Genomic DNA, 57,671 nt, shown 5'->3' on the forward strand with positions numbered 1-57,671 from the left:
ATCCAAAACCAGGCAAGCCGCATCCCGTTTGAAATCTGTCGAAAAATATCTTCTGGTCAAATCACACCTCTTCGTTGGGCGTAGATTAACGCCCTTTAGGGGTGTCCAGAATCATTAAGCCAGATCACCCTCACCCCAGCCCTCTCCCGGAGGGAGAGGGAGCCGATCGAGGTGAATGTTCGAGTTACATCGACCTGAAAGTCTTGCGTCGAACTCAGGTTCTGAATAGACCCCGATCGGCTCCCTTTCCCCCTCGCCTTTCCGGAGAGCGAGACGGAGCCGATCGTGTTGAATGTTCGAGTCACACCAATCTGAAATCTAGAGTTGAACCTGGCTTTTGAAAGGCACCGAGATCGGCTCCCTTCCCCCTCTCCCCCTTGGGGGAGAGGGCTGGGGTGAGGGGGATCGATATCAGCCACACCACCAAATTCAAGCAAAAAAAAGCCGCACCCCTAAGATGCGGCCTTGTCATATCCGCCGAAATCAACCGCCATCGGTATCAATATCGGCATCCGTCTCCTCCCCCGGCTTCGCCCGATCCGGTTGCGGTTCGAAGCCCGGACTGAACTCGTTGTCGTTGTCCGTGTGCTTGTTCTTCTGGTCCACTGCCGGGTCTGCGCTCTGCGCCTGACCATCCTCGCCCTGCTGCTGCGTCGGCGCCGGCTGCCCCTGCACCTGCGGGTCAATCGCTGGATCATTGCGGTTAATCGGTTCGCCAGATTGACTCTGTTGCCTGGTTTGCTCGTTCATGGCCACCTCGTTGGTCAAAACACCCCCGACACACATCCGCCGGGTGTTAAAGATTCGAAGCCTGGCCCGCGCCAACGTTCAAAACTTCGCCGCCCGCTTGATGGTGCCAGTCGGAACGCCGCAATTACCGGCTCAAGGCCCGAGCCAGAAACGGCGCAGTCTTGCTCTTCTTGCTCGCCGCAACCTTCTGCGGCGTGCCCGCCACGACAATCCTGCCGCCCTGATCCCCCGCCCCCGGCCCGATGTCGATCACCCAGTCACTCTGCGCGACCACGCGCATTTCGTGCTCAACGACAATCACCGTGTGCCCCGCCGTCACCAGCGTATCCAACTGCTCCAGCAACCGATCGACATCACGCGGATGCAGTCCGGTGGTCGGTTCGTCCAACACATACAAGGTCGCGCCGCGCTGGTTGCGCTGCAACTCGGTGGCCAGTTTGATCCGCTGCGCTTCGCCACCGGACAACTCCGTGGCCGGTTGCCCCAGGCGCAGATAACCCAGGCCAATATCGCGCAGCACTTCCAGTGACCGGCGAATCCCCGCTTGCTCGGCAAACACCGTCACCGCGTCCTCGACGGTCAATTGCAGCACCTGCGCAATGCTCAAACCCTCCCAGAGAATCGCCAGGGTCTGCGGGTTGTAGCGCGCGCCATGGCAGGTCGGGCACGGCGCATAAACACTGGGCATGAATAACAACTCGACACTGACAAAGCCTTCACCCTCGCAGGTGGCGCAACGGCCCTTGGCGACGTTGAAGGAAAACTGTCCGGCGTCGTAGCCGGCAGCCCGTGCCGCGTCGGTCGCGGCGTAGAGCTTGCGCACGTTGTCGAACAGCCCTGTGTAAGTGGCCAGATTGGAGCGTGGCGTGCGGCCGATGGGTTTCTGGTCGACCTGCACCAGTCGCTTGATCGACTCCAGCCCCGACGTCACCTGGCCGCTGCTGATCTGCGGCGCGTCGTCCTCGAGGCTGAGTTCTTCCGGCTCGCTGTCCACCGTTGTCCGCCCCAGCTGCGCGCCGACCAGTTCCAGCAGGGCCTGACTGACCAGACTCGACTTGCCCGAGCCGGACACGCCAGTCACCGAGGTGAAGCAACCCAGTGGAAATTCGGCGCTGAGGTTATTCAGGTTGTTGCGGGTGATGCCTTCAAGTTTCAGCCACGCCGTCGGTTTGCGCGCGGTGCGTGCCTGGCGCTGCGCTTCGGCAAACAGGTAGGCGCGAGTCTGCGATTGCTCGATCTCGGCCAGACCTGCCGGCGGGCCGCTGTACAGCACCTGCCCACCCTGCTCGCCCGCCGCCGGGCCGACGTCGATCAGCCAGTCGGCGCGGCGCATGGTTTCCACGTCGTGCTCGACCACAAACAGCGTGTTGCCGTCCGCCTTCAAGCGCTGCAACGCCTCGAACAACGCTTCGCCATCGGCCGGATGCAAACCGGCGGAAGGTTCGTCGAGCACGTAAATCACCCCGAACAATTGCGAACCCAGTTGCGTCGCCAAGCGCAAGCGCTGCAACTCACCGGACGACAGCGTCGGGGTGCTGCGCTCCAGCGCCAGATAACCGAGGCCCAGATCGGTCAGGGCGCTGACCCGCTCCAGCAGGTCCTCGGCAATGCGCTGCGCCGCCAGGCGTTTCTCCAGCGACAGGTTTGGCGTGTGGCGCACGTCTGGCGCGCTGGCGTGGCCACTGGCGCCATGAGCGACGCGCTGCTGGCGGGCCTCGCGGGTTTGCGCGTGACTTAAGGTCTCGCCGGTTTCTTCAGCGTGTTCGAGGTAGCTGGCCGCCGCCACCGGCCGCAGCACCTCGGCCACTTGCAGCAATGGCATCTGCGACAGCTCACCGATGTCATACCCGGCAAACGTCACCGACAACGCTTCACGTTTCAGTCGTTTGCCATCGCATAACGGGCAAGGGCTGCCGAGCATGAACTGCGAAACGCGCTTCTTCATCAGCGCACTTTGCGAGTGAGTAAACGTGTGCAGAATGTAGCGCCGGGCGCCGGTGAAGGTGCCCTGGTAACTCGGCTCCATCTTGCGTTTGAGGGCGACGCGGGTTTCTTCCGGGGTCAGCCCGGCGTACACCGGCACGGTCGGGGTTTCTTCGGTGAAGAGAATCCAGTCGCGCTGCTTTTTCGGCAGTTTTTTCCACGGGATGTCGACGTCGATGCCCATGGTCACGAGGATGTCGCGCAGGTTCTGTCCCTGCCACGCCAGCGGCCAGGACGCCACCGCGCGCTGGCGGATGGTCAGGTTCGGGTCCGGCACCATCAGCGGCTCGGTGACTTCATACACCCGCCCCAAGCCATGGCACTCCGGGCACGCGCCTTGCGGGGTGTTCGGCGAGAAGTCCTCGGCATACAACATCGGTTGCCCCGACGGATAACTGCCGGCGCGCGAATAGAGCATGCGGATCAGGCTCGACAGCGTGGTCACGCTGCCCACTGACGAGCGCGTACTCGGCGTGCCGCGTTGCTGTTGCAGGGCCACGGCCGGCGGCAGGCCTTCAATGGAGTCGACATCCGGCACGCCGACCTGATCGATCAGCCGTCGCGCGTACGGCGCCACCGACTCAAAGTAACGGCGCTGGGCCTCGGCATACAAGGTCGAGAACGCCAGTGACGACTTGCCAGACCCGGACACCCCGGTGAACACCACCAGCGCATCGCGGGGAATGTCGACGTCAACGTTCTTCAGGTTGTGTTCACGGGCGCCACGTACCCGGACCATGCCGGTGGGCGCTTTGGAGGTGCGTTTGGAAGTCATCGACCTGCCTTGGTGAAGAAATGTTCTACGCTCAGCTACCGAGCACCACCCGAATCATCTGCAACATGGCTTCCGGGCTGTACGGTTTGCCAAGCAAGTGCGTGTCAGGGCTTAACTGGTGATTGCGTGAAATGATGTCGCGGGTGTGCCCGGAGGTGAACAGCACCGCCACCGGCGGCGTCTGCACCTTGGCCCAAGCGAACAGGTCGGAGCTTTTGATCAGCCCCGGCATGACCACGTCAGTGAAAATCAGATCCACCTCGACACCTTCGAGGAGCATTTGCATGGCCGCATCGCCATGACCGGCGGTCAGCACGCGATAACCCTCCTCGCGCAACAATTCGACCGCCGAAGCGCGCACGGCGTCGTTGTCCTCGACCACCAGAATCGTTTCGTGGCCGCCGCTCTGCTGCCTTTGCAGACCGGGCGCCTCATCAAGGATCGGCCGCAGACTGCGCGGGAAGTACAACTGCACCCGCGTGCCTTCGCCAAGGGTGCTGGTGATCTCGACATGCCCGCCGCTCTGTTTGACGAAGCCAAACACCATGCTCAAGCCTAGCCCGGTGCCCTGACCGTCAGCCTTGGTGGTGAAGAACGGCTCAAACACTTGCTCGAGAATCTCTGGCGGGATGCCGGCGCCGGAGTCACTGACCGCGACGCGGACAAACTCACCGGGAACGATGCCTTTACCGGCACAGAACTCGCGTTCGAGTCGCACGTTGGCAGCGCTGAGCGCAATGGTGCCCTCGCCCTTCATCGCATCGCGAGCATTGATCGCCAGGTTGAGAATGGCGTTTTCCAACTGGTTGCGGTCGACGTTGATGTGCCACGGCTTTTGCGGCAGTTGCACGTCGATCTGAATGGTTTCACCCAGCGCTCGCTGCAGCAATTCGCCGACACCTTCGAAAATCTGCTGCGGGTTGCACACCGCCGGCGACAGAGGCTGGCGCCGGGCGAACGCAAGCAATTGCGAGGACAGCTTGGCGCCGCGCTCGACTGCTGCCAGCGAGGCGCTGACGCGGCGCTGCACGTTGGCATTGTTCGGTTCATGGCGCGCGAGCAGATGCAGATTGCCGGCGATCACTTGCAACAGATTATTGAAATCGTGGGCGACGCCGCCGGTCAGGCCACCAATCGCTTCAAGCTTCTGTGACTGGCGCAACTGCTCTTCAGCCGCCAGCCGCGCCTCGACTTCTTCGCCCACGCGCTGTTCGAGGTTGCGGGTAAATTTGAGCAGGGATTCTTCGGCGATCTTGCGTTCATGAATGTCGATCAGCACGCCGGGAAAGCGCAACGGCGCACCGTGTTCGTCGAACTCACAGGCGCCACTGGCCAACACCCAGGAATAACTGCCGTCACTGCGCCGCACGCGATACTCGGCGTTATACGGCTCACCGGTCTGCACGGAATGGGCGACGCGCTCTTGTACCCAGGCGTGGTCATCGGGATGGATGCGCGACTCGGCGATGTCCTGGGCCAGATTGCTCAGGTCATGCTCCGGCGGATAGGAGAACGTGCGGGCGAATCGCTCGTCTGCCGACAACGTGTTGTTTTTCACGTCCCAGACAAACGAGCCGAGCAAGGCCCCGGCATTCAACGCCAGACGCACCCGCTCGTTGTCGGCGCGGTAAGCGCTTTCAGCTTCCTGCCGCCGGCGTTCGGAGTGCATGAACTCGGTGGTTTCCACCACCATCGCCATCACCCCGGCCGGCTTGCCGTCATCATTGGCCACCGGGCTGTAATACAGGTCCATCCAGACGTCTTCGGGGACGCCATCGCGCAACAGCACCAACTCTTTATTGCGAAACGACAAGGTGCCGCCGGCCAGGCAGGTATCGACCACATGCCGGTTGAAATCGGCGACTTCCGGCCAGCCCAGCTCCACCGGCGCACCGAGTAGATACGGGTGCCGACCACCGGCAAATTTCGAATAGGCATCGTTGTAGATCATGTACCCGGCATAGCCCCAGAGCATGACCATCGGCAGCGGCGACGCCAGCATCAGTTGCACCGCGCTGCACAGGCTGGCCGGCCAGCTGTTCAGCGGACCGAGTTCAGTATGGCTCCAGTCGAACGCACTGATGCGCCCGGCCATTTCGCCTTTCCAGCCGTCACAACCATGGCTATCGGATAAAAACTGCATCGACTGACTCAGTGTCCTGTGGTGATTGCCCGATAAATCGCGACGCCATAACGACGCGACGCCCGTCTGTTTCGAGCGCCTCCAGTCGCATTGGTTTCATATGATATATAGCCGATTTCATCCGCGCCCGGAACCTAAACCCCGATCAGGTGCTTGAGCGGGTGGTAGCCGGTTTTCATTTTGGCGGCGGCGTCGAGAATGGCCTTCTCGATGCCGTTCAGATGCGTGCAGGTCAGCTCGATGGCGGCGCTCTGATTGCCGGCCTCGATGTATTCGATCAGGCGCAGGTGTTCGTTGTCGCGGCAGACTTCATGGCTGTCGTCGTCCAGCGCTGCAGCGTACAGCGAAGCGCGGGAGATCAGTTTCTGGAACCAGTCGAGCAGCACCGGGTTATTCAGGCTGCACGCCAGTTTGATGTGGAACTCACCGAGCAGATGGATCAGCCGTTCGTGATCGCCCGCCGCGTGGGCTTCATCTTCCAGCAGCAGGTGTTCGCGCAAATCCTGCATCGCCGCGCTGTCCTTGCGCCGGCACAGTTCGGTAACGATGCCGATCTCGATCAGCCGGCGGGTTTCAAACAGCGAGCGGAGCTCTTCATTGCTCGGCAGCGACACCGATGCCCCTTTATTCGGCTCGGTGGTGACCAGTCCATCGGCCTCCAATTGCTTCAATGCCGCGCGCACCGACGTGCGGCTGACATTGAATAATTCGGCCAGCGAGGCCTCACCCAGTTTCATCCCCGGGCGCAACGAACGCTTGCTGATCGCCTCGTAAACCCCTTGGTAGACGCGGTCGACCGTGGTTTCCGGTTTCTTTTCGGTCATTTGGGCACTCCTTTAACGTCGAGCAACTGAGTGCCACGCAGGATATAGCCTTCGGCTTCGAGATGCAGGGTCTTGATTGCACGTTGAGTGCGGATCAGCCATCGAGGCGGCGTCGCGCCACTTGTCTGCTCGTTGCAAGCAGGACATATGTGCCGGGAGGGGGCGGTGAGCAGGCTCACGCGTACATTTGATCTTTCCCACGCAGTGCGTGGGAAAGATCTTACCGGGCTCAGTCAGTGCCGTACTTCGGCGAGCGCGGGCCGTATAGCAGGCCTGCCCGGTGTCCGGCCGAGAGCAGACGATTGCTCGCCACACCGGCAATCGGGTAGCCGGCATCGGTGGAGCTGTTGATGATCTGCTTCACTGCCGCCGAGATCAGCATGCCGACGATACCGCCGGCATTGCTATTGCCGCCCTCTTCGCTCGACGCCCGGGCCGAACCGGTCCACAGCGTCGTGCCACTTTTCAGGTCGACCAGTTTCGCCGTCGCGGTCACTGCTGTTTCGCTGCTGATCACCATGTAGCGCGTACCGTATTCGGTCACGGTGATGTACAGCGCAGCGTCCGCACCGAAGATTTCCTTCAGTTTGCCTGGCGGTGCCTGGTGGATGTCGTCCGGGGTGCTCAGACCGTTCTGGCGGAACGTCTCATCAACCAGCGCAATCGGCAGCACGTAGTAACCGGCTTCGGCCAGTGGGAAGGTCACCTGCGACAACAGGCTGTAGGACGCCTTCACATCCGGCGAAGTGTTCAGCGGAGGCAGCACCAGAATGGTTTTCGGCCGCGCCTGTTTGTAGGCCGAGTAATCCACGGTCTTGGGCGCAACGCAGCCACCCAGCACGGTCAGGGCCAGACCAGCGGCCAGCAGTTTCAAGGTGCGCGCGATCATTTCGCGTCTCCGGTCTTGGCGTTTTTGAGCAGGAAATCCATGTACGTCCCAGACTCGGGGAACAGGGTTTTCTCGGTTTTGAACTGCTGCACCATCTGGTCGTCCTTGCCCATGCTCAGATAGAGCAGGCCAAGGTGCGCGTGGTAACCCGGCGGTACAGCCTTGCCGGTGGAGCGGATTTTCTGCAGGTCACGTTCCAGCGCTTCGGCCTGGGCTTCTTTCGGCTCTTCGCCTTTGAAGTATTCGTAGACCTGGGGCTCGTAACCTTCCCACTGGTACAGGGTTTGCGGTCCGGAGGCACAACCGGCCAACAAGGCGCTGGCGGCCAGCGTCAGCGCCATCAGCGCGCGCGACAAAGTCAGATTCATGGGTGTTGCTCCTTGCAATGGGCGTCGATCAGTTGCCCGGTTTCCAGGCACCGGCGTTCATGCCATCGACCAGACGATTGATCGCCTCGCGCATGGCCAGATCCAGTACTTTGCCGTTGAGGGTGGAGTCGTAGGCAGCGGTGCCGCCGAAACCGATGATTTCGCGGTTGGACAAGGCGTATTCGCCGGCGCCCTGGGTCGAATAGACCACTTCGGAGGTGCTGATATTGACGATATTCAGGTTGACCTTGGCGTAGGCCACCTGAGTCTTGCCACGGCCGAGGATGCCGAACAGCTGGTGATCGCCGGTCTCTTTGCGGCCAAACTCGGTGACGTCGCCGGTCACCACGTAATCAGCACCTTTCAGACGCTGAGCCTGGCCCTTGATCGCCGCTTCCTGCTGGATTTCGCCCATGTTGTCGCGATCCAGCACGCTGAAGCGGTTGGTCTGCTGCAAATGGGTGATCAGGATGGTCTTGGCCTGACCGCCGAGACGGTCGACGCCGTCGGAGAAAATCCCGCGCATATAGCTGGAGCGGTTGTCGAACTTGCCCACGGCCATCGGCACGCGAACGCCGGTCCAGACTTGTGTGGCGCTTTCAACCTTGGCCACCGGCAGCGCGCGGGAGCTTTCAGTGGCGCAACCGGCGAGTGTGCCGGCAATCGTGCCGAGCACGGCAATCGCAACGCCTGAGACCAGCATCCGGGAGATCATTCTCACTGAGTATTCCTTTTGAAAAACGGGGATGCCCCGACACGGCAAGGCGCTCGGGAGCTGAAAAGGGGCGGCATTATGACAAAGTGCCATCATTCGTGACAGGTTTTTTTGACGCCAGTGAATTGGCTGTTCCGGACTTGATCGTTCCCACGCTCTGCGTGGGAATGCAGCCACGAACGCTCCGCGTCCGCTGTGACGCGGAGCGTCACGGGAGGCGTTACCACGCAGAGCGTGGGAACGATCAGATCAGGGCGCGCTAATGGAAATCGCGGCTCTGCACGCGGATGCCATTGAGCAGCGAGCTGAGGTCGCTCAGGCGGCCGGCGATCAGGTGGCGCACTTCGCCCTTGCGCTCCCAGCGGCCATCGACCTTGAGCAATTGCGAACCGACCAGTACTTGCCGCTGACGCTCGGCCAGATCACGCCAGACCACCACGTTGACGTTGCCGAATTCGTCTTCCAGGGTCACGAAGGTCACGCCACTGGCGGTGCCCGGTCGTTGGCGTCCGGTGACCAGCCCGGCGACGCTCACCGGCCGACCGTGCTCGACGTCGAGCAACTCCTGCGAACTGCGGCAGCGCAAGGCCTTCAACTCGCCGCGCAACAGTGCCAGCGGATGCGGCCCCAACGTGGTGCCGACGGTGCTGTAATCGGCGTGCAGATCCTCGCCAACGCTGGGTTTGGGTAGTACCACCTCCGGCTCCTCCTGACTCGGCAACCCGGCAAACAGGCCCAGCTGTTTCTGCACCCCGGCGACTTCCCAGCGCGCCCGATGCCGATGTCCGGCCAGGCCACGCAACGCCCCGGAATCGGCGAGCAACGCCTGCGCCCGACTGTCGAGCGCCGCCCGCTCGCCCAGGTCGGCGACATCGGCAAATGCCCCGCGCGCGCGCGCCGCTTCGATGCGCCGGGCATCGTCCTCGCGAAAGCCCTTGATCATCCGCAGACCCATGCGAATCGCCGGTTGCACCGTCGTGGTGGTTTCCAGGCTGCAATCCCAGTCACTGGCGCGCACGTCGACCGGGCGGATCTGCAACTGATGCCGGCGCGCATCCTGGAGAATCTGGTCCGGGCTGTAGAAGCCCATTGGCCAGCTATTGATCAACGCGCAGGCGAACGCCGCCGGTTCGTGGCACTTGAGCCAGCAACTGGCGTAAGTCAGCAAGGCAAAACTGGCGGCGTGGGACTCGGGAAAACCGTAGCTGCCGAAGCCTTTGATCTGTTCGAAAATCTGCGCGGCGAACTCCGGCGTGTAGCCGTTTTTTTTCATGCCGGCGGCGAGGCGTTCCTTGTGCGGTTCCAGTCCGCCGTGGCGTTTCCACGCAGCCATCGAGCGACGCAACTGATCAGCCTCGCCGGGGCTGTAATCGGCGGCGACGATGGCGATCTGCATCACCTGTTCCTGAAACAGCGGCACGCCGAGGGTTCTTTCCAGAACAACCTTGAGTTCTGGTGACGGGTAGGTTTCCTCTTCTTCCTTGTTCCGGCGACGCAGATACGGATGCACCATCCCGCCCTGAATCGGTCCCGGGCGGACGATGGCCACCTCAATTACCAGATCGTAGAACTTCGCCGGTCTCAGGCGCGGCAGCATCGACATCTGCGCCCGCGACTCGATCTGGAACACGCCGATGGTGTCAGCGCGGCTGATCATGTCGTAGGTCGGTTTGTCTTCGGCTGGAATCGTCGCCAGGCTCAGATCCAGATTGCGATGGTGGCGCAGCAGGTCGAAGCAGCGGCGAATCGCGCTGAGCATGCCGAGGGCGAGAATATCCACCTTGAGCAGGCCGACTGCATCGAGGTCATCCTTGTCCCACTGAATGATCGTGCGCTCGGCCATGGCGGCGTTCTCCACCGGCACCAGCGTGTCCAGCGGCTGCTCGGAAATCACAAAGCCGCCGGGATGCTGCGACAGGTGCCTGGGGAAACCGATCAACTGCCCGGTCAGGCTCAGCACTCGGCGCAGCACCGGGCTGTCCGGGTCGAAACCGCCTTCGAGCAAACGCGCGACCGGCGGTGTTTCATCGCTCCAGTGGCCGCAGCAATCAGCCAGTGCGTTGATCTGATCCGGCGGCAGGCCCAAGGCCTTGGCCACGTCGCGCACCGCGCCGGCAGCGTGGTAGGTGCTGACCACCGCCGTCAGTGCCGCACGACCACGGCCGTAACGGCGAAACACGTATTGCAGGACTTCTTCGCGGCGCTCGTGCTCGAAGTCGACGTCGATGTCCGGCGGCTCGTTGCGCTCCTTGGACATGAAGCGTTCGAACAGCAGCGTGGTGCGATCCGGGTCTATTTCGGTGATGCCCAAGGCAAAACACACCGCCGAGTTGGCTGCCGAACCACGCCCCTGACACAGAATCTTCTGCTCGCGGGCGAAGTGCACCACATCGTGCACGGTGAGGAAGTAGCTTTCATAACCGAGTTCGGCGATCAGCTTCAGCTCATCATCGATCTGCTTGAGCACTTTGGCTTGAGGCCCCTGTGGCCAGCGCCAGGCAATGCCTTCTTCAGTCAGATGCCGTAACCAGGAACTGGCGCTGTGCCCTTCCGGCACCAGTTCTTTCGGATACTGATAACGCAACTCGCCCAGGTCGAAGGTGCAGCGCCGGGCCAGGCTCATCGACTCATCCAGCAGAGCCTGCGGATACAACTCGCGCAACACTTCGACACTGCGTAAATGCCGTTCGCCATTGGGATGCAGGCGTAACCCCGCCTCGGCCACCGGCACGTGATGACGGATCGCAGTCATGGTGTCCTGCAAGGCACGCCGGCCACGGGCATGCATGTGCACATCGCCGCTGGCCACGGCAGGAATCTGCAACTCGGCGGCCAGCCCCAACAATGCCGCCAACCGCTGCTGATCGTCCTGGCCACGATGCAATTGCACTGCCAGCCACAACCGTTCGCCAAAGGTCTGCTGCAGCCAACGACCCTCCTCCACATCATCAAGCGAGTCCGGCACCCACAACACCAGCAACCCCGGCAACGGCTCGGCGAAGTCTTCGCGCAGCACCTGATACTGGCCTTTCTGCGTGCGCCGTCGGGCGCGGGTGATCAGGCCGCACAGCGCTTGATAGCCCGCCAGATTCTCCACCAGCAGCACCAGTTTCGGGCCGTTTTCGATACGCACTTCGCTGCCGATGACCAGCGGCAGCTCCACCGATTTCGCCGCTTGCCAGGCCCGAACGATCCCGGCCAGCGTGCATTCATCGGTGATCGCCAGTGCCTGATAGCCGTGCTTTTTTGCGCGCTGGAACAGTTCCAGCGCACTGGACGCACCGCGCTGAAAACTGAAGTTCGACAGGCAATGCAGTTCGGCATAACCGTCGTTCATGCAAACCAGCCCTGCAGCCACAGCGGACCGCCCTCACCCACCGCCCGATAAGCCCAGCCCTGCTGACCGGCGCGGTTCTGGATCAGGTAATAATCGCGACGCACGTCGTCACCGTCCCACCAGCCGGACTCGATGCGCTCCGGGCCCATGAGAATCCGCGCCGAACCTTCCGCCACGCTTTGTGGCTCGCCGAGTAACCAGCCCGGACGATGCACGTTCGGCAAGCCTGCGCAGCGTTGTTTATCAACGCCGTGCTGCCACGCGCACTCGGGACGATGATCGGCCTGAAAACGCAACCCCTGCACCGCGTCATCGCCCAAGCGCGCACGCAGGCGTTCGCGCAACTGCTCCCACGGCAAGGTCTGCTGCGGACGGTCGTCGAACAGTTGCTGAAACTGCGGCACGAAACTCGGCAGGTCCTCGGCGCGCAGACGAAAGCCGCGCACGGGCGCCTCGACTTGCACTTGTTCCAGCCGGCCACGGGCCAGTTCGAAGAGCATCGCCGGATCACGTTCGGCGCTGAGCAGGCCGACCTTGATGATGCTGTCCGGCAGCCCGGCGTGTTCCAGGTGCAGATCGAAACGCTGCACGCCGCTGTCACGCCCGCAGAGGAACGCCGACAGATCGCCGGTCAAACGGCGTAACGGGAACAACAGTGCCTGATGGGACTGCACGTCAAAGTTGAGTTCGATGCGCACATCAAAACGATCCGGCGGCAGGTAAAACCCCAGCGCCAATGGCCGGGCACCGAACAAAGTATCGAGGTGTTTGAGCATCTGCGCTTCGAAGCGCCGGGCCAGCGCCTGACGCGGCAGGCTCTGCACCTGACTGAGATTGCGCAGGCCCATACGTGATAACGCCGTGGCCACTGCGGGTTCCAGACCGACGCGGTCGACGGGCAACTGACCGAGATGATGCTGCAAGGCCTCGCCGTCCGGCACCACCAAGCCGTCATAGGCGTTGGCCAGCACCCGCGCCGCCACGGGATTCGGTGCCGCGACGATGCGATGGCGGAAACCCAGATCGGTCAGTTCCCGGCGCAGTCGTGCTTCGAACTGCGCCCACGAACCGAACAGACCCAGGCTGGATTCGATTTCGAACACCACGGTGCGTGGGTAATGCACGCTGACCTGCGAGCTGAAACGGTAGGCCCACGCGGCGAGAAACTGCTGCCAGTGTTCGACCTCGGCGGCCTCGTAATCAGCCGTGGCAAAGCCTTTGCTCATCGCCTGCGCAGCGGTCATCGACTGGCCTGCGCGCAAACCAAGCTTGCGCGCCGCCGGGTTGACCGCTTGCAACACCCGGCGCTGGGCCGGGCCGTTAAGCAGCACCAACGGTTCATCGGGATCGGGACGCTGACGCAGCACGGCGTCCAGGGCCAATTGCGGAAACAGGATACACACCCAGCGCATGGTGACCTCAGTGCCCCACAGCAAAGGCAATCGGTGCCGTACGCGCCAGCCCGCCACGGCACTTGAGTACGCGCAACTGTGCAGGTCTGGCGTCGATGGCAATGCGTAACGCCGCCGGTGACGGGTTGATCGCTTCGCTCAACGGCCGCCAGGCAAACGCCAGGGTCTGACCGGTTTCCGCCGCCACCTGCAAACGGCGCAACGCGCGATCATCAGCCTTGTGCGGCCAGCACAGCACCGCGCCGCAACTGCCCGAACGTAAACATTGTTCCGCCGCCCACAAGGCATCGCGCTCGGTGGCCTGGATCACCGACAACTGGCGCAGATCGACCCCGGCGCTTGCCCACGCCTGCGGGTACGGCACGAACGGCGGCGCCACCAGCACGATGCGCTCGCCCGCCGCCGACAACCGCGCCAGCGTCGGCCAGACCAGCTGCAGTTCGCCGACACCGGGACCGGCCAGGAGGATTTCGCTCAACGCCGCTTCCGGCCAGCCACCGCTGGGCAGTGCCGCGTCCAGCGCGGCGTGGCCGGTCGGTTGCGGGCTGGCGGCCGGTGGCGCAGGCCGGCCTTTCCAGACCTGGCCGCCATTGAACAGCGTATCCAACGCAACGACGGCGCCCATCAGCCTTGCCTCACCAGACCGCAAAACACCCCTTCGATGGCCAGATCCTGATCGTCACGCACGACAATCGGCTGATACGCCGGGTTGCGTGGCAACAGCCGCACTGCATCGCCCAGCCGTTCGAAACGTTTGATGGTGACTTCACCGTCGAGGCGCGCTACGACGATCTGGCCGTTGAGCGCCTCGGGATTGCGCTTCACGCCGACCAGATCGCCGTCGAGAATGCCGTCCTCGATCATCGAATCGCCCTGCACCCGCAGCATGTAATCGGGCGTGCGGGAGAACAGCGCCGGGTCGAGCAGCAAGCGGCTATGGATGTCGGCATCGGCGCCAATCGGCGCACCGGCAGCGACGCGGCCGAGCACGGGAATGTCGAGCAATTCCGGGCGCGCCGGCTGCCCGAGCAGGCGAATGCCCCGGGCCTGATGCGGATTGACCTCGATAAACCCGGCTTCGGTGAGCGCGAGTACATGCTTGCGCGCCACGCTGCGCGAGGCAAAACCAAAAGCCTCGCTGATTTCAGCGAGGCTTGGGGGCTGACCGTGTTCGGCGATTCGATCGCGGATAAAAGTCAGAATGGCAGTACGGCGGGGAGTCAGGTTCGTCATGGAGTACATTTGTACTCCTGTAGGATTTTCCTGACAAGCACCGCAGGTCGGCCCAGGCCGACGCAGGAGTTGCCGAAGGTTCGGCAGCGCCTGCATTGATCTTCAATGGTCACTTGATCAGGGTGAAGTGGCCTGCCGATACTCGCGTGGCGTAAACCCGGTCGACGCCTTGAACTGGCGCGTGAACGCGCTGTGATCGGTGTAGCCGCATTGCAGCGCCACGTCCGTTATCGGCAGATCGGTGTGCAGCAATCGATGCGCGTGTTCCAGGCGTACTTTCTGGATCATCTGCCGTGGCGTCAGGTGGAATACCCGTTTGCAGTAACGCTCCAGTTGCGCCACGGAAATGCCGGCGATGCGGGTCAGTTCACCGAGGGTCACGCGGCGATTGAAATTCGCGCGAATATGCTCATCGACAGCCGCCAGCCGCTCGAATGCCGGGTGGTTTTCACTGGCCGATTGCAGGTCCACCGAAATCCCCGCCAGACCAATAATCACCCCGTCACGGTTATACAGTGGCTGCTTGTGCGTCAGGCACCACCCCGGTTCGCGGCTGCCGTACAGATGCAGTTCGAGCTGATCCTCCAGCACAAAACCCTCCTCCAGCACCTTGCGATCCTGCTCGGTGTAGCCCGGCCCGAGTTGCGCCGGAAACACCTGCGCGCTGGTCTTGCCCAGTAACGGACGCAAATCCTTCAAGCCACAGCGCTGCACCAGCGTGCGGTTGGCAAGCACGTATCGGGCCTGCACATCCTTGATAAAAATCGCCGCATTGGGGATCACATCAAGCATCGGCAACAACAGCGCCGCGCCGGCCAAGAGTTCCTCCAGTGTCTGCGGACGCTGGCCATTCATGCCTTGAGCGAGGATCGAAAACGCCTGCTGCATCAAAGATTCCCCTCGTAACGTGGACAGACCAAATGCCCGCCATGCGCCGTTCGCACGCAGATTGCAGCATCGTTCGCGGCGTGTCGAGGGCCATGTTTTATCGGCGTCATTGTGCTGATTTCGTCATCGAAGCCAGCAAAAAACATCAATCGCCGCGAGGTCGATGAGTTCAAAGTCTGGCCGTCCCAGTGACACAACTGCCTATCCAATAACTCACAAGAAGGCGATGCCATGTCAGGCCAAGGCAAGTTCAAAAAACAGCTTTCACTGATCGACCTCACATTTATCGGGCTGGGGGCGATCTTCGGTTCCGGCTGGTTGTTCGCGGCCAGTCATGTGTCCGCCATTGCCGGCCCGGCGGGGATTTTTTCCTGGCTGCTGGGCGGCTTCGCCGTGTTGTTGCTGGGCATCGTCTATTGCGAACTCGGCGCTGCACTGCCGCGTGCCGGCGGCGTGGTGCGTTATCCGGTTTACTCCCACGGGCCGCTGCTCGGCTACTTGATGGGCTTCATCACCCTGATTGCGTTTTCCAGTCTGGTCGCCATCGAAGTGGTCGCTTCGCGCCAATACGCAGCGGCGTGGTTTCCCGGCCTGACCAAGACTGGCACCGGCGATCCGACGATTCTCGGCTGGCTGGTGCAGTTCGGGCTGTTGTGCGTGTTCTTCCTGCTCAACTACCGCAGCGTGAAAACCTTCGCCAAGGCCAACAATCTGGTCAGCGTGTTCAAATTCATCGTGCCGTTGCTGGTGATCGGAGTGCTGTTCACCTTCTTCAAACCGGCCAACTTCGAGGTGCAAGGCTTTGCCCCGTTTGGCCTGTCCGGCGTCGAGATGGCCGTGTCGGCGGGTGGCATCATTTTCGCGTATCTGGGCCTGACGCCGATCATCTCGGTGGCCAGTGAAGTGAAGAATCCGCAGCGCACCATTCCCATTGCGTTGATCCTCTCGGTGCTGCTGTCGACACTGATTTACGTGCTGCTGCAAATGGCCTTTCTTGGCAGCATCCCGACGGAAATGCTCGCCAACGGCTGGGCCGGAATCAGCAAGGAATTTGCCCTGCCGTACCGCGACATCGCGCTGGCGCTGGGCGTGGGCTGGCTGGCGTATCTGGTGGTCGCCGATGCGGTGATCTCGCCGAGCGGCTGCGGCAACATCTACATGAACGCGACCCCGCGAGTGATCTATGGCTGGGCGCAGACCGGGACCTTCTTCAAGGTCTTCACCCACATCGATGAAAAGTCCGGCATCCCGCGCCCGGCGCTGTGGCTGACCTTCGCCCTGTCGGTGTTCTGGACGTTGCCGTTCCCGTCGTGGGAGGCGCTGATCAACGTGGTCTCCGCTGCGCTGGTGTTGAGCTACGCCGTGGCGCCGGTGTCGGTGGCTGCGCTGCGCCGCAATGCGCCGGACATGCCTCGGCCGTTCCGGGTCAAGTGCATGGGCGTGCTCGGGCCGGTGTCGTTCATCATCGCCGCGCTGATCGTCTACTGGTCGGGCTGGAGCACCGTGTCGTGGCTGCTCGGCCTGCAGATCCTGATGTTCGTGGTGTATCTGCTGTGCGGTCGATTTGTGCCAACCGCTCACCTGAATCTGGCCAGCCAAGTGCGTTCCTCGGCGTGGCTGATCGCCTTCTACGCGGTGACCATCGTGCTGTCGAAACTCGGCACCTTCGGCGGCCTCGGCATCCTCGCCCATCCATTCGACACCCTTGTCGTCGCGGCGTGTGCCACCGGCATTTACTACTGGGGCGCGGCGACCGGTGTACCGGCGCATCTGCTGCGCCTGGAAGAGGACGATGAGGAAAGCGAAATCGCTGCCCCCGCCTCGACCGTCTCTGCGCGCCCTGCTGGCGCCTACTGAAATCATCCAACGGGACATGTTCATGAAACGAGTACACGTGATTGATTCCCACACCGGCGGTGAACCGACGCGCCTGGTAATGAACGGCTTCCCCGAGTTGCCCGGCAATAGCATGGTCGAGAAGCGCGATGCGCTGCGCACTCAACATGATCAATGGCGCCGCGCCTGCCTGCTGGAACCGCGCGGCAATGATGTGCTGGTCGGCGCGTTGTATTGCGAACCGGTCTCGGCGGACGCCACTTGCGGGGTGATCTTCTTCAACAACGCCGGCTACCTCGGCATGTGCGGCCACGGCACCATCGGCCTGATCAACTCGCTGCAGTACCTGGGGCAAATCGAACCGGGCGAGCACAAAATCGACACCCCGGTCGGCCCGGTCAGCGCCACGTTGCATGACGACGGAACCGTCACCCTGGGCAACGTCCCCGCTTATCGCCATCGCCAACAGGTGCCGGTGGATGTGCCGGGTTACGGCCGCGTGTTGGGCGACATCGCCTACGGCGGCAACTGGTTTTTCCTCGTTTCCGAGCACGGCCAGACGCTGACCATGGACAACGTCGAACACCTCACAGCGTACACCTGGGCCATGCTCAAGGCCCTCGAAGACCAAGGCATTTGCGGCGAGGACGGCGCGGTGATCGATCACATCGAACTGTTCGCCGATGACGATCAGGCCGACAGCCGCAACTTCGTCATGTGCCCCGGCAAAGCCTACGACCGCTCCCCGTGCGGCACCGGCACCAGCGCCAAACTCGCCTGTCTGGCCGCCGACGACAAGCTGCAACCCGGCGCGACCTGGGTGCAGGCGAGCATCACCGGCAGCCAGTTTGAAGGTCGCTTCGAATGGCAAGGCGAACGCATCCGCCCGTACATCACCGGCCGCGCTTACATGACCGCCGACAGCACTTTGCTGATCGACGAAGCAGACCCGTTCGCGTGGGGCATCTGAACCGCCACGCTGACTTTTCACCTCAATTTGAATGATGTGCCAAGGAGTTAAAACAATGAGCGACAACATCTTCACCGGTTGCATGCCGGCCCTGATGACCCCGTGCACCGCCCAGCGCAAACCGGACTTCGATGCCTTGGTGGCCAAGGGTCGCGAGTTGATCGATATCGGCATGAGCGCCGTGGTGTATTGCGGCTCGATGGGTGACTGGCCGCTGCTGACCGAGGCCGAGCGTCAGGAAGGCGTGGCGCGTCTGGTCGCGGCAGGCATTCCGACGATCGTGGGCACTGGCGCGGTGAACTCCCGCGAAGCGGTTTCCCACGCGGCCCATGCGGCGAAAGTCGGCGCGCAGGGTTTGATGGTGATTCCCCGCGTTCTGTCTCGCGGCGCTTCAGTCACCGCGCAAAAGGCCCATTTCGCCGCGATTCTGCAAGCCGCGCCAAATTTGCCGGCGGTGATCTACAACAGCCCTTACTACGGCTTTGCCACCCGCGCTGACCTGTTCTTCGAACTGCGCCGCGAGTACCCGAACCTGATCGGCTTCAAGGAATTCGGCGGTGGCGCCGACCTGCGTTACGCCGCCGAAAACATCACCTCCAAGGACGATGACGTGACCCTGATGGTCGGTGTCGACACGCAAGTGGTGCACGGTTTCGTCAACTGCAACGCCACCGGCGCCATCACCGGCATCGGCAACGCACTGCCCCGCGAGGTGCTGCAACTGGTCGCCCTGAGCAAGCAAGCGGCCAAAGGTGACGCCAAGGCCCGGCGTCAGGCGCGGGAACTGGAATCGGCGCTGGCGGTGCTGTCGTCGTTCGATGAAGGCTGCGACCTGGTGCTGTATTACAAACACCTGATGGTGCTCAACGGCGACAAGGAATACACCCTGCACTTCAACGAAACCGATGCGTTGAGCGACTCGCAGCGGCGGTATGCCGAGAAGCAGTATTCGCTGTTCCGTCACTGGTACGAGAACTGGTCGGCGGAACAGGACTTCGCCTGATCACGTCCCCCTCACCTGCCGCGAAGCCTTGTGATTCGCGGCAGGCCTCCCTCTTTTTATCAGGAAGACACCATGACTTTGACGGGCCACATGCTGATCGGGCAGCACATGATTGCCGGCAATCGCAGCGCCATTCGCGGGATCAATCCGGCTACGAATGAAACGCTGGAACCGGCGTACGCCGGTGGAGCGGCCGAGCATGTCGAACAGGCCTGCGCGCTGGCCTGGGCAGCGTTCGATGTTTATCGCGAGACAACCCTTAATGTCCGCGCTGAATTCCTGCAATCCATTGCCGAAGAAATCGAAGGCCTCGGCGATGAACTGATCGACCGTGCCCACGCCGAAACCGGCCTGCCGCACGCGCGTCTGCTAGGTGAACGCGGGCGTACTTGCCAACAATTGAGAATGTTCGCTCGCACGGTCCGCGCCGGTGAATGGCTGGATGTGCGTGTCGATAGCGCGCAACCGCAACGTCAGCCGTTGCCGCGCGCCGATCTGCGTCAACGGCAGATCGCGCTGGGGCCGGTCGCGGTGTTTGGCGCGAGCAATTTCCCGCTGGCGTTCTCCGTGGCCGGCGGTGACACCGCATCGGCGCTGGCCGCCGGTTGCCCAGTGATCGTCAAGGCGCACAGTGCGCATCCCGGCACCAGCGAACTGGTCGGCCGCGCCGTCGCTCGGGCGGTAAAAAACTGTGGTTTGCCGGAAGGCGTGTTCTCGTTGCTGTACGGTTCCGGCCGCGAAGTGGGCATTGCGCTGGTCACGGATCCACGGATTAACGCAGTGGGTTTCACCGGCTCGCGTAGCGGTGGTCTGGCGCTGATGCAAGCGGCGCAAGCGCGGCCCGAGCCGATTCCGGTGTACGCGGAAATGAGTTCGATCAATCCGGTGTTGCTGTTTCCGGCGGCGCTGGATAAACGCACGCAAGCATTGGCGGAAGGGTTTGTGGCTTCGCTGACATTAGGCGCGGGCCAGTTTTGCACCAATCCGGGCTTGGTGATTGCCTTGAAAGGACCGGCGTTGGAAAAGTTCATCGCCGCCACCGCCGAGGTGATTCAACGCAGCCCCGCGCAGACGATGCTGACACCCGGCATCTTCAGCGCTTACGAGTCTGCCGTGAATGCACTGGCCGAAAATGCCGCTGCACGCATCACTGGCATCGGTCAGACCGGCAACGGCCCGAATCAATGCCAGGCCCATGTATTCGTGACCGAAGCCGCCGACTTTCTCGCCGATCAGCGCCTGCAAGCCGAAGCGTTCGGTGCGGCGGCGCTGATCGTGCAATGCAGCAATGAAGCGGAAATACGCCAGGTCGCCGAACACCTGGAAGGCCAGTTGACCGCGACGTTGCACCTGGATGAGCCAGACCTGCAACAGGCCCGCGCTCTGCTGCCGACGCTGGAACGCAAGGCCGGCCGGTTGCTGGTCAACGGCTGGCCAACCGGCGTCGAGGTGTGTGACGCGATGGTGCATGGCGGGCCTTTCCCGGCCACCTCCGACGCCCGCACGACTTCGGTCGGTACCGCGGCGATCCTGCGGTTCCTGCGCCCGGTGTGCTATCAGGACTTCCCGGACAGCTTGTTGCCTACCGCACTGAAACAGGCCAATCCGCTGCAATTGCGCCGTCTGCTCGATGGCCAAAGGGAAGCGCAGCACCATGGCGAATAACGGCTCCCACGACATCGCCGTGGTCGGCGCCGGCATCATCGGCGTCGCCTGCGCACTGCGTCTGGCTCGCCAAGGGTTGCGCGTGGTCGTGATCGATCAGCAGCAACCCGGCCACGGCGCCTCGTTCGGCAACGCCGGGCATCTGGCGACCGAGCAGGTGTTTCCGATTGCCGACGTGTCCATCCTCAAGCGCCTGCCGGCCATGCTGATGGACCCGATGGGGCCGTTGCGACTGGACTGGAAATACCTGCCGCGCGCCCTGCCATGGTTCACCCGCCTGCTGCTGAATCTGCGCCCGGTGTCTTTTCAGAACACCGTGGCGGGTTTGCGCGCGCTCAATGAAAACAGCCTGGACGCCTGGCAGCGCTTGCTCGCCGACATCCAGAGGCCGGACTTGCTGAAGATCGATGGTTCGCTGCTGGTGTTCGAACGCCCCGAATCGCGTCAGGCCATCCAGGCATTACAGGCTCGCCTGCATCAGCAGCAGGTGCCGGTCGATTACTGGCAGGCCGGCGTCATCCGCGAAACCGCGCCGCAACTCAGTGAACAGATCCAGGGCGGTTTGTTCTTTCCACGCACCGGGCACTTTATCGATCCCTACCGCGTGGTGTGCGAACTGGTCGAAGCGGCCAAGGCCAGCGGCGTGAGTTTTGTCCAGCAACAGGTTCAGGGCGGCTACGTGCAGGAGCACGGCGTTACGCTGACCACTGGCAATGGCGGCCTGACTGCCAGCCGCGTCCTGATCGCCTGCGGCGCACATTCAGCAAAACTCACCGCCGCCCTCACCGGCAAAAAAGTCCCACTGGACACCGAGCGCGGCTATCACCTGATGCTGCCGCAGGAACACAACCGACTGCCCTTCCCCGTGACCTCGCTGGAGCGCAAATTCATCATGACGCCAATGTCCGAAGGGTTGCGCCTGGCTGGCACGGTTGAATTCGCCGGACTGGAGAAACCACCGAGCATGGAGCGTGCGTGGCAATTGCACCGGTTGAGTCAGGGCTTGTTTCGCCAGGATCTGAATGCTGAAGCAGCGACGCCGTGGATGGGTTTTCGACCGTCATTGCCCGATTCATTACCGCTGATCGATCAGGTGTGTGGGGGCAAGGTGCTGCTTGCTTTTGGGCATCAGCATCTGGGGCTGACGCAGGCGGCGGTGACGGCGGAGATGGTGGTGCGGATGGTTTTGCCTGCGACTGCAAAAGAGGCCTGCCGGCTACCACTCAACGAACATTACAGGCTCGATCGTTTCTGAAAGGAAGTCTCTGACCCACCACCCTGCTTTCCGGCGCAGGCTGGTGGCCGCGCACTGGCAGATCGGCGGGCGTTACAAAGGCATTAACCAGTGCCGCTCAATGGTCCATCCCAGAAAAACCCTCGCGCCCTCTTCTTTCTGGCGACTCAACGTCAGCCGATGCCCGGCAGCGGCAACACGCAAGCCAATCATGGCAGGCAGAAACCTTTCGCGGAATTCGCTGGATTGCGCTGCAAAATGCGACTCGACGCTGTTGAGTGCAGCACGCAAGAGCTCGCCATCCAGCATCGACAAGTAAAACATCATCTGACGCCAGGCATACGCCGTGTTTTTCAACATCACCAGACGCGCATGGTAATGCGTGATGTGCATTTGTTGCCGCTTGCAAATCCACTCGAAGCACGCCAGCGCCAGCGCGCTCAAACGATGATGCAGCAGTGTTTTCAGGTTCAATTCGCCGAACAGGAGCGCGAGGTTTTGCGTCGTCAGAATCTGCTGCTGCTCGAGTATCGTGCCGTTGACCGCTGGCCGCCACGTGTCAAAGGTGGCGTTTGCACGCTGCGCGCACAGCGTCGCCAATGCATCACGGCTGTTGCTTCTGCGCCGCGATCGGCGCTGATCGGGAAGGCCTGCCAGGCCATCCGTATCAATGTCGTAATAACGAGCGTAAAGCGTTCCGGCTACAAATCTGGCCGTTTGCCTGGCCGCTCTCGTGAACTTGTTGGAGAACGCGCCCATAAAAATGTCAGCCGCCACCTCATCGACGAAAGGAAGATCCAGCTTCGCCGTTTCAGCCAGTGAAACAAACTCCTGCAGTAGCTTGTTCGGAAGAATGGCCTGCGGAAACGCCGACAGGGTCATTGCAGAGGCCTCGACCAACGCCTGCCTGGCACCCGTGGCGGAGATAGCACTCGCCTCACGCTCACCCTCTAAAGCCGCGACCCATGGTAGCTCGGCAATTTTGACCTGACTTTGCAGGTTGAGCAGCAGCAACGAGCGCCGACGACGGAAAGCACGATACGTCGCCCCCGCCAACGACTGCAGCATCCCGTCCCGGTATACGCTGCTACAGATTTGCGCTGTCATTGCAGGCAGAACCTGCGCCACGGTATCGGCGGATGAGATCAAGCCATGATCAATCAACTCGGCGATGGTTCCCTTGCGGCAACGCTCAAGGCGTCGGCGAACAGCAGGCGGAATTATCACCCCAAGGGGCAGCCGGTGACGATTCGCCTCCTCATCGGTGATCGGTTCAAGCAACGGCGAAAAGTCACTGATGCCGTCCGAACCCGGGTAATTTGTCAGACGTGCCGAGACAGCCCGGGCGATCAAATGATGCCCGGGGGCCGCCACATGTTGGCGCTGCTCTGCTCGTTTAAGGGAATGTGCGGCGGACTCGGGATGCCCGTGTTTGGCCACAAAGTCATCAACAATGCGCCGGATGCGACCGACCTGGCGGCCCGTCAATGATGCTTGATCACGCAAACACTGACCGAGCAACGCAAACAGTTCCGCGGCCCGGGTCTTGAAGGGACCGTTGCTGCGGTGTTCAGCACTACAGGTCCGATCGATCTGCGCGCCGAGTGCCGTTGCGCGTTCGAACCAGCCTTCAGGAAAATGTCTGCAAGGCCAGCCATCCTGACAGGTCAAAAGAAACAGTGAGACTGCAGCGTCGTAGAGAGGCAGACGATTTTCAACTACATGCTTCTGGACGGCCAGACGCGGTTGAGCCAGTTGCCGGTTCAGCCGCTGCCTGACACTGGCACTATCAAAAACATGCACCTCAGCCGTGGAAATCGGCGGCTCGTCAACGGCAGTCGGGAAGAAACGCAGGCGATCAAAGAAAGGCGCGATCTGCTCGATCAGCGTTCGCGCCTCGTCAGCACGCTGATGCCGAAAAAGCCATGACACTGTCAGCAGTGCGGCTTCCTCCGGAACGTCAATCTGATAGGTTCCGTTCGCCAAACGCTCTTGCAGCGTTGCGACGCCCACATCCGATAGATGCCAGATGTTGAGATCGAACCGTTCATGACTGGGACGGATGCCGGGGATCGACGCGGCCAAGTGGCGCTCATATGAAGTCAAAGCGCCACCGGCCAGAAGTTGCCCGGTGGCAAATCCACCCGTCGCCACGTCCAGCGTGACCCACTGCGGCAAATCGGCGAAAGGCACACGTGAACCGTATTGTGCGCTGCCCTGCATCAGGTGTTCGACCACCCGCTGCCAGCGCTCGACCCGGTTGCGTGCCCGTGGGTCAGCGTCACGCTGTGTAGCGGTCAATGCTCGTGAGAGCTGGAACACCGCATAACCTGCATTCACGCCATCGTGCTCGCCGAACTCACCGTCGTCCCTGGACATACTTCCTTGTGACCCTGCAATGTAATGGGTCCGGGGGCTGGATTCGAACCAGCGCCCACCCGGTTAAGAGCCGAGTGTTCCACCGCTGAACTACCCCGGAACAGAGCGCGCATTGTCGACCAGCCATGAATGAATGTGAAGCCCGGTGTCTGTTGCGAGACAATTCGCGCGCACGAGCTGAAACGAGCACGCCGTTACTATCTTCGGGGAGCGGTCCTGTCACTCTTGACCTCGTATCGAGGCGCGTCCGTCATGGCAGTCTTTTTCTGTTTAATGGCGTCCGTCGTCGAAGTTCAGCCCGATAGGAATAGGCAATGCTCGAAGATAAACCGGCATAGGTGCCCCGTTTGCTGATCGCTACCATGGACTCAGACCTGACCCAATGGGAGCTCGACATGACTCACGCTAAAACCCTGTTCATCACCGGCGTCAGCAGCGGTTTCGGCCATGCGCTGGCCAAAGAAGCTATTGCCAACGGCCACCGTGTCATCGGCACTGTGCGCAATGAAACCGATCTGGAAAACTTCCAGGCACTGTCCCCGGATAACGCTTACGGGGTGGTGCTGGACGTCACTGATTTCGAGCGGATCGACAGCGTCGTTGCGCAAGTCGAAGCCACTCACGGTCCCGTCGACGTTTTGGTCAACAACGCCGGATATGGCCACGAAGGCATTTGCGAAGAATCACCGCTGCAAGACATGCGTCGTCAATTCGACGTCAACGTGTTCGGCGCGGTGGCGGTGATCAAAGCGTTTCTGCCCTTCTTTCGCCAGCGTCGTGCGGGGCACATCCTCAATATCACCTCCATGGGTGGCACCATTACCATGCCGGGCATCGCTTACTACTGCGGTAGCAAATTTGCGCTCGAAGGGATCTCCGATACCCTGAGCAAGGAGCTGCAGCCGTTCAACATCTTCGTCACTGCCGTCGCACCGGGTTCGTTCCGCACGGATTGGGCGGGCCGTTCGATGCAACGCACCGCGCGCAGCATTGCCGACTATGACGCCAGTTTCGATCCGATCCGCAAAGCCCGCGAAGAGAAAAGCGGCAAGCAACTCGGCGACCCGCAAAAGGCTGCCCAAGCGATGCTGCAGATCATCGCCAGCCCGACACCACCGGCCCACTTGCTATTGGGCAGTGACGCCTTGCGTCTGGTCCGTGACAAACTGAAAAATGCTGCCAGCGAGATTGACCAATGGGAAGCGCTGAGCCGGTCCACCGATCATTGAGAGAGGATGTGATGACGCAGGTCGATGCAGGCACCGCGCGCATGGTGCAGCTCATGAAAGCCCTCGCACCGATCGAGGGCTACAACCTCAGCGCCCTCGAAGGCGTGCGCTTCCTGCGTTCGAATCGCCCCCTGACGCGCACCCCGGTGCTGTATGACCCCGGCATCGTGATTCTCTGCCAGGGCCGCAAACGCGGCTATCTGGGAGAGGACACCTACGTCTATGACGCCCAGCACTATCTGGTGGTCTCGGTGCCGATCCCTTTCACCATGGAGACCGATGCCACTGAGACCGAGCCGATGCTCGCGATCTACATGCACCTCGATTTCCAGTTGGCCAGCGATTTGATGCTGCAAGTGGATGACGTGCATGGCCCAAGCGATGCCCCGCCCAAAGGTATGTATGCCTCGCCGATGGACGCTTCACTGCGGGCAACCACCCTGCGTTTTCTGGAAGCGATGAGCGTTGCCGGCGAAGCGCAAATCCTCGGGCCGGCACTGTTGCGGGAAATCTATTACCGCATCCTGACCGGCGAGCAAGGTGGCTCCATGCGCGCCGCGCTCAACCGGCAGGGACATTTCGGCAAAGTGACCCGTGCGATCCGCAAGATCCATAGTTGTTATCAGCAGCGACTCGACGTCGAGCAACTGGCCCATGAAGCGAGCATGAGCGTGCCGAACTTCCACCTGCACTTTCGCAGCGTGACCGACACCTCACCCATGCAGTATTTGAAGTCGACGCGCTTGCATCAGGCGCGCCTGTTGATGTTGCGCCAGGCCATGAGTGCCTCGGCAGCCGCCTTCAATGTTGGCTATGAAAGTGCTTCGCAATTCAGTCGCGAGTTCAAACGCTTCTTCGGCAGGACGCCACAGGCAGAGATCGAGTGGATGAAGGCAACGTATGCACTGCCATTGCCAACCACACCGTCGGAGTATGTTTCGTCGCATTGACGGTCACGCCACAAACGAAAAGCCTGCTTTTCAGGGCAGGCTTTTTTCGTTGTGTGTAGCGGTGAGCGCTGAAGGTGCACTAGTCGTAAAACGCCTCAACCAACACCCGACTGCCGACAAAAAAACTGTCCGCCACCAAGCGCAACGGCTGCACATCCAGGTCACTGGCCTTGTCGCCAATCAACTGCTGAAAATGCCGATACACCGCTGCGTACTCACCCTCCTCCGACACCGCTTGGCGCACACCGTCAATGCTCAACAGCGCGCCGCCGTTATCCAGGCGCAACACGCCTTCAGCGCAACGCACCTCGATGCTCCACAGCTCATCATGGCCATGGTCAAAATCAAACTCTGCGCGCACATCGAGGCAGCGCGGGTCGGACATTTTGATCGACGCGGCAATTGGCGACTGGCAGTTGCTCGGTACGCGCAGTTCAGCCGATTCGACAAACAACGGCAGCGCCAGCAAATGAGTGACGATCGACAAGGCATTGATGCCCGGATCGAATACGCCGAGGCCGCCGGGTTGCCAGATCCAGGCCTGACCGGGGTGCCATTTGCGCACGTCTTCTTTCCAGTCGATCTGCACGCTTTGCAGGGTGCGCGAGGCGAGCCAGTCGCGGGCGGCATCGATGCCGGGCGCGTAGCGTGAGTGCCAGGCAAACAAGGCGCTGACGCCCTGCCCGGCAGCCTGATCGACCAGCGCCAGCGCCTCGCCCAAGGTGGCGCACGGCGGTTTTTCCACCAGCACGTGTTTGCCGGCGGCCAGTGCTTGCTGCACCAGCGCAAAACGACCTTGCGGCGGCGTGCAGAAGGCAATCGCATCCACCGGCGGACCGTTTTCCAGCAACTCGCTCAAGGACTGGAAGTTCTCCACGCCCGCGCAGGGTTTGCCTTGAGTGGCGACGGAGACCAAGTGGAAAGCGGGATTGGCGTTGATCGCCGGGACGTGTTGATCCTGGGCGATCTTGCCGTAGCCCACCAGACCGAGACGGATTGGTTGCATCAATGACTCCTGTTTTGATTTTGTTGTCGTCAGTGAACCGGGAGATTACCTGCAAACGCCACGAGCGTCTGTCCGCGCAATGTCACAACGACGCACAGGATCAGGCAAGGATTGCACAGGAATGCACTACTGCCCGCAGCGCTGAAAAAGCAACAATGCCTTACGACAAACCGATTGAGGATGTTCCCATGCTTGTTCAAGCCTATGGTGCCCACGCTGGCGACAAACCCCTTGAGCCGATGCAGATCAACCGCCGCGCGCCGGCCGCCCATGATGTGCAGATCGACATCGCGTTCTGTGGCATCTGCCATTCCGACCTGCACCAGGTACGGGCGGAATGGGCCGGTACGCAGTTCCCATGCGTACCGGGGCACGAAATTGTCGGTCGTGTTTCGGCTGTCGGTGCGCACGTCGCGGATTTCAAGGTCGGTGATCTGGTCGGCGTCGGTTGCATCGTCGACAGCTGCAAACATTGCGATGACTGCGAAAGCGGGCTGGAAAACTACTGCGACGGCATGATCGGCACCTACAACTTCCCGACCCCGGATGCACCGGGCTGGACGCTGGGCGGCTACTCGCAAAACATCGTCGTGCATGAACGCTACGTGCTGCGCATCCGTCATCCCGAAGCGCAACTGGCCGCCGTCGCACCGCTGTTGTGTGCCGGCATCACCACCTACTCGCCGTTGCGCCACTGGAACGCTGGCCCCGGCAAAAAAGTCGGTGTGGTCGGCATCGGCGGCCTCGGCCACATGGGCATCAAACTGGCCCACGCCCTGGGCGCCCACGTTGTGGCGTTCACCACCTCCGAATCCAAACGCGAAGCGGCCAAAGCGCTGGGTGCCGATGAAGTGGTGGTGTCGCGCAATGCCGAAGAAATGGCCGCCCACGCCAAGAGTTTCGACTTGATCCTCAACACCGTCGCGGCGCCGCACGATCTCGATGCATTCCTCGTCCTGCTCAAGCGAGATGGTGCCTTGACGCTGGTGGGTGCGCCGGCCACCTCGCACCCTTCGCCGAACGTGTTCAATCTGATCATGAAGCGCCGCACGATTGCCGGCTCGATGATCGGCGGCATCCCGGAAACCCAGGAGATGCTGGATTTCTGCGCCGAGCACGGCATCGTTTCCGACATCGAACTGATCCGCGCCGACCAGATCAACGACGCCTACGAGCGCATGCTCAAGGGTGACGTGAAGTATCGTTTCGTGATCGATAACGCCACGTTGGCCGGCTAAGCCTCAGCGCCCATTGGCCATTAAGTGCGGCCAATGGGCCATTGAATTCCGTCGCCGGGATTTGACAGGCCCGACGTTGCTCGCCAGAGTCGCACCCCTTTGCCTGTCATCAAGGGGTTGCCGTTGAACGAACAGACATTGTCCATGCGCCTTGAACGCGTGGCCGCCCACGTGCCGGCCGGTGCGCGACTGGCCGATATCGGCTCGGATCACGGCTATCTGCCGGTGGCGCTGATGCGTCGTGGCTCGATCACTGCGGCAGTGGCTGGCGAGGTTGCGGCGACGCCGTTCCACGCGGCCGAACGCACCGTGCGCGAGAACGATCTGCAACAGCACATCAGCGTGCGCCGGGCGGATGGTCTGGCGGCGATCAAACCCGACGACGGCATCACCGCCGTTAGCGTCTGCGGCATGGGCGGTGAAACCATCCGCGACATCCTCAACAGCGGCAAGGCTCACCTCAGCGGCCAGGAACGTCTGATCCTGCAACCCAACGGCGGTGAACAACCCTTGCGCCAGTGGCTGATGGAAAACGGCTACCGCATCCTCAGTGAAGAAGTGCTGCGGGAAAACCGCTTCGACTACGAAATCATCGTTGCCGAACGCGCCGAACCGGTGAGCTATTCCGACCAGGAACTGTACTTCGGCCCCTTGCACCTGCAGACCCGCAGCCCCGCATTCCTGACCAAGTGGCAGCACAAACTCCGCCACAAGCAAAAGACCCTGAGCCATCTCGCTCGCGTGCAGCACAATCTGCCTGAGCAAAAGCTGCAGGACATCACCCGACAAGCGCGCTGGATTAAGGAACTGCTGGCCTGAGCGCCAGCGTTTCGCGCCAGGATCACCTGAGTCCTCACGCCCGCATTTGATACACCGCATCACAAATGATGTACCTAAAGCCCCATTTATCAATTCCCGCCTGCCTCTTAAAGTCCTCTCCAACAGCCGCCCATCACTCCGACGGGCCAGCGACTGGAGATACCCCAAATGCCTTTCATCAGCGTACGTATCACCCGTGACGGCGTGACCCGGGAGCAGAAAGCCCAGGTCATCAAGGAAATCACCGAAACGATGCAGCGGGTGCTGCACAAGGATCCGAAACTCACCCACATCGTGATCGAAGAAGTCGACACCGATAACTGGGGTTATGCCGGCATCACCACCACCGAATATCGCCAACAGTTGGCGGACTCGCAGTCATGAGCCGGGCCGTGAAAATCGATTTCGTCTCGGATGTCGTTTGCCCCTGGTGTGCGTTGGGCGCCACCGCTCTGGAGCAAGCGATCCGCAACCTGGCAGGCGAAGTCGACGTGGATTTGACCTACAAACCGTTCGAACTGAATCCGGACATGTCCGCCGAAGGTGAACACGCCATCGAGCACATGATGCGCAAATACGGACGCAGCGCCGAGCAAGTGGCGGACCGCAACGCGATGATCGTCGAGCGCGGCGAGCAGATCGGTTTTCACTTCGACCTGGAAAAACGCAGCCATTTCCACAACACCTTCGACGCCCATCGACTGCTGTTCTGGGCCGCCTCACAAGGACGTCAGCGTGAGTTGAAGCAGGCCTTGCTCAAGGCCTACTTCACTGACGGCAAGAACCCGAATGACCACGCCACGCTGGTGACACTGGCAGAAGCAGTCGGACTCGATGGCCAGCGTGCGCAAGCGCTTCTGGCCACCGCTGAGTTCAGCCAGGCAGTGCGCGAACTCGAACGGTTTTATCAGCAACGCGGCATCGATTCGGTTCCGGCCATGGTGATCGATGACAAACAGGTCATCCCCGGTTCCCAGTCCGTCGCTTATTACGAGCAAGCGCTACGTCAGGCAGCACAGGTTGCGGCTCACGCCTGACCTTCGAAATCCGTTTATTCAAACCATCCAGATTGCATGAGGAAACATCATGAGCACGTCCAAGAAAGTTGTAGTGATTACCGGCGCCTCGCAAGGCATTGGCGCAGGCCTGGTCAAGGGATTCCGTGAGCGCGGCTATCAGGTTGTCGCGACCTCGCGCTCGATCAAGCCTTCCTCTGACCCGGACATTCTCGCCGTCGCCGGTGACATCGCCGACCCGCAGACCGCCGAGCGCGTGATCCGCGAAGCCGTTGCACGTTTCGGACGTATCGACACGTTGGTCAACAACGCCGGGATCTTCGTCGCCAAACCCTTCACTGAATACAGCCAGGAAGACTACGCACAAGTGGTGGCGACCAACATGAGCGGCTTCTTCCATATCTCGCAACTGGCGATTGCCGAAATGGAGAAAAACGCCAGCGGCCATATTGTCAGCGTCACCACTAGCCTGGTCGACCACGCGATTGACGGCGTACCGTCGGTGCTCGCTTCGCTGACCAAGGGTGGCATCAACGCGGCGACCAAGTCTCTGGCCATCGAGTACGCCAAGCGTGGTATTCGGGTCAACGCGGTATCGCCCGGCATCATCAAAACGCCGATGCACGGCGAAGAAACTCACGCCGCCCTCGGCAGCCTGCACCCGGTTGGGCATATGGGCGAGATCGATGACATCGTGCAGGCGATCCTGTACCTGGACGGCGCGAACTTCGTCACTGGCGAAATCCTCCATGTTGACGGTGGTCAAAGCGCTGGCCATTGATACCTCCCTGCTGCATCGTCGGTGTGTACCGGCGGTGCCGCTTCATGAGATAAGCCTGAAGATGAACCGTCAGTTGATCCTCAGGCTTATCTCATGAAGCGCCACTTTGAAGACTTGCAGTTAGGCAGCATCGAACTCTTTTGCCTCGCCGCTGAAGCCGGCAGTTTCACCGCCGCCGCCCAGCTTGCAGGCGTTACGCCGGCCGCTGTGAGCCGGTCGATTCTGCGTCTGGAAAAACGCTTGGGTTCACGCTTGTTTGCCCGCACTACCCGCAGCATTCGCTTGACCGAGGCCGGTAGAAACTTTTTCCTGCAGTGCAGCCAGGCCCTGACTCAACTGGTCGAAGCGCAACAAGAAGTCATGGGCGCACAGACCTCACCGTCCGGTCAGTTGCGCATCAGCCTTCCCACCACTTACGGGCATCACCGCATCCTGCCGCTGCTGCCGAAATTCCGTGCGCTCTATCCCGACGTCACCGTCGACATCCACTTGGGCAACCGCAATATCGACTTCGTCGGCGAAGGCTACGATCTGGCGATACGTGTTCGTGCCCAACCGGACTCGACCATGGTCGCGCGCCTGCTGGAGGATGCAAAACTGGTGGTGGTCGCGTCTCCCGACTATCTGAAAAAGGCTGGCACACCGCAGACGCTGGAAGACCTGGTGCAACATGAATGCATTCAGTTCGAACTGCCGAGCAGCGGACGGCGGATCTCCTGGCTGTTCGAGGAAAACGGCCACGACCGTGAAGTGTATTCCGACGGCGGCTACTCCTGTTCCGATGATGTGCTCGGTGGCGTGACCTTGGCCAAGCATGGCGCCGGGGTCTTTCAGACCTACAAATTCATTGTCGAAAAAGAACTGGCCGACGGCAGCCTCGTCGAGGTTCTGCAACCTTACGCCGGGCGCTCGCGACCTTACACTTTGCTCTACCCGCACGGCCGGTATGTGCCGCAACGGGTCAGGGCGTTTGTCGATTTTCTGCTGCAGTTTCGTGATGAGTGGGCGCAGGCGTAACGCGGTACAAGGGTTAAATCGGTTGAAAGGCGTTCGCCATCAACCGGAAAAGGAGTTGTTCGCGCTGACAGCCGGGCGCTGCTGGAAAATTTACAGGGCCGGCGCCATGCTATGCTTCGGAAGAGAAAACGAGGGGTTCATATGACGGGTTCAGCCACTGGCGGCGTTGCGAGCGAAGTCCGCAAACTCGCCCAAAAGCATAAGGTTACCGCTGAGCGTGACAGCATGAGCTGCATGGCCGCGACCATTACTCGCCTGGCAGGTGATGCTGTCGAGCTGGATGGCATTGAGCAATTGCTCGTCAATCTCAAGCGTAAAGGCGTTCTGAACAAAGCAGAAATCATGGCCCTGCAAGGGCGCTATCTCCAGGAGAAAAGGCGCGGCAAGAGGCAACTTAGCGCATGACTTTCGACCCCTTCGGCGATTTCGAGACTGAAGGTTATCTTCAAAACTCGCTCAAACTGAAAGACCCTCTTGAAGTCAAAGAATCCGAGCACCTTTCCTTCGAAGCCAGTATCGAAGATGCCCTTGCTTATCTCGCCAAGAAAAAACCCATCGACTACAAAGCTGTCCTCAAGACCCACGAAATCCTGTTCTCCGGTTTTTATCCGTGGGCGGGAAAAGACAGAAATGCACTGGTCCCCCACCTCGCAGTATTCAAAGGGTCGAAAGATGATCCGCATCACACCATATTCGAACGTCCTGACCTGATCAAAAGATCCGTCGAATACGCCTTTGAACTCGCAGCAAATAAAAAACGCTTTCGTCAGCACCCCGGCGAAGTAATGGGCCAGTTGGCGTCCGCCCACCCTTTTCTGGATGGCAATGGCCGCACAATCCTGCTCATCTACATGGAGTTGTGCTATCGGACCCGGTTCGCTATCGACTGGTCGAGAACCAATAAAGACGACTACTTGCGAGCACTCGCCGACGAGATTCGAGACCCTTTCAAAGGCCATTTGGATGGTTATCTGACCCCCTTCGTCATCGATATCTCCAGCCGCGATGAATGGCCAGCAATGATTGGCGGGATAAAGGGTCTGGACGGACTCGACAAGGAAGGGATTACGTATGAAAGCCTGGATGATCCGGAGGTCCAGCGACTTTATAAAACGTATCGAGCAACTTCTCTTGAATGATCCGCGCTCTCCGTGGTGTCGCGGTTGAATTCCGGGGTTTGACTTAACAATGACAAAAGCCTGCTTTTCAGGGCAGGCTTTCGTCCGGATCGCGCAGGCTTACTTCTGCTGAGCGGTGAGCGCCGAGTAGCTGTTCATCAGGTTGCGGTAGTTGGGAATCCGCTGCGACAGCAGATTACCCAAGCCTTCAATATCGTTGCGCCAGTCGCGGTGCAGCTCACAGGCTACCGAGAACCAGTTCATCATCTGTGCGCCGGCCTGGGTCATGCGGCTCCATGCGGCTTGCTGCACAGTGGTGTTGAAGGTGCCGGAAGCATCAGTTACCACAAACACGTCGAACCCTTCCGCCAGCGCCGACAAGGTCGGGAACGCTACGCAGACATCCGTTACCACACCGGCAATGATGATCTGCTTGCGGCCGGTGGCTTTGATCGCCTTGACGAAGTCTTCGTTGTCCCAGGCGTTGATCTGACCTGGACGAGCGATGTACGGCGCGTCCGGGAACATCTCTTTCAACTCCGGTACCAGCGGGCCGTTCGGGCCTTGTTCGAAACTGGTGGTGAGGATAGTCGGCAGTTCGAAGAACTTGGCCAGATCCGCCAGGGCCAGCACGTTGTTCTTGAATTCGTTTGGCGAGAAGTCCTGCACCAGCGAAATCAGGCCGGTCTGGTGGTCGACCAGCAGCACGATAGCGTCGTCTTTGTTCAGGCGGTTGTAGGTTGGAGTGGTCATGGTGTGCGTCCCTTTTCAGTGTTGGAAGTTGTTGTTGCGTTCAAGTTGGGTACAGATTACTGACGCACAGGGACGGGATAAATCGGCTGAAACGCGTTTATCCGTCAACTCAAAAAGGACAATCTCTAGCGACCACAATCGCGCCACTTCGCCCACCGAGCGCGTGCTGTTGAGCAGGAAATTGCGCGCCGCGTGCATCCTGATTTCGAGCACTCGCTCACTAACGGGCATGTGCCGAAGCAGCTGCCCTCACCCTAGCCCTCTCCCTCAGGAGAGGGGACCGATTGGGGGATATTGGCGATGAGCGCCGACGTGCAATAGCGCCGGTGAATCCAATACCGCCAAGCATTGCCGATGCCCGCGTATCGACGCGACCTTTCAGGTCAATGCATAACGCAAGACACCTCGGTCGGCTCCCTCTCCCCCCTAGGAGAGGGGACCGATTGGGGGAGATTGGCGATGAGCGCCGACGTGCAATAGCGCCGGTGAGTTCGATACCACCAAGCATTGCCGATGCCCGCGTAATCGACGCGACCTTTCAGGTCGATGCATAACGCAAGACACCTCGGTCGGCTCCCTCTCCCCGAGGAGAGGGGACCGATTGGGGGAGATTGGCGATGAGCGCCGACGTGCAATAGCACCGGTGAGTTCGATACCGCCAAGCATTACCGATGCCCGCGTAATCGACGCGACCTTTCAGGTCGATGCATAACGCAAGACACCTCGATCGGCTCCCTCTCCCTCCGGGAGAGGGCTGGGGTGAGGGGCTGTGGTTGCAGCGTCGAGCTCGGCTTACAAGGTGTAGGAAATCCCCACCTGCACGGTTCTTGGTGCACCTGGATAGGCGTAGACGTTACCGAACGCGCCCTCTTCATAATCGCGGTCAAACAGGTTTTTCAGGTCAAGGTTGAGCCGCACTTTCTCGTTGACCTTGTAGAAGCCGAGCAGGTCGACAACGGTGTAACTGTCCATCGAGAACGCGGTATTGGCGGTTTGCCCGGCACGCTGGTCGACGTACTTGAGTCCGGTGCCCAGGCCCAGACCTTTTAGTGCACCGTCCTGAAACTCGTAGACGTTGAGCAGGCTGAAGCTGTTCTGCGGAATGTTCATCAGGCGCGTGCCAGAGCGGATCACATTGTCCTTGGTCACCTCGGCATCGACGTAGGCGTAGCCGCCGATCACCCGCCATTCGGGTGTCAGGTTGCCGGCGACGTTCAGGTCAAAACCACGGCTGCGCACTTCCCCGGCGGCGACGCTGAAGGTCGAGTCCACCGGGTCGGTGGTCAGCACATTGCGTTTTTCGATCTGGTAGATCGCCGCATCCACGCTCAACTGATGGTCCAGCGCTTCCCACTTGATGCCCATTTCGTAGGACTTGCCCTTCTCCGGTGCGAAGCCTCCGCCCGTACGACTCGCGCCGGTATTGGGCTTGAACGAGCGCGCGGTGTCGGCATAGATCGCCAGGGTCTCGGTCAGGTCGTAGGTCACGCCGAGGCGTGGAGTCACCGCGTTGTCACTGGCCTGCCAGTTTTTGCCGCCCGGCACATAGGTTTCATAGTCGTGCTCGAAACGCTCGAAACGTGCGCCGGCCAAGACCTTCAGACGCTCGGTCAACGCGACCTGATCCTGCACAAACGCGGCGTAAGTCTTGAGATTTTCCTTGTCATGGGTCGGCGTGCGCGTCAGTGCCGGACGCGACTGGCCGTAGACCGGATCGAAGATGTCGATCGGGTAGGCGCCGACCGCGCCGCTGGAGCGCTGAATGATCGACTTGTAGTCATAATCTTCATACTCAATGCCGGTCAACAAGGTGTGCTGCAGGCCACCGGTGCTGAAATGCCCGGTCAGATTGAGCTGCGTGTCCTTGTCGGTCCACTCCAGTTTGCGGTAGTTGAAGTTGCGCCCCAGGGTTCGACCGTCATCGGCAATGCCGTTGGCCTCGATCGCATTGCCCTGCAGCGAGCCGTCGAGCCACTGGAACCCACCGCCCAGCGTCCAGTCATCATTGAGCAGATGTTCGAAGCGCAGTTGCGCCATGTTGTTGTCGTTGTGCAATTTGCCGGCGTCTTTCTCGCTGAAGAATGTATCGCGCGAAGCGCTGCCGATCTGCTTGGGGTAACGCGTCACGCCGCGATCCAGCGGATGATTGTTGCGCATGAAATCACCCTCGAAGATCACCCGGGTGGCATCGCTGGCCTGCCAGGTCAGCACTGGCGTGATGCCGTAGCGCTCAGTCTCGACGTGATCGCGGAAGGTATCGCCGCCCTCACCTACCACGTTCAGTCGATAGGCCAGACGCCCGTCTTCATCCAGCGGGCCGGAGGCGTCCAGGGTGCCGCGCTTCATGCCTTGATCATTCAACTGACTGCCCAACGTGACCGTGCGCTCGGCCAACGGTTGTTTGGACACGACATTGAAGGTGCCGCCGGGATCGCCACGGCCGTAGAGCATGGTTGCCGGCCCGCGCAGCACTTCCAGACGCTCGATGGTGTTGGCGTCGGGCATGTTCGGGTAGCCACGATTGATCGGGAAACCGTTGCGATAGAACTCGCCCGTGGTGAAGCCACGCACAGTGAACGTCGTCAGCCCCTGCCCGCCGAAATTGTTCGCCCGGCCCACACCGCCGGCATAGTCCAGCGCATCTTGCAGACGCGTGGCGCCGAGGTCTTCGACAGCATCCTTGGTGACCACGCTGATCGATTGCGGGGTTTCATGAATCGAGGTGTCGGTACGGGTAGCACTGGCGGAACGTGTGGCGCGGTAACCCTGCACCGGGCCGTCGGCCCGTTCGTAATCCGCTGTACCGACCACGTCGGTCGCCTCCAGCTCTAGCGCTGCGGGTGTTGATTCGGCCTGTTCGGCCCATGAGGAAGGGGACAACGCCTGCAGCACGCAAATTGAAAGCAGAGTACGACGCATGAAATGAAAACCTTACGAATAGGCCAGAACGAAGGGTAAAACCGCCAGCAAAACGCGGCGATGGTATACCAAGCGTTCCGTTATTGAAACTTATTCCCATTCGTATATTTAACCGATCGAGTGCCGACAGGTAGGTCACCCATTGCGTCGCACAAAAACCTTGGTCAAACGTGCAATAGTTGTTTCGTCATCGCCATCGAGGTCTCCAGCGACTGCCCGGTACGCTGCAACTTGTTCAGCAAACTCGCGCCCAACCACAGCTGATACAAGGTTTCCGCCAGATGCCGGGCATCGCCTTTGGGCAGGCTGTCTTCGGCCTGACCCTGTTCGATGCATAGCGCAATGCGCGCCACCACTTGCTCGGCGCCATCGCGCAAGGTGAGGCGCATCGACTCCGACAGGTCGGCGACTTCGGCACTGAGCTTTACCACCAGACATTCATCGCCGTGGCCTTCGAGGGTGCAGCGGTTCTGCCAGCCCTGCCAGTAATCCATCAGCCGCTCGTACGCGCTCAGGCCTGGCAGCGTCAGGCGCCGTTCCATGTCAGCGAGGTAATCGACGAAGTAATCCGCCAGCAATGCCTGGCCGTACAGTTCTTTGGATTTGAAGTAGTGATAGAACGAACCCTTGGGCACACCGGCGGTTTGCAGGATCTCGTTGAGGCCGACACTGGTGAAGCCCTTTTCGGCCATCATCCGGTGGCCGGTGTCGAGCAAGTGTTGGCGGGTGTCGTCGTAGGTCGGTTTCATGGGGCTCGAATTACCAGGCAATAGACCAGTCGTATTTTCGGAGGAACGGAAGTTTGCCATACCTGTCGATGAAAAACCTTCGGATAAAAAATTACTAGACGACTGGTCTAATTGGAATCTATGCTGCGCCCCGACAAACGTTTTCTGACCGGTGTGGCCGATGCGCGAATGTTTCGCCCAATCGAAGACGCCCAACCTACGCAAGGTGCTCTATGAAAATCTTGATGGTTCTGACTTCCCACGATCAACTCGGCGACACCGGCAAGAAAACCGGCTTCTGGCTGGAAGAGTTCGCCGCGCCCTACTACGCCTTCAAGGACGCCGGCGCCGACGTCACGCTCGTCTCGCCGGCCGGTGGCCAGCCGCCGCTGGACCCGAAAAGCGATGAGCCCGACGCGCAGACTGCCGAGACTGATCGCTTCCGCAAAGACTCCGCCGCGCAGCAGGCACTGGCTAATACCGGCCGTTTGGCCGATGTCAGTGCTGAGGATTTCGATGCCGTGTTTTACCCGGGCGGCCATGGCCCGTTGTGGGATCTGGCCGAAGACAAGCAGTCGATCGCGTTGATCGAAGCGTTTGACCGCGCCAACAAACCCCACGGTTTTGTCTGCCATGCACCGGGCGTATTGCGTCATGTCCTTACCGCTGACGGCAAACCGCTGGTGCAGCATCGCCAGGTCACTGGTTTCACCAACGCCGAAGAAGAGGCAGTCGGCCTGACGGACGTGGTGCCGTTCCTGATCGAAGACGAGTTCCAGCGTCTCGGCGGTTATTACTCGAAAGTCGCTGACTGGCAGGTTCATGTGGTCGCCGACGGGCAACTGGTCACTGGCCAGAATCCGGCCAGTTCCGCCGCCGTCGCCGAAAAACTGCTGAAGATGCTCGGCTAAACCCTCTTACAACCCTTCCAAACGCCGGGTGCGTCTTGCCCGGCGTTATTTTTTCGCCCAGCCAATAGACGACTGGTCTAATAAGCCACAAACAAGGTCATCCATGAACCACAGCAGTTTCTTCACCCCCGCCAAACTGGGTCATCACACCCTGAAAAACCGTATCGTCCTGCCGCCCCTCACCCGTCAGCGCAGCACGCAACCGGGCAATATCGCCAACGAGCTGATGGCCGAGTATTACCAACAGCGCGCCGGCGCCGGTCTGCTGGTCACCGAAGGCACACAAATCGAACCTCGTGGCCAGGGTTATGCGTGGACGCCGGGCATTCATACGCCTGAGCAAATCGCCGGTTGGCGCAAAGTCACCGACGCCGTGCACGCCGTGGACGGGGTGATTTTCGCCCAGTTGTGGCACGTTGGCCGTGTCTCGCACACCGCGTTGCAGCCCAACGGCGCAGCTCCGGTTTCAGCTTCCGCCGTGGCCACCGACCGCGTCAGCGTGTTTATCGAAACCGCGCCCGGCTTCGGTGAACTGGTTCCACCGTCAGCACCTCGCGCACTGAGCACTGATGAAGTTCAGGAACTGGTGCAGCTGTATATCCAGGCTGCGCGCAACGCGATGGATGCCGGTTTCGACGGCATCGAACTGCATTGCGCCAACGGCTATCTGGTCAACCAGTTCATCTCGGCCCACAGCAACCTGCGCACCGATCAGTACGGCGGCTCGCTGGACAATCGCCTGCGTTTTCTGCGCGAAGTGGTGGCCGGTGTTGCCGAATGCATCGGCAAGGAAAAAGTCGGCGTGCGCTTCGCCCCGCTGTTCACCACCACTGATGAAGCGCGGACCTATTTGGGCATGGTCGAGGAAGACCCGCACACGACTTACATCGAAGCGATCAAAGTGCTGCAGGACGTGGGCATCGCCTATCTGTCGATCGCCGAAGCCGATTGGGACAACGCCCCGGCGATGCCATTGACGTTTCGTCAGGCAGTACGCGCAACCTTCAGCGGCGCGATCATTTACGCCGGGCGCTACACCGCCGAATCCGGGGCGCAACTGCTCGACTCCGGGCTGGCGGATCTGGTCGCTTTCGGCCGCCCATTCATGGCCAACCCCGACCTGCCGGCGCGCATTGCCAATGACTGGCCGTTGAACGCGCTGAACCCGGCGACGGTGTATGGCGGCACCGCCGAGGGCTATGTGGATTACCCCGTTTATCCCGGCTAACCCTTTCCACGCGGCGTCAAGCGCTCCCGCAACAGCGGGAACGTTGATCCGAGTCGCAGTGCAAGCCCTTGTGAGAGCTAGCCTGCTCGCGAAAGCGGCATTTCAGTCAGCCAAAATATTGAATGTGACGCCGCCTTCGCGAGCAGGCTCGCTCCCACAGGGGAGATCTGAATATCACGCAATTCATCGCACAAAAACCTATACACAAACTACAATCTGTACAACTATCTGGATTTAGCACTTAAACGTCCACGCGGCAGCCTGCTGCTCATTACGCTGAATTCGTGAAATGAACAAAACCCGTCGGTTGTGCCTGGTGCTGGGTGACCAGTTATCGTTTGATCTGGCGTCATTGGCCGGACTGGATAGCGAACACGACCGTGTGCTGATGGTCGAGGTCATGGAAGAAGCCACCCATGTCGCCCATCACCCGCAGAAGATCGCGCTGATTTTCAGTGCCATGCGTCACTTTGCTCAGGCGCTGGAGAACCAGGGCATCCACGTGCATTACGTGGCCCTCGACGACCCGCAGAACAGCGGCTCGGTGCCCGGCGAGCTGAAGCGCTGGCAGGCTTTGTTGCAGGCCAACGAGTTGCACGTGACGGAGTGCGGAGACTGGCGCCTGGAGCAATCGCTCAAAGCATGTGGTGTGCCGATCCACTGGCACGCGGACGGCCGCTTCCTGTGCAGCCGCGATGAGTTTCGCGCTTGGGCCGCAGGCAAAAAACAGTTGCGCATGGAATTCTTCTACCGCGAGATGCGCCGCAAAAGTCGCCTGTTGCTCAACGGTGACGGCACGCCGGTCGGCGGCGCGTGGAACTTTGACGCCGAGAATCGCAAAGCTTTGCCGAAAACCGTCAAGGCACCCTACCCGGCCGGTTTTGCCAACGATGCAATCACCGTCGAAGTCCTCGCCTTGGTAAAACACCGTTTCGCCAGTCATTACGGCAGTCTGGAGGACTTCAACTATCCGGTGACGCACGCCGATGCCCAGGCGCTCTGGGCGTACTTTCTCGACTACGCCCTGGCCGGCTTCGGCGACTATCAGGACGCCATGGCCAGTGACGAGCCGTTTCTGTTCCATGCGCGCATCAGCGCGGCGCTGAACATTGGCTTGCTCGACCTGCGCCAGCTCTGCGCTGATGTGGAGTCGGCCTATTGGTCCGGCAGCATCGCGCTGAATGCTGCCGAAGGTTTCATCCGCCAACTGATCGGCTGGCGCGAATATGTCCGAGGCGTTTACTGGCTGCACATGCCCGAGTACGCCGAAGGCAATGCATTTGCCAACCAGCGGCCATTGCCGGAGTTCTACTGGACCGCTGCAACCAAAATGAATTGCATGCGCCAGGCCATCGGCCAAAGCCTCAAACACGCCTACGCCCATCACATCCAGCGCCTGATGGTCACCGGTAATTTCGCCCTGCTCGCCGGCATCGCGCCGAAGCAGATCTGTGAATGGTATCTGGCGATTTACATGGATGCGTTCGATTGGGTCGAACTGCCCAACACCCTCGGCATGGTCATGCACGCCGATGGCGGTTACCTCGGTTCCAAGCCTTATTGTGCCAGCGGCCAGTACATCAACCGGATGTCCGACTACTGTCGCGACTGTGCTTACTCGGTGCGCGAAACCACGGCCGACAACGCCTGCCCGTTCAACGCCCTGTACTGGCATTTCCTGATGCGCCACGCCGACCTTCTACGGGGCAATCAGCGCATGGCCATGATGTACAAAAACCTCGACCGCATGCCGCCAGCCAAACAACAGGCACTGTGGCAACGTGGCCAACAGTTGCTCGACACGCTGGATAACGGTGACTCGTTATGAAAACGCACGCGCCCGTGCCCCGCGTGCAACTTAAACAGGGCGCCCCGGGTCAATGGCTCACAAAGCTTACGAAGCAACCTGGCTGTTCGCTTGAAACACGCCGATTGAACGCAGACCAATAATCAAGGCATGAGGGGTGGATATCCTGAAACAGCTTACTCGCGAGGAGCTTGAGTCCGAGGTCACGCGCCTGCGCCTGGCCGTCAAAGCGACCTGCGACGCCGTCTGGGACTGGAATCTGACAACCCATCAGATTGTCTGGAACGACGCGTTGGAACAGGCGTACGGCTATGCCCCCAGCGCCATCGAACCGACGTGTGACTGGCGCTTTGCGCAGATCCACCAGCAGGATCGCGCGCGGGTCGAGACTTCGATTCGGGCGGCGATGGCGGGCACAGGCACCACCTGGAGTGCCGAGTACCGCTTCCGCTGTCAGGACGGATCCTACGCCGAGGTGCTCGACCGCGGGCATCTGATCCGCAATGCCGACGGCAAAGCCGAACGCATGATCGGGGCCATGCTCGACCTGACCCGTTCACGCAGTGCCGAAACCGCACTGCGCAAAAGTGAAGAGCGCTTCAGCACCATTCTGGAAACCATCGAAGCCGCGTTCGCCATCGTCAAAGTCAAATTCGACGCCGACGACTACCCCATCGATTACTGCTTCGTTGAAGCCAACCCGGCGTTCGAGCGTCAGGCCGGGGTCAACCTGCGGGGCAAGTGGGTCACCGAGTTTGCGCCCAACCTGGAGAAATTCTGGTTCGAGACCTACGGCCACGTCGCCAAGACTGGCGAGCCGGCAAACTTCGAGAACTACGCCAACACCTTCGAACGCTGGTTCGACGTGCGCGCCGTCCGTGTCGGTGACCCGGCCGATCGGCAGATTGCGATCTTCTTCAGCGACGTCACCGAGCGCCGCGACGCGCAGGAACGCTTGCGCGTCAGCGAGGCGATCGCTCGGGAAAACGTCGAACGGGTCCAACTGGCCTTGGCCGCGGGCGCCATTATCGGCACTTGGCACTGGCACTTGCCCACCGATCGTTTCTACGTCGACGAAGCTTTCGCCCGGGTCTTCAACCTTGACCCGGCACTGGGCCGCGACGGTCTGAGCCTGGAGCAAGTGGTAGTCACCGTGCACCCCGATGACCGCGAGGGGCTGACAATGGCAATCAATGACGCCCTTGCCCGCGGTGGCGCCTATTCGCATCAGTACCGAGTGCGCGGTGCGGATGGCAAATACACCTGGATCGAAGCCAACGGACGCGTCGAATGCGCCGAGGACGGCACGCCTTTACGCTTTCCCGGCGTGCTGATCGATGTCGAAGACCGGCGCAATGTCGAAGACGAACGTGACCGGGTCACCGCCGCTTTAAAAGCGCTCAACGACACACTGGAACAACGGGTCTCGGCGCGCACCGCAGAACTGATGCAGGCCGAAGAGAAGTTGCGCCAATCGCAGAAAATGGAAGCCGTCGGGCAACTCACCGGCGGTCTGGCCCATGACTTCAACAACCTGCTGGCGGGGATCTGTGCCTCTCTGGAGCTGATGGAAAAACGCATCGCCCAAGGTCGTCTGAAGGACATCGACAAATACATGCTGATCGCCCAGGACGCCGCCAAACGCGCGACCGCCCTGACCCATCGCCTGCTGGCGTTCTCCCGCCGGCAGACCCTCGATCCTCGGCCGACTGAAGTCAACGCGCTGATTGCCGGCATGACCGAACTGATCCAGCGCACCGTCGGCCCGAGCATTCGCCTGAAAACGGTCGTTGCCGCCGATCTGTGGCCGGCGCTGGTCGATGCCAGCCAACTGGAAAACGCTTTGCTCAACCTGTGCATCAACGCCCGTGATGCGATGCCCGATGGCGGCAGCATTACCGTTGAAACTGCCAATCGAACCCTTGATGCTGAATCGGCGCGCATCAGGGAGATGCCCGAAGGGCAATACCTGTGCCTGTCGGTTGCAGACACCGGTACCGGTATGAGTGCGGAGGTCATGGCCAAGGCCTTCGACCCGTTTTTCACCACCAAACCACTGGGCCAGGGCACCGGGCTGGGGCTGTCGATGATCTACGGTTTCACCAAGCAATCCGGCGGCCAGGTGCGGGTGCAGTCGACCGTGGGGCAAGGCACCATCATCTGCATTTACCTGCCGCGCTACCGCGGCGAAACGCAGCGCAATCACGATGACACGCAAAACTCGGCAACCCTGCCGGCAAAGGCCGGTGAGACCATCCTGATTGTCGACGACGAACCCACCGTTCGAACGCTGCTCAGAGACGTGCTGAACGAACTCGGCTACAACCTGCTCGAAGCGGCCGACAGCGTTGAGGGACTGGAAGTATTGCGTTCCAGCGCGCACATCGATTTGCTCATCACCGATGTCGGCTTGCCGGGTGGCATGAACGGCCGGCAGATGGCCGATGCGGGCCGGGAAATCAGGCCGCGGCTGAAGACTTTGTTCATCACCGGGTACGCGGAAAACTCAGTGATCGGCAACGGTCAGCTCGGCCCGGGCATGCAGGTACTGACCAAACCGTTTGCCGTCGACACGCTGGTGTCACGGGTCGGTGGCCTGCTGTCCATCGACGTTGAGTGAGGGTTGCGCAGCGGATGTCATGAACCTGTTGCGCCCTGCCGTTTTCGCTTGATACAGCGCTTGGTCGGCGCACTCGATCAGAGCGCTCACCGGCTCCAGGTGCGCACCGCGCGCAGCGGCGATGCCGATGCTCAGGCTCACACGAGCCACCGGACTGGTGGGGTGGGCAATGTTGGCTTGCTGCAGGCGCTCGATAATCAGCTGCGCCACCACCGCAGCGCCGCCCATATCGGTGTCGGGCATGATCACGGCGAACTCTTCGCCGCCGTAGCGCGCCACCAGGTCCGACGGTCGCCGCACACACTCATCCAGCACGCTACCGACGGTTTGCAGACATGCGTCGCCGGCAACATGCCCGAAGGCATCATTGAAGCGCTTGAAATAGTCGATATCGATCATCAGCAAGGCCAGTGACGAACCGTCGCGCTTTGCCCGACGCGCCTCTGTGGCCAGGGTCTGGTCGAAGCAGCGCCGATTCGCCAGCCCGGTCAGCGCATCCTTCATGGCCAACAGTTCCAGTTGTCGATTGGAGCCGAGCAACTGCTGCTGAGCGATGCGCAGTTCGCCTTCAACCTGGGTCCGGCGCCGAATATCGAGGATCAAGAACCAGCCGATCAGACCGGTGAGCCCCAACAGCCCCGCCACCACCACCGCCGACAACAGTGCCTCGGTTCGCCACGCCTTGAGCGCTTCACGCTTGCCGATGGCGACCGTAGTGATCAGTGGCAACTTCTCACTTTTGCGGAAGGCGTAGAGGCGTTCGACGCCATCCAGGCTGGAGGTATAAGACGCGGTGCCGACCGATTGATCGACCAGGTACTTGGCGTAGATCGGCGACTTGGAAAAGTTGCGGCCCATGTCCTGCTCGCGGAAGGGATAGCGCACCAGCAACGTACCGTCGGTATAGGACAAGCCGATGGCACCGTCCTGGCCGATGTCGAGTTTGCCGAACAGGCGCAGAAAGTTTTCCACGCCCAGGGTCACGGCCACGACCCCGGCGAACTCGCCGCGATCATCATTGAAACGGCGGCTGACGGTGATCACCCACTCCTGATTGGAACGGCTGCGGATCGGTGGCCCGATAAAGGGTTCGCGGCTCGGATCGGCGCGATGATGAATGAAATAGGCTCGATCAATACTGCTGGCACCGACCGGAATCGGCCGGTTCGACGACATCAGCCAATGACCATCTCGGTCATAGATGGTGATACCGCTCATTTGTGGCATCAACGGTTGCTGGCGGTTGATCAGCGCACTCAGGCGCTGGATCTGCGTGGGGCCACTGCCCTCGGTTTCCAGGCGTTCGACCAGCCCGAGCAACAGCAGCGAACTTTGCCGGACAATGCCTTCGGAATAGGTTTCGAGTGCTTGGGTCAGGTTCAACCCGTGCACGTTGACTTCCTCCAGCGCGCGATCGCGCGAAGACAGCACTTTCCAGATGGTCAGCGACGCCAGGGAGCAGCCGATGACCAGCAGCAAGAGGATGACGAGGTGGGTATCACGCTTCACGAAAGTACCTAATGGAAAGTCCGGTTTCCGGTTCCGGCCGTTACTGATTCAAGGCAATAACAGCGGTCGTATGTCCTCGACCGGCGCAAGGATACAAGTAGCGCGTCGAACGTGCAGCAACCGTATGACGGAACGTCGTTTTCAGCCCCTTGGCGTTGTTTCGCAACGACACAGCCGTGGCCTGCAACTTATATTCACGGGCGCAGGTCATTAGGCTTGCTGAGGTTGAATCCATCCGCAAACCTCGAACATTGAAGACACCGCCGTGGCCGCTGACCTCGATCGCCGCAACAACCTGTCACTGGACAGCCTGAACTTTTTCCTCGCCGACGTGCGCGACGGCCTCGGCCCCTATCTGGCCATCTATCTGTTGGCGGTGCATCACTGGGAGCCGGCCAGCATTGGTCTGGTGATGACCATCGCCGGGGTCGCCGCGCTGATCACCCAGACACCCGCCGGTGCCTGGGTCGACAACAGCCGGCGCAAACGTGCGTTGATTGCGATCGCCGCGCTGGTGGTGACCGGAAGCTGCCTGATGCTGCCGTTCGTGACGTCGTTCACTTGGGTGGCGCTGACGCAAACCTTGAGCGCAATGGCCGCCTCGATATTCGCCCCGGCCATTTGTGCGATTACCCTGGGCATGACCGGGCCACGGGCGTTCACTCGGCGAACCGGGCGCAACGAAACCTTCAATCATGCCGGCAATGCCTGCGCCGCCCTGCTGGCCGGTATATTTGCCTACCTGTTCGGCCCGGTCGCAGTGTTCTATCTGATGGCGGCCATGGCTTTGGCCAGTGTCATTGCCATCGCCTGCGTTTCGCCAGCCGCCATCGACCATGATCTGGCGCGCGGACTGGATCCAGCCGACGCCTGCCACCGACAGCCTTCCGGTTTGTCGGTGCTGCTGAGCAACCGGCCGCTGTTGCTGTTCGCCATTTGCTGTGCGCTGTTCCACCTCGCCAATGCGGCGATGTTGCCGCTGGTGAGCCAAAAACTTGCGCAAGCCAATTTGCAGATGGCCACCCCGCTGACCTCGGCGTGCATCGTCGCGGCGCAATTGGTGATGGTGCCGGCGGCATTACTGGTCGGGGCGAAAGCCGATCTGTGGGGACGCAAGCCGCTGCTGCTGGCCGGATTCCTGATCCTGCCCTTGCGCGGCGTGCTCTACACGCTGTCGGACGATGCCTATTGGCTGGTCGCGGTGCAACTGCTCGACGGCGTCGGCGCCGGTCTGTTCGGCGCCTTGTTTCCGATCATGGTCAAAGACCTCACCCAGGGCACCGGCCACTTCAACGTCAGCCTCGGCGCACTGACCACGGTGTTCGGGCTGGGCGCGGCGCTAAGCAACGGCCTCGCCGGACTCGTCGTGCAAGAGGCCGGTTACAGCGCGGCGTTTCTGACCCTGGCCGCTATTGCGGCGGTGGCGGTTGTGTTGCTTGGGATCGGGGTGCCGGAAACCCAGCGCAGTGGCGGGCGGGCTGAGACCGGGGTGGTCGAAGCCAGCGCTGAATCCTCAGCGTAATCCATATCGCGTCCCTGCCCTCTCATCGCCGCCAAATCGTGTTTGCGCGGCATTAAAAATCCAGGACTCAGTGGATCAGGCAAGCAATCCAGAGGAATGCACTTCGGCGCCAAGGCGCTGATCGAGAGAATGTTCGTGCACAGACTCAGACGAATAAACCCTCAATCGCAAGGACATTCCAGTGAAAGGTTTTTGCTTGGCCTTCGGGCTGCTCTTCAGTACTTTTTCAGCCATGGGAGCCGATATGTCGAACGGCGCAGACAACTTCTACACCAGCGATAAAGTGACCGTGGAAAAGGTCACCTTCAAGAACCAGTACGGAATGAAGGTCGCAGGCAATCTGTTCAGCCTGAAGAACCTTGACCCACAGTCAAAAAATGCCGCGATCATCGTCGGCCACCCGATGGGCGCAGTGAAAGAGCAAAGCGCCAATCTCTACGCGACCAAAATGGCGGAACAGGGTTTCGTCACGCTGTCGTTCGACTTGTCCTTCTGGGGCGAAAGCGAAGGCCTGCCACGCCAGTCGGTTGCGCCGGACATTTATGCCGAAGACTTCAGCGCGGCGGTGGACTTTCTCGGCACTCGCCCACTGGTCGATCGCGAGCGTATCGGCGTTATCGGTATTTGCGGCAGCGGCAGCTTCGCCATCAGTGCCGCCAAGATCGACCCACGTTTGAAGGCGATTGCCACCGTCAGCATGTACGACATGGGTGCTGCCAACCGCAACGGCCTCAAACATTCGCTCACGCCAGCGCAACGCCAATCGATCGTTGAACAGGCTGCGCAACAGCGTAACGCGCAGTTCTGGGGCGGCCCGGTCCGCTACACCGGCGGCACACCGCTCAAGCTCACTGGCAATGCCGTGGGTGACGAGTTCTACGATTTCTACCGTACCCCGCGTGGCCAGGTCACTCCGGCCGGTGCTTCGCCGCAGACCACCACCATGCCGACGCTGATCAGCAATGTGAAGTTCATGAACTTCTACCCGTTCAATGACATCGAGAGCATCTCCCCCCGCCCGCTGCTGTTCATCGCCGGTGCTCAGGCGCACTCCCGCGAGTTCAGTGAAGACGCGTACCAGCGCGCGGCCGAACCCAAGGAGCTGCTGATCATTCCAGGGGCCGGCCATGTCGACTTATACGACCGGGTCAACCTGATTCCCTTCGCCAAATTGACCACGTTCTTCAGCCATAACCTGAAGTAACGTCATCGCAACGCAGCCAGCGCTTTACAGTGCAGACACGACAAAGCCTGCTTTTCAGGGCAGGCTTTTCGTTTGCAGCATGTCGAATTACTTCTGCTGAGGCGTCAGCGCCGAGTAGCTGTTCATCAGGTTGCGGTAGTTGGGGATGCGCTGCGACAGCAGATTACCCAAGCCTTCAATATCGTTGCGCCAGTCGCGGTGCAGCTCACAGGCCACCGAGAACCAGTTCATCATCTGCGCTCCGGCCTGAGTCATGCGGCTCCACGCGGCTTGTTGCACGGTGGTGTTGAAAGTGCCGGACGCATCAGTCACCACAAACACATCAAACCCTTCCGCCAGCGCCGACAAGGTCGGGAACGCTACGCAGACATCCGTTACCACACCGGCAATGATGATCTGCTTGCGACCGGTGGCTTTGATCGCTTTCACAAAATCTTCGTTGTCCCAGGCGTTGATCTGGCCTGGACGAGCGATGTACGGCGCGTCCGGGAACATCTCTTTCAGCTCTGGCACCAACGGGCCGTTCGGGCCTTGTTCGAAACTGGTGGTGAGGATAGTCGGCAGTTCGAAGAACTTGGCCAGATCCGCCAGGGCCAGCACGTTGTTCTTGAATTCGTTTGGCGAGAAGTCCTGCACCAGCGAAATCAGGCCGGTCTGGTGGTCGACCAGCAGCACGATAGCGTCGTCTTTGTTCAGGCGGTTGTAGGTTGGAGTGGTCATGGTGTGCGTCCCTTTTCAGTGTTGGAAGTTGTTGTTGCGTTCAAGTTGTGTACAGGTTACTGACGCATCGAAAAGGGATAAATCGGTTGAAATGGGTTTCACCGTCAACCTGAACAGGACAATTCAACGAGGGTATTCTCTTCGTTCCCGCATTGAAGCCAGCAAATTCAGGGTTATTAGCTAATAACACCTTCATTAAACCGTCGCTCAAACGTTGTACTAGGATAGGATCCAAGTCTGCGGTTTTTCGTCGACCAAGGAGATCGTCGACAGGGCTGCAGACGTTTTTGAATTAACGCCTCTCAGGGATGACACGCATATGAATTCACACTTGTTCCCCCACATCGGCAAGGTCATCGCCAGCACCGGCAGCCGGCACTTTCCGCGCATGCTGCATGACCTGATCCTGACGCAACTGGCGGTCGACGCCACGCACATCCGGCAGATGCGTGTCGAACCAGTGGGCCGCGCGTCGAGCCGCAGTGAGCCGGAGCCGCTGAAAGAGCCGGCCCTGCTCGCCGAAACGGTGTTTTCCGAACACAGTGCGGCGGCTCACCATTTACAGACTCCGCCGGCCGCGACCAGTGCGGACGCCTCGCAACTGCACCTGACCCGGCGCAAGGACGGCTATCGCTACGTGATTTCGGTGTACCGCAACGGCGAGTCGCAGCGTTTCTCCGCGCAGGAGCGCAGCCTGTTGCAGGACATTTCCCCGGTGCTGCTGCCGATGGTGGAAAAACACATCAACGCCCTGCAACCGGCCACCCCTGATCCACAAATTCCGTCCGAAGCAGCCGAAGGCAGCGGCCTGGAAACCTTGCGCCTGCGCTTTGACGAGCGCTTGGAGCAACTGGGGCTGAGCCTGTCCAACCGCGAAACCGAAGTGTGTGTCGGTCTGCTCGCCGGCCGCACGGCGCCGGAACTGGCGGAGCAATTGGCGTTGAAGGTCAACACCGTAGAGAGTTATCTGAAACGGGCGGCGATCAAGTTGGGCATCAGCGGGCGGCATTCGTTGATGCGCTGGATGTATTCGCCGTTGGAGGCGTTGGCGTCGAGTGCGGCTTGATACGCCGGGATTGCGACGCCTTCGGTATTTTGGGTGGGTCAGTTGGATCTACCCCCTCACCCCAGCCCTCTCCCCCAAGGGGGCGAGGGGGGAAAGGGAGCCGATCTTTGTGGTTTTCAAAACCTGAGTTCGGCTTGGGAGCCGATCATTGTGGTTTTCAGAACCTGAGTTCGGCTCGGTAGTTCACGTCGGTGCATCTTCAGCAAACACCGCGGTCAGTCCCCTCTCCCACTGGGAGAGGGTTAGGGTGAGGGCACTCCCGCGACGTGCTCCAATGCCTGATTCACCGCCAATTCCCCCAACATCACCACTTGCGCAATACCCAGCAAGGTATTGCGATGCGGCCCCTCCAGCATCCCGGCAAAATCAGACAACATGACCGAGGCGGATGCCAGCGATTCACAGGCGTTTGCCAGCAGGGATTCGGTATCGGTTTGCGGATTGACCCGGAACATAGCGTTGGGCGTGTAGGGCGTGGCCATGATGTTGGCCGCAGTCACCGGCGGATCGCGTGTCTTGGACATCAGCTCAAACTCCTTCTGCGCAGCGAGGGAGCAGGCTCCCTCACGCGGCCGTTTCGCAATTAATTGGGCAAGCGCTGATTGTCGAGGACGCGACTCACCACCAATTCACTCAACATGATCACCTGTTGCAGGATCAGCATCTTCTTGCGGTGAGGGCTGTCGATCGAGTCGGCAAGGTCGCGGGCCATGTCACTGGCCGAGGACAACGATTCGTAGGCTTCGACGAGCAGGGTTTCGTCGTCGATGGTGGGGTCGATCAGGTAGATCTTGCCGGTTTTGCGAGTGGGTTTTGAGGTTTTGAGTGCGGAAGGATTGAGGTAGAAATTGATCGCCCGCTCTGTAGCCTCTTTGATGTTTTGAGGTTCGAGCGCGGCGTCGTAGGGGATCGGATCGGTGTCCGGAGGGTTCGGCGTAACTTTGAACATATTCATCTAATTCCTGAAATAGGGCCGCGACCGTTCTCTACTAAAAGAAGGGTGGCGGCTGTGCACAGGTTAGTAGACCGGTGGAATTAGCAAGACCGGCGCGCCCGAGGGCGCCCTGCGCACAACCACCATTGAGTGCAGGCAGAGACGCACCTGACTAAATGGAACTCATGCACTTACTAATACCAATCGGGCTACTAAACCCGACCACTGATAGGCAGTGGCAGGGAAACGATAGAGCCCATGGGATAAGCGCACAAGCCGGCGGATTCTGGCGTACGCGTAGGTAACGACGCAAGGTGTTGTAGGCGGCATGACGTAACGGTTCGTGTAATTTAAACGGGCAATCGGCGTTGTGTTTATTGATGGAAATTCTGGATGGCGGTGGTTCCAGGTTTTGCGGTGTGTCAGTGGGATTCCCCCCTCACCCCAGCCCTCTCCCCCCAAGGGGGGCGAGGGGGAAAGGGAGCCGATCTTTGTGCTGTTCAAAACCTGAGTTTGGCTCGGTATCCCACGTCGGCGTATCTCCAGCAAACACTGCGGTCAGTCCCCTCTCCCTCTGGGAGAGGGTTAGGGTGAGGGCAATCCCGCGACGCGCACCAAAGCCTGATTCACCGCCAATTCCCCCAACATCACGACCTGAGCAATGCCCCAACAGGTTTGATGAGGGCCGCTCTCAATCCCGCGCCAACGCCTCGATCGGATCAAGCCGCGAAGCATTCCGCGCCGGCACAAAGCCAAACACAATCCCGATCAACGTCGAGCACACCACCGCCGTCAGTACCGACGCCAGCGAGAACACCATTTCCCACTCCTTGATAAACACCGAAAACAAATGCCCGATCGCATACGACAGGGAAATGCCGATCGCCCCGCCCAACAAACAGACCATCACCGCCTCCACCAGAAACTGCTGACGGATGTCCGACTGCCGCGCCCCCACCGCCATGCGAATACCAATCTCGCGGGTCCGTTCGGTCACCGACACCAGCATGATGTTCATCACCCCGATGCCGCCGACCACCAGGGAAATCACCGCAATCAGCGACAGCAGCAACGCCAGCGAGCGGCTGGTTTTCTGCACGGTCTGCAAGACGCTGTCGAGGTTGTTGGTGAAGAAATCCTTGGTGCCGTGGCGTTGCAGCAGCAGTTGGGTAACGTGCTCTTCCACCACTTTGCTCGGCTGGCCGTCCTTCATGCGCACGCTGATGCTGTCCAGATAACGCTGGCCCAACACCCGCCCGGCGGCGGTTTCGTAGGGCACCCAGACGTTGAGGGTCTTGCCCGAGGCAAACAGGCTTTTATCCTGCGCGGCCACGCCGATCACTGTGCATGGCAGGTTGCCGATCAGGATCACCTGGCCCAACGGGTCGACATCCTGGCCAAACAGGCGCTGCCGGGTGTTGTGATCGATGACCACCACCTGCGCCTGGCGCCGCGCATCGCTTTCGCTGAACGGGATGCCCGCGGCCATTTTGATCCCGCGCACCTTAAAGTACTGATCGCTGACGCCGTTGACCTGCGCATCCAGATCGATATTGCGATAACGCAACAACAGGCTGCGGCCGATCATCGGCGTGGCGCTGTCGACGTAGTACAACTGATTCAGCGCGGTGACGTCGGCCGGCGTCAGGGTTTCAATGGCGGCGGCACGTTTGTCGCCATAACTGCTGCCGGGATAGACATCGATGGTATTGCTGCCAATCGCCGCAATGTCCTTGAGCACATAGTTCTTCGCGCCCTCCCCGACCGCCGAAATCGACACCACGGAAGTGATGCCAATGACGATGCCGAGCATGGTCAGCAAGGTGCGCATGCGGTGCGAGATCAACGCCACCCACGCCATGGCGAATGCTTCTTTGAACAACCCGAGACTGGCGACCAGGCGACGCGAAGCGGTGGCTTTCGGTGCCACCGGTTCTTCGCTGAGCAGGTGCGTGGTATCGCGTTCGTTGCTGCGGTCGCTGAGGATTTCGCCGTCGCTGACTTCGATGATGCGCTCGGCATTGGCCGCCACTTTCGGGTCGTGAGTGACCAGAATCACCGTGTGCCCCGCCGCGTGCAGCTCCAGCAGGATGCGCATGACCTCCTTGCCGCTGGCCGTGTCGAGGGCGCCGGTCGGTTCGTCGGCGAGGATCACTTCGCCTCCGTTCATCAAGGCGCGGGCGATACTCACGCGCTGTTGCTGACCGCCGGAGAGCTGGCTCGGCCGATGCGTCAAATGCCCTTCCAGACCCAGTCGCGCCAACAACTCACGGGCACGGGCATGGCGTTGAAGCTGTGGCGTACCGGCGTAAATCGCCGGCATCTCGACGTTGTGCATTGCGCTCAAATGCGGCAGCAAGTGGTAACGCTGGAAGATGAAACCAAAGTAGTCGCGGCGCAGCTCGGCCAGGGCCTGATTGTCCAGATCGCGGGTTTCCTGGCCGTTGATCCTGTAGCTGCCGGCGGTGGCGTAATCGAGGCAACCGAGGATGTTCATCAGCGTCGATTTGCCGGAACCGGAGGCACCAATGATCGCCACCATTTCCCCGGCATTGATCGTCAGATTGATGTTGTTCAGCGCGAGAAACTCGCGGTCGCCAGCGGTGAAACTGCGGGTGATGCCGGTCAGTTGTAGCAGTGGCTCAGTCATGCTCAGGCCCCCGCCACATTGTTCACCGGATCACCGATCACCACGCGGTCGCCTTCTGCCAGACCGGCGTTGATCTGCACTTTGACGTTGTTGTTGATCCCAGTCTGCACGTTGCGCGACTGCGCGTGGCCCTTGGCGTCGAGTACGCGTACCGGGAAACTGCCGTCGGCATTGCGCGGACCGAGCGCCGCCACCGGCACGGTCAGCACCGACTTGGCGGTGTCGAGGATAATGCGCACCTGCGCGGTCATCGAGATGCGCAGGCGATGATCGGGATTGGGCACCTCGAACAACGCGTTGTAAAACACCGCGCTGCTTTGCTTAGGCGTACCGGCGGGCGGTGTTTCAAGAAAGTTCTGCGGCGCCGGGTCCGTGCCGCGCAGTTTCGCGTAGTAGCGTTTGTCCTCGCCGAGAATGGTGAAATACACCTCTTGCCCCGGGGCGATGTGAATCACGTCGGCTTCGGACACCTGTGCCTTGACCGTCATGGTGTCCAGATCCGCCAGTTTCAGCAGGACCGGTGCCAATTGGCTGGCGATCACGGTCTGGCCTTCCTGAGTGACCACGCCGACCACGTCGCCATCAATCGGCGCAACAATCCGTGTGTAGGCCAGATTGACCTTGGCCGTGTCGATCTGGATGTGCGCGCTTTTGATCTGCGCATCGAGCGACATCAGATTGGCCTGTTGCACCTGATAATCCGACTCGGCGGTTTCGAAGTCCTGGCGCGAGATCGACGCGTCGTCCTGCAAGTTCTTGTAGCGCTCGTAAATCGCTTTGGTCTGCCTGAGCTGAGCCTGGGTCGCGCGTTTTTGCGCTTGCAGGTTTTCCTCATCAACCTGGGCCTGACGCAAAGTGTTCTGCAACACCAGCGGATCGATTTCCGCCAGCCACTGCCCTTTCTTCACCTTGTCGCCAACCTTGACCTTGAGCGACTTCAATTGCCCCGACACTTGCGCGCCGACGTCCACTTGCTTGATGCCTTCGAGCAACCCGGTGGCGAGCACCGCGTTTTCAATGTCACTGCGTTCCACCGGGGCGGTCAGGTATTGCGGCGCCTCGGCCGGTGCCTGCACCGTGTAGAAAGCCAATCCCGCTACTGCCACTAACGCTAAACCCATACCGACTTTGCGCAACTTCGACTTTTCCATAAATAACCACAAGTCCGTTCAGGGGTGAGCCCGGCCAGCAGCCGGGTTCTGGTAGATAAACAACAATCAGGAAACCACTTGGCCGGCCGGCACTTTCAGGCCGTCATGCCACCACGCCGCGAGACTGAAAACATTGGGCGCCTTGAGAATCGTGAAGTGGTTGCCCGGCCCGTACCACACCGCCAGATCCGTCACCTGGCGTTGCCAGCCTTCGACCATCGCCGCTTGCTCGCGCTGATTGCCCCACGCATCCAGCGTCGGGTCATCGACCAGCGCCAGCCGCACCGGCCCGGTGTAGGCCAACTGCGGTTGATAGGCCGTGCGCAAGGCTGTGGCGAAGGTGCGGACCGGGCCGTGCATGGCCTGCGCTGACGAACGCGCAGACAACACACCGGCGCGCACCATGCCCTCGTGCAACAGGCGCATTTGCGTGGTGTCGTCAGCCTCGGCGAACGCCAGCGGGTCGATGCCCAACGACTTGCCGCTGGACAGTTGCAGCGTCTCGATCAAGCGTTCCAGCGCGGCAGTCGTGGTGTACGGTTTGCCCGCCGTACCGTTGCCGCCGGGAGACTCGCTGTCGATCAGGGTCAATGACGCCACCTCACGCCCCGCCGCCTGCAACTGCGCGGCCATGGCATGCGCGACCCAGCCGCCGAAGGAATGGCCGATCAGGTGCACCGCACCTTGCGGATACAACTGCTCGACCGCTTGCAGATAGCACTTCGCTGCCGCTTCAACCTGGCTGTGCGGCACGCCGTTGCCATCGAGCCCGCGCGGTTGCAGGCCGATGATCGGCCACTCCGGGCCCAAGGCCTCGGTCAGGTGAATGAACCCGGTGACACTGTCGCCCGCCCCCGGCACGCAGAAGATCGGCGCATGCCCGGCGTGCCCGCTCTGAATGGTCAACAGCGGCTGATAGGTCTCTGGCTCCGGAACCAGCGCAGCGGCCATAGCCTGACTCAAGGCCTGACCGAGCGCCTGAATATCCGGAGCTTTCATCATGCTGCGGTGATCACCCGGGACATCGATGCAGCGCAGCAAACCTGTACTGATCTTGTTTTCCCAACCGCGGGTCGGACTCGGCTTCGCCTGCCCCGGCATCAGTGCCTGAGCGCGGAACAAGTGCACCGGCTGACTGGCCGGGCTGACCCGGTAATGCGCCAGCGCCAGGCCATGAGCGGCCTCACGATCAAAGTAACTCCAGGCATCCGCTGCACTCAGTGCGGCCAGTTCCGGGTCAGGCAATTGCTGTTCGCAGCAGCGCTGGAACAGCTCATCGAACGCAATGCGTTCGACTTCAGCCTCCAGCCGCTCGACCTCAGCCGACGCCGGCAGCCCTTCTGCACCGCGCATCTGCGAACGCGCGCGGCAGTGCTCCAGCAACTGATGCTTGTCGCGATGCGCGCCGCTCCAGCGGGTTTTATCCTGACTGGCCGGATGCGGCGCGTAGGTATCGAGCAGGCCGACAAACGCCACCGCCTCATCGAGACCCAGCAACTGCTGAGCGATTTCATACGCCAGCAAGCCACCAAACGACCACCCGGCCAGACGATACGGCCCATGCGGTTGTACCGCCCGGATAATCCCGACCATCCGCGTGGCCATGCACTCAAGCGTGCGCAGCTGCGGCTGCCCCAACGGCACACCGGGCAAACCGTAAATCGCAAACTGCCCCTCGATGTGCATCGCCAATGCCGGGAAATACACCTCCCTGCCACTGAACTCATGGATCAGGAACAGCGCATCGCCGCCCGCGCCCGGCCGCACCACAACCAGTCCTTCCGGCTGTTCGGGCGCGGCATGGCGTTGACCGAGCAATGCGGCCAGCGACTCGACACTCGGACGCTGGAACAGCTCCGCCAGTGTCACCTGTTGCCCCGCACGTTGCAGCAGGTTGACCAGACGAATCGCCAGCAGCGAATGCCCGCCCAATTCGAAGAAGTTGTCGTGGCGTCCGACCTGTTCGACATTCAGCACCTCAGCCCAGACCCGCGCCAACACGGTTTCGACCTCGCCTTCAGGTGCTTCGTAATGTCGGCTGAGTACCGCGTCGAGGCCCGGCGCCGGCAACGCCTGACGGTCGATCTTGCCGTTGGGACTCAAGGGCAGGACGTCGAGCGCAACAAACGCACCCGGCACCATGTACTCGGGTAACTGTTCAAGAATGAACGCGCGCAGCATGTCGATAGCCGGAGCAGCGCTGCCCTCGCGCACTGTGAAATACGCGACCAGACGCTCGTCGCGCATCAGCACGACCACCTCGCGCACACCCGGGTGCTGGATCAACCGCGCTTCGATTTCACCGAGTTCCAGGCGCAAGCCGTGCAGCTTGACCTGGAAGTCATTGCGCCCGAGGAATTCGAGGTTACCG

General features: G+C 60.8%; 46 protein-coding genes, 1 tRNA gene and 1 pseudogene (1 of these 48 running past the window's edge). 22 read left to right on the forward strand and 26 right to left on the reverse strand.

The window, feature by feature from the left end; all coding sequences use genetic code 11:
- Positions 1-483: 483 nt before the first annotated feature.
- The 12 genes from AC0ZWN_RS18925 to AC0ZWN_RS18980 all read right to left on the reverse strand — a co-directional run bounded on the left by AC0ZWN_RS18925 (position 484) and on the right by AC0ZWN_RS18980 (position 15,317).
- Entirely contained in the window at positions 484-750 is a 267-nt protein-coding gene (locus AC0ZWN_RS18925) for a hypothetical protein (RefSeq protein ID WP_460091186.1), read from the reverse strand.
- A 124-nt stretch (positions 751-874) separates the two neighbouring features.
- A complete protein-coding gene (locus AC0ZWN_RS18930; protein WP_476336086.1) occupies positions 875-3,508 on the reverse strand; it encodes an excinuclease ABC subunit UvrA in 2,634 nt (877 codons plus the stop codon).
- Between the two features lie 31 nt (positions 3,509-3,539).
- Entirely contained in the window at positions 3,540-5,651 is a 2,112-nt protein-coding gene (locus AC0ZWN_RS18935; protein WP_460100267.1) for an ATP-binding protein, read from the reverse strand.
- A gap of 134 nt (positions 5,652-5,785) precedes the next feature.
- A complete protein-coding gene (locus AC0ZWN_RS18940) occupies positions 5,786-6,475 on the reverse strand; it encodes a GntR family transcriptional regulator (protein ID WP_095047854.1) in 690 nt (229 codons plus the stop codon).
- Positions 6,476-6,704: 229 nt separating this feature from the next.
- Positions 6,705-7,364: a DUF799 domain-containing protein gene (locus tag AC0ZWN_RS18945; protein ID WP_095047855.1), complete on the reverse strand. Its 660-nt coding sequence runs from the start codon at positions 7,362-7,364 to the stop codon at positions 6,705-6,707.
- Positions 7,361-7,732 carry a DUF4810 domain-containing protein gene (locus AC0ZWN_RS18950; protein ID WP_093430820.1) on the reverse strand — a complete coding sequence of 124 codons (372 nt, stop codon included), beginning with the start codon at positions 7,730-7,732 and terminating at the stop codon, positions 7,361-7,363. The genes AC0ZWN_RS18945 and AC0ZWN_RS18950 overlap by 4 nt, the downstream gene beginning before the upstream one ends.
- 28 nt (positions 7,733-7,760) lie before the next feature.
- Positions 7,761-8,447 carry a CsgG/HfaB family protein gene (locus AC0ZWN_RS18955; protein WP_161986630.1) on the reverse strand — a complete coding sequence of 229 codons (687 nt, stop codon included), beginning with the start codon at positions 8,445-8,447 and terminating at the stop codon, positions 7,761-7,763.
- Positions 8,448-8,706: 259 nt separating this feature from the next.
- Entirely contained in the window at positions 8,707-11,805 is a 3,099-nt protein-coding gene (locus AC0ZWN_RS18960; protein WP_476336088.1) for an error-prone DNA polymerase, read from the reverse strand.
- Positions 11,781-13,196, reverse strand: coding sequence for a Y-family DNA polymerase (locus AC0ZWN_RS18965; protein ID WP_116254866.1), 1,416 nt, complete (start codon positions 13,194-13,196; stop codon positions 11,781-11,783). Before AC0ZWN_RS18965 ends, AC0ZWN_RS18960 begins: the two co-directional genes overlap by 25 nt.
- 7 nt (positions 13,197-13,203) lie before the next feature.
- Complete coding sequence (imuA, locus tag AC0ZWN_RS18970; RefSeq protein WP_093430813.1) at positions 13,204-13,821, reverse strand: translesion DNA synthesis-associated protein ImuA; 618 nt, start codon at positions 13,819-13,821, stop codon at positions 13,204-13,206.
- Positions 13,821-14,438 (reverse strand): transcriptional repressor LexA, encoded by a 618-nt coding sequence (lexA, locus tag AC0ZWN_RS18975; protein ID WP_093430810.1) that lies wholly within the window; start codon positions 14,436-14,438, stop codon positions 13,821-13,823. Before lexA ends, imuA begins: the two co-directional genes overlap by 1 nt.
- 108 nt (positions 14,439-14,546) lie before the next feature.
- A complete protein-coding gene (locus tag AC0ZWN_RS18980; protein ID WP_476336090.1) occupies positions 14,547-15,317 on the reverse strand; it encodes a PAS domain-containing protein in 771 nt (256 codons plus the stop codon).
- Between the two features lie 231 nt (positions 15,318-15,548).
- Between AC0ZWN_RS18980 and AC0ZWN_RS18985 the strand changes: the two genes are divergently transcribed.
- The 5 genes from AC0ZWN_RS18985 to AC0ZWN_RS19005 all read left to right on the forward strand — a co-directional run bounded on the left by AC0ZWN_RS18985 (position 15,549) and on the right by AC0ZWN_RS19005 (position 22,046).
- The gene (locus AC0ZWN_RS18985; protein WP_476336091.1) at positions 15,549-17,174 is read left to right on the forward strand and encodes an APC family permease; all 1,626 of its coding nucleotides are present in this window, start codon (positions 15,549-15,551) and stop codon (positions 17,172-17,174) included.
- Between the two features lie 22 nt (positions 17,175-17,196).
- Complete coding sequence (locus AC0ZWN_RS18990; protein ID WP_476336093.1) at positions 17,197-18,123, forward strand: 4-hydroxyproline epimerase; 927 nt, start codon at positions 17,197-17,199, stop codon at positions 18,121-18,123.
- Between the two features lie 55 nt (positions 18,124-18,178).
- Positions 18,179-19,126, forward strand: a complete 948-nt coding sequence (locus AC0ZWN_RS18995) for a dihydrodipicolinate synthase family protein (RefSeq protein ID WP_258708355.1) — start codon at positions 18,179-18,181, stop codon at positions 19,124-19,126.
- Between the two features lie 72 nt (positions 19,127-19,198).
- Entirely contained in the window at positions 19,199-20,791 is a 1,593-nt protein-coding gene (locus tag AC0ZWN_RS19000) for an aldehyde dehydrogenase (NADP(+)) (RefSeq protein WP_476336095.1), read from the forward strand.
- Positions 20,781-22,046 carry an NAD(P)/FAD-dependent oxidoreductase gene (locus AC0ZWN_RS19005; RefSeq protein WP_476336097.1) on the forward strand — a complete coding sequence of 422 codons (1,266 nt, stop codon included), beginning with the start codon at positions 20,781-20,783 and terminating at the stop codon, positions 22,044-22,046. The genes AC0ZWN_RS19000 and AC0ZWN_RS19005 overlap by 11 nt, the downstream gene beginning before the upstream one ends.
- Positions 22,047-22,118: 72 nt before the next feature.
- Here the strand turns inward: AC0ZWN_RS19005 and AC0ZWN_RS19010 are convergent, their stop codons facing one another.
- Together AC0ZWN_RS19010 and AC0ZWN_RS19015 are read right to left on the reverse strand one after the other, a co-directional pair.
- Positions 22,119-24,404, reverse strand: a complete 2,286-nt coding sequence (locus AC0ZWN_RS19010) for a hypothetical protein (protein ID WP_476336099.1) — start codon at positions 24,402-24,404, stop codon at positions 22,119-22,121.
- Positions 24,405-24,429: 25 nt separating this feature from the next.
- Positions 24,430-24,504, reverse strand: a tRNA-Lys gene (locus tag AC0ZWN_RS19015).
- A 295-nt stretch (positions 24,505-24,799) separates the two neighbouring features.
- On the opposite strand from AC0ZWN_RS19015, the gene AC0ZWN_RS19020 reads away from it, so the two are divergent.
- The gene (locus tag AC0ZWN_RS19020) at positions 24,800-25,633 is read left to right on the forward strand and encodes an oxidoreductase (protein ID WP_476336100.1); all 834 of its coding nucleotides are present in this window, start codon (positions 24,800-24,802) and stop codon (positions 25,631-25,633) included.
- 11 nt (positions 25,634-25,644) lie between these two features.
- Positions 25,645-26,583: an AraC family transcriptional regulator gene (locus AC0ZWN_RS19025; RefSeq protein ID WP_093430792.1), complete on the forward strand. Its 939-nt coding sequence runs from the start codon at positions 25,645-25,647 to the stop codon at positions 26,581-26,583.
- A gap of 79 nt (positions 26,584-26,662) precedes the next feature.
- Here the strand turns inward: AC0ZWN_RS19025 and AC0ZWN_RS19030 are convergent, their stop codons facing one another.
- Positions 26,663-27,589: a Gfo/Idh/MocA family protein gene (locus AC0ZWN_RS19030; protein ID WP_476336101.1), complete on the reverse strand. Its 927-nt coding sequence runs from the start codon at positions 27,587-27,589 to the stop codon at positions 26,663-26,665.
- A gap of 188 nt (positions 27,590-27,777) precedes the next feature.
- On the opposite strand from AC0ZWN_RS19030, the gene AC0ZWN_RS19035 reads away from it, so the two are divergent.
- The 8 genes from AC0ZWN_RS19035 (at position 27,778) to AC0ZWN_RS19070 (ending at position 33,599) form a co-directional block, all read left to right on the forward strand.
- Positions 27,778-28,827, forward strand: coding sequence for an NAD(P)-dependent alcohol dehydrogenase (locus AC0ZWN_RS19035; protein WP_093431666.1), 1,050 nt, complete (start codon positions 27,778-27,780; stop codon positions 28,825-28,827).
- 123 nt (positions 28,828-28,950) lie between these two features.
- Positions 28,951-29,646 (forward strand): tRNA (adenine(22)-N(1))-methyltransferase, encoded by a 696-nt coding sequence (locus tag AC0ZWN_RS19040; protein ID WP_476336103.1) that lies wholly within the window; start codon positions 28,951-28,953, stop codon positions 29,644-29,646.
- 168 nt (positions 29,647-29,814) lie between these two features.
- Complete coding sequence (locus AC0ZWN_RS19045) at positions 29,815-30,030, forward strand: tautomerase family protein (RefSeq protein WP_016987787.1); 216 nt, start codon at positions 29,815-29,817, stop codon at positions 30,028-30,030.
- A complete protein-coding gene (locus tag AC0ZWN_RS19050; RefSeq protein ID WP_476336104.1) occupies positions 30,027-30,683 on the forward strand; it encodes a DsbA family oxidoreductase in 657 nt (218 codons plus the stop codon). The genes AC0ZWN_RS19045 and AC0ZWN_RS19050 overlap by 4 nt, the downstream gene beginning before the upstream one ends.
- A 49-nt stretch (positions 30,684-30,732) precedes the next feature.
- Positions 30,733-31,443 (forward strand): SDR family NAD(P)-dependent oxidoreductase, encoded by a 711-nt coding sequence (locus tag AC0ZWN_RS19055; RefSeq protein ID WP_320336628.1) that lies wholly within the window; start codon positions 30,733-30,735, stop codon positions 31,441-31,443.
- A gap of 93 nt (positions 31,444-31,536) precedes the next feature.
- Positions 31,537-32,460 (forward strand): LysR family transcriptional regulator, encoded by a 924-nt coding sequence (locus AC0ZWN_RS19060; RefSeq protein WP_476336106.1) that lies wholly within the window; start codon positions 31,537-31,539, stop codon positions 32,458-32,460.
- A 141-nt stretch (positions 32,461-32,601) separates the two neighbouring features.
- Positions 32,602-32,865: a hypothetical protein gene (locus AC0ZWN_RS19065; RefSeq protein ID WP_476336107.1), complete on the forward strand. Its 264-nt coding sequence runs from the start codon at positions 32,602-32,604 to the stop codon at positions 32,863-32,865.
- The gene (locus AC0ZWN_RS19070; RefSeq protein ID WP_476336109.1) at positions 32,862-33,599 is read left to right on the forward strand and encodes a Fic family protein; all 738 of its coding nucleotides are present in this window, start codon (positions 32,862-32,864) and stop codon (positions 33,597-33,599) included. The genes AC0ZWN_RS19065 and AC0ZWN_RS19070 overlap by 4 nt, the downstream gene beginning before the upstream one ends.
- 99 nt (positions 33,600-33,698) lie before the next feature.
- Here the strand turns inward: AC0ZWN_RS19070 and ycaC (AC0ZWN_RS19075) are convergent, their stop codons facing one another.
- The 4 genes and pseudogenes from ycaC (AC0ZWN_RS19075) to AC0ZWN_RS19090 all read right to left on the reverse strand — a co-directional run bounded on the left by ycaC (AC0ZWN_RS19075) (position 33,699) and on the right by AC0ZWN_RS19090 (position 37,999).
- Positions 33,699-34,331 (reverse strand): isochorismate family cysteine hydrolase YcaC, encoded by a 633-nt coding sequence (ycaC, locus tag AC0ZWN_RS19075; protein ID WP_007916011.1) that lies wholly within the window; start codon positions 34,329-34,331, stop codon positions 33,699-33,701.
- Positions 34,332-34,466: 135 nt separating this feature from the next.
- Positions 34,467-34,553 (reverse strand): annotated as a pseudogene (locus AC0ZWN_RS19080) (AraC family transcriptional regulator); the annotation flags it as partial.
- A gap of 570 nt (positions 34,554-35,123) precedes the next feature.
- Positions 35,124-37,250 (reverse strand): TonB-dependent siderophore receptor, encoded by a 2,127-nt coding sequence (locus AC0ZWN_RS19085; protein ID WP_476336111.1) that lies wholly within the window; start codon positions 37,248-37,250, stop codon positions 35,124-35,126.
- A 164-nt stretch (positions 37,251-37,414) separates the two neighbouring features.
- Entirely contained in the window at positions 37,415-37,999 is a 585-nt protein-coding gene (locus AC0ZWN_RS19090; protein WP_093430772.1) for a TetR/AcrR family transcriptional regulator, read from the reverse strand.
- A gap of 212 nt (positions 38,000-38,211) precedes the next feature.
- Here AC0ZWN_RS19090 and AC0ZWN_RS19095 point away from each other — a divergent pair, with 212 nt between their 5' ends.
- From AC0ZWN_RS19095 to AC0ZWN_RS19110, 4 genes are all read left to right on the forward strand, one after another.
- Positions 38,212-38,889 carry a type 1 glutamine amidotransferase domain-containing protein gene (locus AC0ZWN_RS19095; protein ID WP_476336112.1) on the forward strand — a complete coding sequence of 226 codons (678 nt, stop codon included), beginning with the start codon at positions 38,212-38,214 and terminating at the stop codon, positions 38,887-38,889.
- Positions 38,890-38,992: 103 nt separating this feature from the next.
- Entirely contained in the window at positions 38,993-40,117 is a 1,125-nt protein-coding gene (locus tag AC0ZWN_RS19100; protein WP_476336114.1) for an alkene reductase, read from the forward strand.
- 289 nt (positions 40,118-40,406) lie between these two features.
- Positions 40,407-41,945 (forward strand): cryptochrome/photolyase family protein, encoded by a 1,539-nt coding sequence (locus AC0ZWN_RS19105; protein ID WP_476336116.1) that lies wholly within the window; start codon positions 40,407-40,409, stop codon positions 41,943-41,945.
- 136 nt (positions 41,946-42,081) lie between these two features.
- Positions 42,082-44,544 (forward strand): PAS domain-containing protein, encoded by a 2,463-nt coding sequence (locus AC0ZWN_RS19110; protein ID WP_476336118.1) that lies wholly within the window; start codon positions 42,082-42,084, stop codon positions 44,542-44,544.
- Here AC0ZWN_RS19110 and AC0ZWN_RS19115 read toward each other — a convergent pair.
- Positions 44,506-46,053, reverse strand: a complete 1,548-nt coding sequence (locus AC0ZWN_RS19115) for a sensor domain-containing diguanylate cyclase (RefSeq protein WP_476336119.1) — start codon at positions 46,051-46,053, stop codon at positions 44,506-44,508. The genes AC0ZWN_RS19110 and AC0ZWN_RS19115 overlap by 39 nt on opposite strands.
- 265 nt (positions 46,054-46,318) lie before the next feature.
- Between AC0ZWN_RS19115 and AC0ZWN_RS19120 the strand changes: the two genes are divergently transcribed.
- Positions 46,319-47,575: an MFS transporter gene (locus AC0ZWN_RS19120; protein WP_476336120.1), complete on the forward strand. Its 1,257-nt coding sequence runs from the start codon at positions 46,319-46,321 to the stop codon at positions 47,573-47,575.
- A gap of 232 nt (positions 47,576-47,807) precedes the next feature.
- On the forward strand, positions 47,808-48,779 hold the full coding sequence (locus AC0ZWN_RS19125; protein ID WP_476336121.1) for an alpha/beta hydrolase: 972 nt from the start codon (positions 47,808-47,810) through the stop codon (positions 48,777-48,779).
- An 87-nt stretch (positions 48,780-48,866) separates the two neighbouring features.
- On the opposite strand, the gene ycaC (AC0ZWN_RS19130) is transcribed toward AC0ZWN_RS19125, so the two are convergent.
- Entirely contained in the window at positions 48,867-49,499 is a 633-nt protein-coding gene (gene ycaC / locus AC0ZWN_RS19130; RefSeq protein WP_476336123.1) for an isochorismate family cysteine hydrolase YcaC, read from the reverse strand.
- A gap of 319 nt (positions 49,500-49,818) precedes the next feature.
- Between ycaC (AC0ZWN_RS19130) and AC0ZWN_RS19135 the strand changes: the two genes are divergently transcribed.
- The gene (locus AC0ZWN_RS19135; RefSeq protein ID WP_476336124.1) at positions 49,819-50,565 is read left to right on the forward strand and encodes a response regulator transcription factor; all 747 of its coding nucleotides are present in this window, start codon (positions 49,819-49,821) and stop codon (positions 50,563-50,565) included.
- 242 nt (positions 50,566-50,807) lie between these two features.
- Here AC0ZWN_RS19135 and AC0ZWN_RS19140 read toward each other — a convergent pair whose 3' ends face one another.
- The 5 genes from AC0ZWN_RS19140 to AC0ZWN_RS19160 all read right to left on the reverse strand — a co-directional run.
- Entirely contained in the window at positions 50,808-51,089 is a 282-nt protein-coding gene (locus tag AC0ZWN_RS19140; RefSeq protein WP_476336125.1) for a DUF6124 family protein, read from the reverse strand.
- 59 nt (positions 51,090-51,148) lie between these two features.
- Positions 51,149-51,514 carry a DUF6124 family protein gene (locus tag AC0ZWN_RS19145; protein WP_476336141.1) on the reverse strand — a complete coding sequence of 122 codons (366 nt, stop codon included), beginning with the start codon at positions 51,512-51,514 and terminating at the stop codon, positions 51,149-51,151.
- Between the two features lie 676 nt (positions 51,515-52,190).
- Positions 52,191-54,149 carry a MacB family efflux pump subunit gene (locus tag AC0ZWN_RS19150; RefSeq protein ID WP_116254885.1) on the reverse strand — a complete coding sequence of 653 codons (1,959 nt, stop codon included), beginning with the start codon at positions 54,147-54,149 and terminating at the stop codon, positions 52,191-52,193.
- Positions 54,150-54,151: 2 nt separating this feature from the next.
- Positions 54,152-55,300, reverse strand: a complete 1,149-nt coding sequence (gene macA, locus AC0ZWN_RS19155; protein ID WP_095047884.1) for a macrolide transporter subunit MacA — start codon at positions 55,298-55,300, stop codon at positions 54,152-54,154.
- 66 nt (positions 55,301-55,366) lie between these two features.
- Positions 55,367-57,671: the end of a non-ribosomal peptide synthase/polyketide synthase gene (locus AC0ZWN_RS19160; RefSeq protein ID WP_476336126.1), read on the reverse strand. 15,539 nt of this gene lie beyond the right edge of the window; only the last 2,305 of its 17,844 coding nucleotides appear in the window; the start codon falls outside the window, past its right edge — the gene reads right to left on this strand; its stop codon occupies positions 55,367-55,369.

Source organism: Pseudomonas sp. 3B-A001-10F (genome assembly GCF_056313565.1).

Excerpts from the sequence above, each read along its gene's own strand:
- AC0ZWN_RS19005 (WP_476336097.1), top strand. The coding sequence starts at position 20,781 with ATGGCGAATAACGGCTCCCACGACATCGCCGTGGTCGGCGCCGGCATC.
- AC0ZWN_RS19060 (WP_476336106.1), top strand. The coding sequence starts at position 31,537 with ATGAAGCGCCACTTTGAAGACTTGCAGTTAGGCAGCATCGAACTCTTT.
- ycaC (WP_476336123.1), bottom strand. The coding sequence starts at position 49,499 with ATGACCACTCCAACCTACAACCGCCTGAACAAAGACGACGCTATCGTG.
- AC0ZWN_RS18990 (WP_476336093.1), top strand. The coding sequence starts at position 17,197 with ATGAAACGAGTACACGTGATTGATTCCCACACCGGCGGTGAACCGACG.
- AC0ZWN_RS19150 (WP_116254885.1), bottom strand. The coding sequence starts at position 54,149 with ATGACTGAGCCACTGCTACAACTGACCGGCATCACCCGCAGTTTCACC.
- AC0ZWN_RS19095 (WP_476336112.1), top strand. The coding sequence starts at position 38,212 with ATGAAAATCTTGATGGTTCTGACTTCCCACGATCAACTCGGCGACACC.
- AC0ZWN_RS18950 (WP_093430820.1), bottom strand. The coding sequence starts at position 7,732 with ATGAATCTGACTTTGTCGCGCGCGCTGATGGCGCTGACGCTGGCCGCC.
- AC0ZWN_RS19010 (WP_476336099.1), bottom strand. The coding sequence starts at position 24,404 with ATGTCCAGGGACGACGGTGAGTTCGGCGAGCACGATGGCGTGAATGCA.
- AC0ZWN_RS18955 (WP_161986630.1), bottom strand. The coding sequence starts at position 8,447 with ATGATCTCCCGGATGCTGGTCTCAGGCGTTGCGATTGCCGTGCTCGGC.
- AC0ZWN_RS18930 (WP_476336086.1), bottom strand. The coding sequence starts at position 3,508 with ATGACTTCCAAACGCACCTCCAAAGCGCCCACCGGCATGGTCCGGGTA.
- AC0ZWN_RS19070 (WP_476336109.1), top strand. The coding sequence starts at position 32,862 with ATGACTTTCGACCCCTTCGGCGATTTCGAGACTGAAGGTTATCTTCAA.
- AC0ZWN_RS18945 (WP_095047855.1), bottom strand. The coding sequence starts at position 7,364 with ATGATCGCGCGCACCTTGAAACTGCTGGCCGCTGGTCTGGCCCTGACC.
- AC0ZWN_RS18935 (WP_460100267.1), bottom strand. The coding sequence starts at position 5,651 with ATGCAGTTTTTATCCGATAGCCATGGTTGTGACGGCTGGAAAGGCGAA.
- AC0ZWN_RS18925 (WP_460091186.1), bottom strand. The coding sequence starts at position 750 with ATGAACGAGCAAACCAGGCAACAGAGTCAATCTGGCGAACCGATTAAC.
- AC0ZWN_RS19045 (WP_016987787.1), top strand. The coding sequence starts at position 29,815 with ATGCCTTTCATCAGCGTACGTATCACCCGTGACGGCGTGACCCGGGAG.
- AC0ZWN_RS19100 (WP_476336114.1), top strand. The coding sequence starts at position 38,993 with ATGAACCACAGCAGTTTCTTCACCCCCGCCAAACTGGGTCATCACACC.
- lexA (WP_093430810.1), bottom strand. The coding sequence starts at position 14,438 with ATGTACTCCATGACGAACCTGACTCCCCGCCGTACTGCCATTCTGACT.
- AC0ZWN_RS19020 (WP_476336100.1), top strand. The coding sequence starts at position 24,800 with ATGACTCACGCTAAAACCCTGTTCATCACCGGCGTCAGCAGCGGTTTC.
- AC0ZWN_RS19030 (WP_476336101.1), bottom strand. The coding sequence starts at position 27,589 with ATGCAACCAATCCGTCTCGGTCTGGTGGGCTACGGCAAGATCGCCCAG.
- AC0ZWN_RS19145 (WP_476336141.1), bottom strand. The coding sequence starts at position 51,514 with ATGTTCAAAGTTACGCCGAACCCTCCGGACACCGATCCGATCCCCTAC.
- AC0ZWN_RS19135 (WP_476336124.1), top strand. The coding sequence starts at position 49,819 with ATGAATTCACACTTGTTCCCCCACATCGGCAAGGTCATCGCCAGCACC.
- AC0ZWN_RS18995 (WP_258708355.1), top strand. The coding sequence starts at position 18,179 with ATGAGCGACAACATCTTCACCGGTTGCATGCCGGCCCTGATGACCCCG.
- AC0ZWN_RS18965 (WP_116254866.1), bottom strand. The coding sequence starts at position 13,196 with ATGCGCTGGGTGTGTATCCTGTTTCCGCAATTGGCCCTGGACGCCGTG.
- AC0ZWN_RS19085 (WP_476336111.1), bottom strand. The coding sequence starts at position 37,250 with ATGCGTCGTACTCTGCTTTCAATTTGCGTGCTGCAGGCGTTGTCCCCT.
- AC0ZWN_RS18940 (WP_095047854.1), bottom strand. The coding sequence starts at position 6,475 with ATGACCGAAAAGAAACCGGAAACCACGGTCGACCGCGTCTACCAAGGG.
- AC0ZWN_RS19025 (WP_093430792.1), top strand. The coding sequence starts at position 25,645 with ATGACGCAGGTCGATGCAGGCACCGCGCGCATGGTGCAGCTCATGAAA.
- AC0ZWN_RS19050 (WP_476336104.1), top strand. The coding sequence starts at position 30,027 with ATGAGCCGGGCCGTGAAAATCGATTTCGTCTCGGATGTCGTTTGCCCC.
- AC0ZWN_RS19065 (WP_476336107.1), top strand. The coding sequence starts at position 32,602 with ATGACGGGTTCAGCCACTGGCGGCGTTGCGAGCGAAGTCCGCAAACTC.
- AC0ZWN_RS19105 (WP_476336116.1), top strand. The coding sequence starts at position 40,407 with ATGAACAAAACCCGTCGGTTGTGCCTGGTGCTGGGTGACCAGTTATCG.
- imuA (WP_093430813.1), bottom strand. The coding sequence starts at position 13,821 with ATGGGCGCCGTCGTTGCGTTGGATACGCTGTTCAATGGCGGCCAGGTC.
- AC0ZWN_RS19140 (WP_476336125.1), bottom strand. The coding sequence starts at position 51,089 with ATGTCCAAGACACGCGATCCGCCGGTGACTGCGGCCAACATCATGGCC.
- AC0ZWN_RS19035 (WP_093431666.1), top strand. The coding sequence starts at position 27,778 with ATGCTTGTTCAAGCCTATGGTGCCCACGCTGGCGACAAACCCCTTGAG.
- AC0ZWN_RS19090 (WP_093430772.1), bottom strand. The coding sequence starts at position 37,999 with ATGAAACCGACCTACGACGACACCCGCCAACACTTGCTCGACACCGGC.
- AC0ZWN_RS19125 (WP_476336121.1), top strand. The coding sequence starts at position 47,808 with ATGGGAGCCGATATGTCGAACGGCGCAGACAACTTCTACACCAGCGAT.
- macA (WP_095047884.1), bottom strand. The coding sequence starts at position 55,300 with ATGGAAAAGTCGAAGTTGCGCAAAGTCGGTATGGGTTTAGCGTTAGTG.
- AC0ZWN_RS18980 (WP_476336090.1), bottom strand. The coding sequence starts at position 15,317 with ATGCAGCAGGCGTTTTCGATCCTCGCTCAAGGCATGAATGGCCAGCGT.
- AC0ZWN_RS19000 (WP_476336095.1), top strand. The coding sequence starts at position 19,199 with ATGACTTTGACGGGCCACATGCTGATCGGGCAGCACATGATTGCCGGC.
- AC0ZWN_RS18985 (WP_476336091.1), top strand. The coding sequence starts at position 15,549 with ATGTCAGGCCAAGGCAAGTTCAAAAAACAGCTTTCACTGATCGACCTC.
- ycaC (WP_007916011.1), bottom strand. The coding sequence starts at position 34,331 with ATGACCACTCCAACCTACAACCGCCTGAACAAAGACGACGCTATCGTG.
- AC0ZWN_RS19055 (WP_320336628.1), top strand. The coding sequence starts at position 30,733 with ATGAGCACGTCCAAGAAAGTTGTAGTGATTACCGGCGCCTCGCAAGGC.